The sequence below is a fragment of the Veillonella parvula genome, from assembly GCF_047241225.1.
Lineage (GTDB): Bacteria > Bacillota > Negativicutes > Veillonellales > Veillonellaceae > Veillonella > Veillonella parvula_O.
Genome location: NZ_JBKTIE010000001.1, coordinates 461,371 through 519,041 on the forward strand (window position 1 = coordinate 461,371; position 57,671 = coordinate 519,041).

Below are 57,671 nucleotides of genomic sequence, written 5' to 3' on the forward strand. Positions count from 1 at the left end.
CGATCGATTAAAGTTATACTATTTATCTATTCCAACAGCTTCTGGTTCAGATCGTATTTGGTTTGAAGATAATACATCGTTAGGCTTAAAACTTGATCTGGTAAAAGAATTACACCTTGGTGGGTTTGCAGCATGGCGTAAAGGGTTTGAAGATATTTCTACGATTACTATGATTCAAGAAAAAGACTTAGGACGTGGTATTCCTAAATCTCCTACAGCAGTTGTTCCTGAACCTGTAGTTCAAGAAGCTAAACCATTAACAAAGCTTGAACAATACAAATTACGCTTAGAAGAAAAAGAAAAAGAAAAAGCAGCTAAAGCGGAAGCAAAACGGAAAGCTAAAGAAGAGAAAGAAGCTGCTAAACGCAAAGCAAAAGAAGAAGTTGAAAAAGTAAAAGCTGAGAAAAAACGCTTAGAAGAAGAGGCTAAAGCTAGAAAAGAACACAATAAACAAACTGTTAAAGAGCAAAATGATTTATATACTAGTCATAGTTCTGATCAAAATACAAGCCCTAAAAATGATTTAATAAAAACTATTCAAGTCGTAAAACGCTAGTGTTTGACTGCTTTTACAGTACGTAGTAAAATAAAAATATTAATTATAAAATGGCAACCTATGAGGTTGACCATATGAGGAGGCCCCTACATGAACGAAAAGTATGTAGCCCAAGATATTGAAAAAAAGTGGCAACAGTATTGGGAAGATAACCATACATTTAAAACAGAATATGATGAATCTAAAGAAAAATACTATGTATTAGAAATGTTCCCGTACCCATCTGGTAACTTACACATGGGTCACGTGCGTAACTATTCCATCGGTGACGTAGTAGCTCGTTTCAAAAAAATGAAGGGCTTCAACGTGTTGCATCCAATGGGCTGGGACTCCTTTGGTATGCCTGCTGAAAACGCGGCGATTAAACATGGCATAGCACCTAAAACATGGACTCTTGATAACATCGAGAACATGAAATTGCAACAAAAAGCACTTGGTTTGTCCTATGATTGGGACCGCGAAGTAGCAACATGTAAAGAAGATTACTATAAATGGACTCAATGGTTTTTTGAACAGTTTTATAAAAAAGGCTTAGCCTATAAAAAGGAAGCAAAAGTAAACTGGTGTGAAACTTGTCATACTGTATTGGCAAATGAACAAGTTATCGATGGTGCTTGTTGGCGCTGTGATAACCCTGTTGAGAAAAAAGATTTGTCACAATGGTTTTTACGCATCACTGAATATGCGGATCGCTTGTTAGCTGATTTAGATACTCTAGATCATTGGCCACAACGTGTTAAGTTGATGCAAAAGAACTGGATTGGTCGTTCTGAAGGTACAGAATTTTCCTTTGAAGTGCCATCCATCAATGAACGCGTATCTGTGTATACTACACGTGTTGATACTATTTACGGCGTAAGCTATATAGTATTGGCTCCTGAACATCCATATGTGGAACGCCTCATTGAAAATGCTCCTAATAAAACTGAATTAGAAGCTTTCATTACACGTATGCGCAATATGAGCGATATCGACCGTACATCTACAGAGGCACCTAAAGAAGGTATGTTTACTGGGTCTTATGCAGTAAACCCAATGTCTGGCGAACAAGTTCCTGTGTGGATTGCAAACTATGTATTGGTAGACTATGGTACTGGTGCTGTAATGGGTTCCCCTGCACATGATGAACGCGACTGGGAATTTGCTCATAAATATGATTTGCCTATTAAACAAGTCGTAACTCGTGAAGGTGAAGAATACAGCCTTGAAAAATGGCAAGAATGGTATCATGAAGATGGTATCCTCGTTAACTCTGGTGAATATAATGGCCAAACATCTGAAGAGGCTCGTAAAAATATCACGGCAGCTCTTAATGAACGCGGCATTGGTGAAGGTAAGGTAAACTTCCGTCTTCGTGACTGGTTGATTTCTCGTCAACGTTACTGGGGCGTGCCAATTCCTGTAGTATACTGTGAAACTTGTGGTGAACAACTCGTTCCTGAAGAAGAGTTGCCAGTACGCTTGCCAGAGGATGTTAAATTTGAATCTGGTGCTGTATCTCCATTGGCTACATCTGAAAGCTTCTTAAATACTACATGTCCTAAATGTGGTGGCCCTGCACGTCGTGAAACAGACACGATGGACACATTTATCGATTCCTCTTGGTACTTCTTGCGTTATACAGACGCTAAAAACGACCAAGCTCCATTCGATAAAAAAATTGCTAATTACTGGATGAATGTTGACCAATATATCGGCGGTATTGAACATGCTATCTTGCATTTATTGTACTCTCGATTCTTTGTGAAAGTTATTCACGATTTAGGCCTTATCGATGCAAATGAACCATTCCGTGGCTTGTTGACACAAGGTATGGTTCTTAAAGAAGGCAGTAAAATGTCTAAATCTAAAGGTAATGTAGTTTCTCCTGAAGAAATTATCAATACTTATGGTGCAGATACTGCTCGCTTGTTTATTCTATTCGCAGCGCCTGTAGATCGTGACCTTGATTGGTCTGACCAAGGTGTTGAAGGTTCCTATCGTTTCTTAGGCCGTGTATGGCGTATTGTTGATGCGTACAACGAAGAGGCTAAGAAAAATGTAACTGGTGATCTTACAAAAGACGAATTCGGATTGCGTCGTGAATTACACCGTGTTATCAAAAAGGTTACGGAAGACTTAGATAATAATTTCAACTTTAATACAGCGATTTCTGCCATCATGGAACTTGTAAATGCTATGTATGCTCATAAGGATAAAGCAGAAACAATCAATAGTGCATTAGCTAATGAATTGACACATTCCTTATTGCTTCTTTTAGCGCCATTTGTGCCTCATATTACAGAAGAATTGTGGCATGAATTGGGTGAAACTACATCCATTCACACAGAAAAATGGCCTGTATATGAAGAATCTGCTCTCGTTGTAGACGAAGTAGAAGTAGTCTTGCAAGTAAATGGTAAAGTTCGTGATAAACTTACTGTTTCCGTAAATATTACAAAAGAAGAATTAGAAACATTGGCCAAAGAATCTAGCCGTGTTCAAGAATTTATAGAAGGTAAGAATATCGTAAAAGTTATTTACGTACCTGGTAAACTTGTAAATATCGTTGTTAAATAAGGATATTCTATTTGTTTAATATTGTAAGCCCCCAACTACATAGGTAGAAGGGGGCTTATTTTAAGTGAGGTAATTATGGCAAAACGTAGCGATTATATTTCCTGGGATGAATACTTCATGGGTGTTGCCATTTTGGCAGCACAACGTTCTAAGGATCCAAATACACAAGTTGGTGCATGTATTGTTAGTAATGATAATAAAATCTTGTCCATTGGTTATAATGGTATGCCTTTGAATTGCAGTGATGATGATTTCACATGGGAACGTGATACAGCTGATGATAACAAATATTTCTATACTGTACATAGCGAACTCAATGCAATCTTAAATTATCGTGGCGGTTCTCTAGAGGGCTCTAAAATATATGTAACGCTTTTCCCATGTAATGAATGTGCGAAAGCCATCATTCAAAGTGGTATTAAAGCCGTTATCTATCGCGATGATCTCTATAAGGATACAAAAGAAGTAAAAGCATCCAAACGGATGTTGAAAACCGCAGGTGTAGACATTATTGAATACAAATCTACAGGCCGCACATTGAATATTACATTGTGATATAATAATTTTTTACCACTTATAAGAACCCCTATATACAAGCGTATATAGGGGTTCTTTTATATGTAGTTTTCTATTATAAATTGATATCAACCAGATCCGTTAGATTGAACGTACAGTTTTTACTATCATCCAATGTAGGATTACACTGTAGTCATGTTTATACTTGTAAATGGCCATCAATCATAATGTCTACTTCTTGACCGTCACGAGTGTAGCCTTTAATATTCATATGTTCATGACCAATCATAAAGTCTACATGTGTTAAGGAGTAGTTAAGGCCACGTTCTTTTAATTCTTCTTCAGATAAACCATCACTATCTTTGAGGCATGTAGGATAAGATGCACCAATCGCTAAATGGCAGGATGCATTTTCATCAAACAATGTTTCGTAGAAAATTTGGTTAGATTGGCTAATTGGGCTGAAGTGGTCCACCAAAGCAACTTCGCCGAGGTAGAGGGAACCTTCATCGGTTTCTATTAACTCTTTTAATACTTCATAACCTTCTTTTGCAGTATAATCAACGATTTTACCTTCTTTGAAAGTAAAGGAGAAATCAGAAATAGTATTACCCTGGTAAATTAAAGGTTTTGTGCTGTATACAATACCATTAACACCATTATATTGGGGTGCGGAGAAAACTTCCTCTGTAGGAATATTGGCATTAAAAATAGTGCCATCTTTTGAAGATTCTTCACCACCTAGCCATATATGACCTTCTGGTAATTCTAATAAGAGGTCAGTACCATTTTCACAAGTATACCGCAATGCCTTTAAGTCAAATTTATTCAATGCTTCACAGCGGTGACGCAATTTTGCCATGTGATGACGATATGTGTCTTTCGGTTCTACACCTTCAATACGGCAAAGTTTTAATAGGGTAGTCCATAGTTGTTCAATTTTCTCTTCATCTGTACCTTCATAGCCAAGTAAATCTGCCCATAGAACAGTTGGTACAGAAGCAACGCACCATGTAACAGAGGAGTTCATAATCGCTGTATGGTAGAAGGATAAAGCTTTATTTAAGTTACGCGATTGTAGTGAAATACGATTTGTTGGAATACCTTCTAACGCTTTTGGGTTCGCACTAATCAAAGATAAGAAAGCGGCTTTATCATCGATGTATTGCTTGTAGAATTCAGGAATCCAGTTAGCCGGTCTTTCTAATACAGATTCCTTAGCATGTAATAAACGTTGACGAGCGATTGGAGAACATCTCCAGTTGAGGACAACCTCTTTGGCACCTAATTCATATGCTTCTTCTGTGACGATAACTGCAAAGTCTTTGTTTTCCACATCTACAGAAATAACAAGAGTTTGATCTTCTTGTAAATTTACGCCATATTTTAACAAGGTATGTGCATATTTTTTTAATGTTTCTTGATTCATTGTATCTCCTTATATTCGACATCAATTATGAAACTCCTGCTGGTGTGACCAATAGAGTCAACGGTAGGAGTTTACTTTTTCATAGGGAATTCTTTCAGTAGGAGGTGCACTATGAAAGTAAAATTGAATCCATATATAACAATTATATTAATCCTATGTGTTTTAGTAGGAATTTATTTCCTATGGCCTATTATAACAGATGAAAGCGATTCTGTCTTAGTTGAAGGAGCAATAGATGGAAATTCTTCTATATCAACTGTTGAACAAACATCCAACAAACCTATAGCTTATATTACGGGCGCCGTAGTTTCACCTGGTTTATATGAGTTTGAAAGTAGTGCTACTGTAGGTGATGTAGTTCAGTTAGCAGGTGGGCTATTACCTTATGCTGATGTAGAATCAGTCAATATGGCAAAGTCGGTTAATGCGGGAGATCATATCCACATAGTATTTAACTTCCACGGTAATCCAGAGGTTTTATTGCGCGGTAACAAAATTAATATCAATACAGCTTCTGCAAAAGAGCTTGATGCATTACCAGGCATAGGACCCGCTATGGCAAAAAGAATTGAAGAGTATCGTTCACAAAAAGGACCCTTTACATCCGTTGAAGGTATCAAGGGGGTGAAGGGCATCGGTGATGGCGTATTTAAGAAGATTAAAGATAAAATTACAATCTAAATTTAGGAATACAGAACGAGCGTTTGAGGAATCAATCTTCAATACTCAAGTATTAGTTAATACAAAGCCATTTATAACTTATAGCCAATGGGCACATACTATATTGGGATCTATAATAATTGGCACTATATTAGGATATGGTAAATATTATCCCGTACTTAGTCAAATGCATTATATTTTTGCGATTGCCTTAGCTATTATTGGTGTAACTGTTATTAAAATAATGCAATCATATTGTAGGTGGCGTTTATATGCCAATTTATTAATATTAGTTTTTGCTGCAATGGGATTATCCTATTATCAAACAGACTTACGAATTATTAACTATAACAGCTATACATCTTTCTATTTACAGCAAGAAGGAGAATATTTTGGCACTGTCGTATCATATCCTGAATTAGTAACTATCGATAAACAGGAATATTACAAATATAATGTAGAGTTACATGGATTACATCCCTATAAAGATACTGCTAAAAACGACTATATTAAGGCGCAGGGTCGATTACAGATTTACTCAAAGGTATCTACTACAAAGTATTTAATACGGCTAGGGGATCAAGCAATAATTGAAGGTACACCAAAAAGTTTATTTCTCATCGAAGAGGAAGGACGCATTAATCTTAGAGGTAGATATATGAGCTCTAATACAAGAGGTCGAATCTATGATGGTGTATATCGATCTGCTACTAATAAAGATTTACAAGCATTCCACTTTAAAGAAACATTTTCTGAAAAACTATATGGAAAAAGTTTATATTTATGTGGTCAAATACGAGAATCTATTGAAAAAAATATTGCTAGTAATCTAGATGGTCCACAAAAGGTATTAGCACAAGCCTTATGCTTGGGTGGTCATTATAGTGAGCTAGGGGAAGAGCGAATGAAAGATTTTGCTTATACGGGTCTCATCCACATTTTATCTATCTCTGGCTCACATATTGCACTGCTATTAGCCTTAATTTACGGTTTAGGAAGACTCGTTAAATTACGGAAGCGCACATGCTTAATTTTAGGTATATTAGTAGCTTGTATATATTGCTGTATCGTTGGTGGAGATGCACCTGTTATACGTGCAACGATGATGAGTATACTCATGTGCATGGCTTATGTAAAAGGACGATTATATCAAGCTAAACAGGCTTTATGTATATGCGCTATTCTATGTCTTGTATATGATCCTTTTTCTTTGTTTGATGTAAGCTTTCAACTATCCTTTGGTGCAACCTATGGTTTACTTATATGGGGGAAGGTATTATACGACCGTATTCAATGGCTACCAAAATGGATTAAAACACCCCTTGTGTTATGTGTGTCAGCACAGTTGCTCATCTTGCCGCTACAGCTGTATTACTTTCACTATATTAGTATTGCTAGTTTGTTAGCAGCTTGCATAGTAGCACCTATATTAGATATATCCATCATTTTAATCTTTATAAGCACTGTTATTAGCTATGTAATGTCTATATCGTTTCTATGGTCTTTGATAGATGCACTATTACGCATATCGTTATATTTAAATCATGTCTTAGGGCGTAGTGGTAGTTTACTTTGGCTTGGTATGATGCATCTTTATTGTGTTTATGTATATTATACTTTACTAGGTCTGTTTACGTACTTTTTGACACATAAGAAAAAGTATACTGTATATGTAGTGATGTCCTTATTATGTATGGTTGCAAACTTTGGTGCTTCATACTATGTGACTCAGCATAACAAGGATACAGTAATCCATTATATTCCTATGAAGCAGTGTAATGTGCTGCTGTGCATAGCACCAAACCATGAACAGGCATATTTGTTAATCGATGCACCAGATTATATTAAAACGATACCTAATGAAAGACTAATTAATCAAACTATTAGGGCATATGGCATGAATCCTAAAATGGTAAAAGTCAAGTACTTTCACAGTAACGGTTCGGCAAGGGGAATATATAAAAATGGTATGAACCAAATAGTCGTATATAATGGACAAAGTAGAGAAAAAAATCTAAAATTAAATGATAAGGCTAATGTTTTATTTATAACGAGTCGATTTAGTGTAATGAATGAAATTGATTGTATTTCACCGCGTAGTACTGTTTTGTTCAGTAGTCCTCATGGTGCTTTACGCGATGTGGATCCATCATCAGAACATATGTATATAATGGGATACAGCTTTATTAAAGATATCTATCTGTGAAAGGAGGGAATATGGCACATATTCAACTCATCTATGGTGACGAACCACAATTAATTGAAGAAGAAAAACGTAAATTTTTAAGTGCCTATCCAGACCTTCCAGTGACTGTATTAGATGATGAGGCGGGCCCACAAAAAATAAGCGAAAAACTATGTGAAGATTCACTTTTTGGCGATCAAAAGGTATTCTGTTTAGTTAATTTGCCCATCATTCGTAAAAGTGGCAAAAATAGTGATGCTTGGGTTCCATTGTATGAACTCCTCATGGAATATAATGGAGATAATCCTATCGTTTTGATCTATCATGATATGATTGATAAACGGATCAAGCAGAATAAAGAGATTTTAGAAAAAATACCAAATCATCAATGTAAGCGTCTTGAAGGGGCAGACCTCGTGATGTGGATACGTCAGTACTGTACGTCTAACGGCTTTAAAATGACGCCTGATGCACAGGAATATGTGGCTCATCTCATTGATTTGTGGCAAGAGGTACCTGTTTCTTTTATGAGAACTGAGTTTGACCGTTATTTTTTACAAATTACTGGGGAAAAGGTTATTACCAAAGAATTTCTCGAAGAAAACGGTAGTGACTATGGAGCCAAAAACATTTTTACTTTTAAAGAGGCTCTATTAAAAAGAGATATCGATACATTACTTGAACTATTTCCATTTATGTTCGGCTATAAAGAATTAGACCGTGCTATGAGCTATATTGAGGGGCAATTACGTTTACAGTTGCTAGTTAGCGAATGTCGCCAAGTGGGTATGTCTGTTCAAGCCATACAAAACTTATGTAAGGATCATGATTCGTCATTTAAACCATATCCGATTAAGCTAGCTTACGAGGCGAGTCCGAGAATTTCAATTAAGGCTCTACGAGCTTTATTAAAAGGGCTTTATGAGATTATATTAGATAGCCGTAGCAGCAAGGGCGATATTTGGCGATTTAGAGATTTATGTATTACCTACTGTGGGTATAAGGGATAAAAATGAAAGTACGTTATCGTGTTGTACCAAAACAGAATAAGAAATCATCCTTCTATGTGAACTGTCATAGCCAACATGTGACGATTCAAGCAGCAGACTCTGCATTTTCCACATTGCTTAGTCTACGTGAAAGGTTGTCTGCATGGTATAAGGAAAAAAATATCTCTTTTGATGATATTCCAACAAATACAGATACAGCTTGTTGCTTTGCTTGGAAGATAGATACTGAAACGGGTGAAGGATTAGATACCTATTATTATGGCGGTGGCTGTGGTGCTGGTGAATGGATTGAAGCGGCTGAAGCACAACGTGAAGCTGAAGAGGCTAAAAATCAAGAACCTAGAGGCAAGTCTTTTGCGGGTTATGACCAACAAGATGAATATGATGATGTAGACGAAGATGATTTTGCCCCATTTGTAGAAGCTATTGAATTAGGCTATTTCAACAATAGTCCAGTTGTTGTGTCTCGTTCTAATCATACGGCTGCCGAATCTAGCAGTAGTGATACTATCGCATCTGTGAGCAGTACACCTAAAGTAAGCAAAGGCTTTGGCCCTAAAAAAAATACAAAATCTACGGCTAAAGGAAGTGAAGGGGATGGTAAATATCCTCGTCGTGCACCAAAGGATGCACCTACTGATGAAGGCATGATTTTAGGACCTAAAATTGAAGGGGTCACCTCTAAAATCATGGGCACCTTGGATACACCTAGTGTAATTTTTGAAGGTGTCTTTGTAGGTTTAGATAAACGTGATACTAAGACTGGTAAAAGTATCGTTAACGGTAGCATTGTAGATGATACAAATAGCATTAAATTTATCAAGTTTACGAACAGCCCTGAAGAAGGGGATGAATTACTAAAACAATTAAAAGGCTTACAACGGGTTCGGGTACAAGGTAGTGTCAGCTTCGATGATCGTTTTGACAAGGATTATATCCTTTCTGTTCGCAGTATTGAAGCAATAGAAACTACTAGTGTGGAACGAACTGAAAATCGTCCGGACTCTCGTGTGGAACTTCACTTACATACTAAGATGAGTGATAAAGATGCCCTCGTATCTGTAAAGGATTTATTTAAAACAATTAAAAAATGGGGCCATCCTGCAGTGGCTATTACGGACCATGGCGTAGTACAAGCTTTCCCAGAAGCGCAAGCTCTTGGTAAGGAGTTAGGTGTTAAGGTTATCTACGGTGTAGAAGGTTACCTCATCGAAGATGAAATGGTAACAAAAGATGAAGAGCCTGTACTAGATAAGAAAAAGAAAAAAGAAAAAGATAAACGTTACCATATTATTTTGTTAGCTAAAAATATGGTAGGTTTACGTAATTTATATAAAATGATTTCCATTTCTCACCTTGAACATTACAAGGTTCGTCCGCGTTTGCCTCGTTCCGTTATTGAAGAACATCGTGAAGGTATTATCATCGGTTCTGCCTGTGAAGCAGGGGAGCTTATGCAATCCATCGTTCGTGGAGCTACAAAAGAAGAGCTTTTGGAAGTAGCATCCTTCTACGATTATCTTGAAATTCAGCCACATACTAACAATACGTTTTTGGTTCGTAAAGGTCTCATGCCAGATGAGCAAGCCCTCATCGATATGAATAAGACCGTTATCGAATTAGGAGAAGCCTTAAATAAACCTGTATGTGCTACTTGTGATGTTCACTACCTGACACCAGAAGAAAAAATTTATCGTGAAATCATGTTAACTGCATGTGGTTATCCAGATGCAGATGAACAACCAGATTTACATTTACGTACTACAGATGAAATGCTTGCGTCCTTCCCTTATTTAAGCGAAGAAAAAGCATACGAAGTAGTCGTTACTAATACACGTGCTATTAATGATAGCATTGAAGATATTAAGCCCGTTCCTGATGGTACATATTCACCTAAGATTGAAGGTGCTGACGAAGCTTTCACAGAAATGTGCTATAAAAATGCGAAGGCTATTTACGGTGATCCATTGCCTCGTGTCGTACAAGAACGTCTCGATTATGAATTGGATTGTATTATTTCCAATGGTTACGGCGTATTGTATTACATCGCTCATAAGCTGGTAAAAAAATCTCTTGATGATGGGTACCTTGTAGGTTCCCGTGGTTCCGTAGGGTCATCCTTTGCCGCTACCATGTCTGAGATTACAGAGGTAAACCCATTACCGCCTCATTATGTATGCCCTAACTGTAAATATTCAGAATTCTTTGAAAAGGGGGAATATGCAGGGGGCTTTGACTTGCCTCGTAAGGACTGTCCTGAATGCGGTCATGCTTTACAAACAAATGGTCATGATATTCCATTTGCTATTTTCCTTGGTTTCGAAGGTGATAAGGTTCCAGATATTGACCTTAACTTCTCTGGTGATTACCAAGCAAAAGCTCACAAATATACAGAAGAACTATTTGGCCGTGATAATGTGTTTAAAGCAGGTACAATTGGTACTATAGCTGATAAAACTGCTTTTGGTTATGTTAAAAAGTACGCCGAAATTAGAGATATTCAAGCTCGTAATGGTTTCTTTGAACATTTAGCAAAGGGCTTTACAAATGTGAAGAATACTACAGGCCAACATCCTGGTGGTATTATGGTATGTCCTCGAGATATGGATGTGCATCACTTTACGCCAATTCAACATCCAGCTAATAAAAAGGAAAGTGGCGTATTAACGACACACTTTGATTATCATTCCATTGAAGGTCGTATGACTAAGCTAGATATTCTGGGCCATGATGATCCGACCATTATTCGTATGCTAGAGGATTTGACAGGTATCGACGCCAAGACAATACCATTTGATGATCCAAAGACATTGAGCTTGTTCTCCTCTACAGAAGGGATTGGCTTAACACCTGAACAATTACAAGGTGACCAAGTAGCTAGTTTGGCTGTTCCAGAATGTGGCACGAAATTCGTACGGGGCATGCTTGAAGACTCTCGTCCGCAAACATTCTCTGATTTAGTTCGTATTTCTGGCTTTTCACATGGAACAAACGTATGGCTCGACAATGCGCAAGATCTCATTAAAAATGGTACTTGTAAGTTGAATGAAGCCATTTCAACTCGTGACGACGTAATGAACTTCTTGATTCATCGGGGCATGGATAGAAAGCATAGCTTCTTTGTAATGGAAAACGTGCGTAAAGGTAAGGGTATTGAAAAACGAAATAAACAAGGGCAAGCTACGACGGAATTTGAAGCAGAAATGCGTGAAAATAATATTCCTGAATGGTTTATTGAATCTTGTAAAAAGATTTCCTATCTATTCCCAAGGGCCCATGCGGTAGCTTACGTAATGATGGCTTTCCGTATTGCTTGGTTTAAGGTATATCATCCATTGGCATTTTATGCAGCTTACTTCTCCATTCGTGCGAAAGCCTTCGATTTACGGATCATGACAGGGGACCTCAAAACACAATTGACCGAGTTTAACCGTATCAAGGCTCTTGATCGTGCTGCCAGTCCTAAAGATAAGGACCTTATGAGTGCTTTGGAAGTATCTATGGAAATGTATCAACGGGGCTATCGTTTTATCAATGTAGACATTCAACACTCCGAAGCTAGACGCTTTAGCATTAAGGATGGTGCTCTATTACCTCCATTCTTAGCTATTGATTCCCTTGGTGAAACAGTAGCTGATGCTATCGTCGAGGAAAGAAATGAACGTCCATTTACATCTCTAAAAGACTTACAACGCCGTTGTAAAGTATCAAATACCATCATTGATCTTATGAAAGAACTCAAATGCTGTGGTGAACTTCCTGAAGACGAACAAATGTCACTATTTGGAGCATAATAAAATACAAGATAAAACTTAAATACAAAGTAAGCACTATATACCAAATGTTGATATAGTGCTTATTTTTATGTAGTTTGCTACAATATAATTAATATATATCATTGGTGCAAGGGAGTGTTGGGAAATGATAGGTAGTTTATTAAAATTATTAGGAATCTATTCATCAAATAGTAGTGTTTCTAAAGTGCCTAAACTAAATACAAAAGTAGAAGAAAATAGTAATGCTTTTAACATAACTGATCGACTTTCGAATCAAGCTGATGATATTAAACTTTGGGATATTAAGCCAGAAGATACTCCTGAATTAGAAGAATCAGATATTCCAGGTGTATACTTTAACGAATTCCGGGAATATGTAGATGAAGAGAGGAATGTATTATCTCCATCAGAGGTTGATGCGATACGGTATAAAGACGATTACGAGGACGATTATTATAGATAAAAAGGTGTCATCATTTGATGACACCTCTTTTTGAAAGTTTTGCAGTTTATTTATTTTGGCAGATTTTGTAAATTTCGCAATATTAGTATAGGGATTTATATTTCATCCAGTTTGTTTTGGCCATTTCTTTAAGCTCTGTACCACGGCCATCAAGGATTGCATTGATCAAGTATTTGCTGAAGCCCTTAGCTTGTTGATATGCAATTTTAGGAGGCATAGCAAGTTCTTGTTTATCTACGCGAACGTTAACGATGACTGGGCCATTATGGTTAAGGGCTTCCATGATTTTTTCATCAACTTCGCTAGAGTTATGAATGCTCACACCTTTGATACCAGCAGCTTCAGCAAGTTTACCGAAATCTGGATTTACAAAGTCTGTAGCGTAGTCTAGATAGCCGGAAGCTTTCATTTCCATAGCGATAAAGCTAAGTTCTTCGTTATTGAATACAAAGATTTTAACTGGTAAGTTAAGTTGTTTTAATGTTAACATTTCGCCCATCATCATTGTAAAGCCACCATCACCAGAGAGGGAGATGACTTGACGGTTAGGACATGCATTTTGAGCGCCAATAGCATGCATCATAGCATTCGCCATAGACCCATGGTTATAGGAACCTAAGATGCGACGTTTACCATTTGTTTTTAAGTGACGAGCAGTCCAAATAACTGGAGTACCTACGTCAAAGGTAAAAATTGCGTCTTCTGCTGCTAGTTTATTGAGGCGATTTACGAAGTATTGAGGGTGAATTGCTACACCATCTGGTTCAGCTACGGCATAACTATCTAAGTCAGCTCTAAATTTTGTATATGCTTTACGTACAGTATCAATAAATTCAGTATCACCACGTTGGCCTACAAGAGGTAATAATTCTTTTAACGTATCTTTTACAGTACCAATGATACCTTGTGTAAGAGGTACGCGACGACCTAAAGCGCTAGGATCTCTATCTACTTGTATTACTTTCGCATTTTCTGGATAGAATGGACGGTAAGGGAAGTCTGTACCAAGCATTACCAAAGTATCACATTGTTCAATAGCACGGTAGCCAGATGTATAGCCTAATAGGCCAGTCATACCTACATCATATGGATTTTCCCATTCAACCCATTCTTTACCTCTGAAAGCGTGTACAACTGGTGCTTGCAAGCGTTTTGCTAATTCTACCACTTCATCATGAGCACCTTCACAACCGGCACCACAGAATAGGGTAATACGTTTGCCTGTTTCTAAATGAGCCGCCATTTCTTCAATATCTTCTCGTTGTGGAACAATATGAGGTAAACGAGGTGGGTTCCACACAGGTAATTCATCAATTTCCATTTCCATAACTGCAACGTCCCCAGGAAGAACGATAACAGCAACATCTTGGTTACCAACAGCAGCGTTCATAGCACGGAATAGAAATTCCGGCATTTGCTTAGGATTGGATACAAGTTCGCAGAAACAAGAACATTCTTTGAATAGATTTTCTGGATGTGTTTCTTGGAAATAGTTCAAACCTACTTCAGATTGAGGAATGTGAGAAGCAATGGCCAATACTGGAACACGATTGCGATGACAGTCGAAGAGACCATTAATTAAGTGTAAGTTGCCAGGACCAGAGCTACCAGCACATACAGTTAGTTTATGAGTTAGGGATGCTTCTGCACCGGCAGCAAAGGCTGCTGTTTCTTCATGTCGTACATGTTCAAAAGCAATTTTACCATTGCGGCGTAAACTATCATTTACAGAGTTTAGACTATCTCCAGTGATACCGTAAATGCGTTCGATGCCCGCATTGGCTAAGACTTCTATAAGTACATCAGAAATTCGTTTTTTTGCCATATTATCACCTATATTTAATAATTACTATCATTAAAATATGGTTATTCAAACCATATATACTATATTAGACTTGTTTAACTTGTAATTATGTGATAAAAGTTACTATTTACTGTATACATAGTTTATATATGTTTATATTAAAAGTAAATATATATTATTATTTATATTATTCTAGTATTTGTGTTCTAAAAATTATATTTTAATCAAATTATTTAATATTCTTTCTCAATACAAAACTATTATTCTTGCATAACATTAATAAAAGTGTTACTATTAATTCATAAACAAAATAGATAAGTCTTTGGGGATAGGTGAAATTCCTTACCGGCGGTAAAGTCCGCGAACCTTTTTGGTATGAATCGGTGCAATTCCGATACCGACAGTAGAGTCTGGATGAGAAAAGACGAGGCACATTTGTTGTGCGCATTTATGATGACCCAAGGACTATGTAATAGTCCTTTTTTTATTGAGGTGATATGGTGGATGACGTAGTATATATGAAGCGCGCCATTGAACTGGCAAAATTAGCCACAGGTCACACCTCACCAAATCCTTTGGTTGGTGCTGTTGTGGTAAAAGATAATACAATAATCGGTGAAGGTTATCACCATAAAGCTGGTACAGCTCATGCTGAGGTGCATGCACTAAATCAAGCAGGTGATAATGCCAAAGGTGCTACTTTATACGTAACATTAGAGCCATGTTCTCATTATGGAAAAACACCACCTTGTGCGCTTCGTATCATTGAGGCTGGCATAGCTAAAGTAATAGTAGGTAGTACAGATCCAAATCCACTAGTTTCTGGAAAGGGAATGGAGTTACTTCGTGAAGCAGGTATTAAGGTTGTTTGCCCCGTATGTAGTGATGAATGTGCTGAACTAAATGAGCATTTCTTTACCTATATACAGACAGGTAAGCCTTTTGTCACTATAAAAAGTGCTATGTCATTAGATGGGAAAATTGCTACATCTACTGGACAATCTCAATGGATTACAAATGAGTCCTCTCGTCGCGATGGACATGTGTTGCGTGCCACGCATGATGCCATGCTCGTTGGAATTGGTACAATTTTGGCAGATAATCCACAGTTAAATTGTCGTTTAACGGATAGTGAATTATCAGATGCGTTATTAGATAAAAGCATACTTGATGAACCGATTACGATTCATCAACCAGATGTAATTATCTTGGATAGTCTTGGTAGAACACCTACTACTAGTCGCGTCTTTGAAATAAATAATCGCAAGATTCATATATTCGTATCTAAAGGTTGTCCTAAGGATCGGATACAAGTATTAGAACAAGTTGGTGCTCAAGTAACCGTAGTAGAATCTATTTCTACTCGTAAAAGCAAGAGCACAGACATTGTGATTGATATTAAGAAATTATCTATCGATGATATTCTTACAAAACTAGGTGAACTAGGTTACACATCTATTCTTGTTGAAGGTGGATCTGCAATTATCAGTTCCTTTGTGGAAACGAAGAACTTTGATAAGGTCGTAACATATATTGGAAATACCATTATTGGTGGTAACGATGCAACACCAGCTGTAGGAGGTCGAGGTTTTGAAAGTTTAAAGGCTTCGCCACAACTAACTTTCACCAAGATTAAAGTATTAGATAATAACATTCGCATTGAAGCGTATCGTCAAGGAAGGAGGGGCGCTTATGTTCACGGGAATCGTTGAAGAAATTGGCCGCGTCGAGAACATTAAAAAGGGCCCTAAATCCTTAACCATAACAATTCGAGGAGAAAAAATTTTTAGCGATTTAAAAGTTGGTGATTCCGTAGCTGTTAATGGGGTGTGCTTGACGGCCACAACGATTGGCAATAGTATATTTACAGCGGATGTGATGCCAGAATCCATTAAGATGACTACGTTTACTAATTTGAAAGTCCATCAACCAGTCAACTTAGAGCGAGCTATGCTTGCTAATGGTAGATTTGGTGGTCACATTGTGGCAGGCCATGTAGATGGTACAGGTCGTATTATTAATCGTGAACAAACCGATAATGCCATTATCTTTACTATCGAAACTCCAAAATCCGTTATGGATTATGTTATCTATAAGGGCTCCATTACCATCGATGGAATTAGCCTCACAATTATGCGACGAACAGAAAGTAGTTTTTCCGTCTCTATCATTCCTCACACTTTGAGTGAAACTATTTTAGGTTTTACTCATATTGGAACAGAGGTCAATTTAGAAACGGATATTGCTGGACGATATATTCGTCATTTTATGAATCTTGGTAGTGAACCTACCGAAGAAAAGCCTAAAAAATCTATGCAATCCCTCTTAGTAGAGAATGGATTTATATAAGTAAGGAGCGTTCCTATGAGCGAACAATTACATTCTATTAATGAAGTCTTACAAGACCTTAAAACTGGTAAACCTGTTATTATCGTTGATGATGAAAGCCGTGAAAACGAAGGTGATCTTATCATTGCTGCAGAGTTTGCGACGCAAGAAAACATTAACTTCATGGTTAAATACGCTCGCGGTATCGTATGTACGCCTATGCGCCGCGAAGCGTTAGAAAAGTTTGGCATTCCTGCAATGGTTACTAAAAATACTGATAACCATGAAACTGCTTTCACTGTTACTGTTGACCATGTAGATACTACAACCGGTGTATCTCCAGCAGAGCGTGCCTATACAATCCAAAAATTATTAGATCCATCTGCAAAACCTCAAGATTTTCGCCGTCCAGGTCATGTGTTCCCACTTGTCTATAAAGAGGGAGGCGTATTGGTACGACAAGGTCATACAGAAGCATCTATTGATCTTTGTCGTTTAGCCGGGTTACAAGAGGCTGCCGTTATTTGTGAAATCACAAAAGATGATGGCGATATGGCACGTTTACCGGATCTTATGGAATTTGCTAAAGAACATGACTTGAAAATTGCTTCTGTAGCAGAACTTATAGAATATCGTAAACAACATGAAGATATGGTTGAGCTTGGTGCTTGTTCTAAGTTGCCTACTAAATTTGGTGATTTTAATATCTTTGTATTTAAAAATGAATTAGATCATAAAGAGCATTTAGCTATCGTAAAGGGCAATGTTCAAGATTGTAGCGATGTGCTTGTACGTATTCATTCTGAATGTTTAACAGGCGATGTATTTGGTTCTAAGCGCTGTGATTGTGGCGAACAATTAGACAATGCGTTGCGCGCTATTGAAAAAGAAGGCAAAGGCGTTGTTGTATATATGCGACAAGAGGGCCGTGGCATTGGTTTGACCAATAAAATTAAAGCCTATGCATTACAAGAACAGGGCCTTGATACAGTAGAAGCAAATGAACAATTAGGCTTCCCTGCAGATATGCGTGAATACTCCTTAGCGGCTCAAATTATCCGTTTCTTGGGTATTAAAAGCATCCGCTTATTAACTAACAATCCCGAAAAGCGTCATGGCTTAGAACATTGGGGAATCAATGTAACTAGCCGTGTACCACTCATCATTGCTGCAAATAAATTTAATGCAGGCTATTTAAAAACAAAAGAAGAGAAAATGGGTCATATGTTAGAAGACTAATTAACTTTCACCATATAACTCGGTCGTTACATATATATTTCCTTAGATGGAATAAAGGAGGTCAATATAATGATGGTTCAAGAAGGTAACTTATTAGGTACTGGTAAGAAATTTGCTATTATCGGTTCTCGTTTCAACGAGTTCATTACATCTAAATTAATCGGAGGCGCTGAAGATTGTTTACTTCGTCACGATGTTAAACAAGAGGATATTACAGTAATTTGGGTTCCAGGTGCTTATGAGATTCCTTTGATTGCTAAGAAAGCAGCTTTATCTGGTCGTTATGATGCAGTTATTTGTGTAGGTGCTGTTATTCGTGGGGCCACTACTCATTATGATTATGTATGCAACGAAGTAGCCAAAGGTATCGCACATGTATCTTTGGAAACTGGTATTCCTGTTATGTTTGGTGTAGTAACTACTGAAAACATTGAGCAAGCTATCGAACGCGCAGGTACAAAAGCGGGTAATAAAGGTTATGATTGTGCGATGGGTGCAATCGAAATGGTTAACCTTATCGATCAAATCTAAGAATTGTATATATAACACTCAGTATCTTATGGTACTGGGTGTTTTTATATCATCGAAAATATGTTCTTTTAAATTTAAATAAGACCAGACGAACATATATTCTCTATTATTGAAAGTTAAATATTTGACATGATATACTATATAAGCAATATAAAAGTAATACCTTAATAAAATCAGTAGAAATAAGGAATGATAGAATGGATTATATAAAACGTTTTACAACCCGAGAAGGGGTTCGTATGTCTTTAGCTGTAACAACCGATACAGTTGAAACAGCTCGTGTACGTCATGATTTATGGCCTGTAGCAACAGCTGCTTTAGGTCGTGCTATGACGGGGGCTATCTTATTAGCTGGTGATTTCAAAAACCATGAAAACGTAAGTTTACGCATTAAGGGTGATGGTCCACTAGGTGTGGTGCACGTAGATGCATTTTCAGATAATACGGTTCGTGGGTATGTAGATGAACCTCATGTAGATGTACCATTAAAACATGCTGGTAAACTCGACGTTGGTGCCGCAGTAGGTCATAATGGGGAAGTACAAGTTACGCGATTTACACAATTGGCGCAAGACTATACTTCTACAAGCCCGATTCAAAGCGGTGAAGTAGCAGAGGATTTGGCTTACTATTTGTATGCTTCTGAGCAAGTACCTTCTACAATCAGCCTTGGCGTATTGGTAGATCCTGATTACCATACAGTTGTAGCTGGAGGTTTTATCGTACAAGCCTTGCCAGATGCGACAGATGCTGCATTAGCACAAGTAGAAAAAAACATTAATGAACTAGGTCCTGTAACAGAATATTTGAAAGCTCATCCAGATGGTAAAGGCCTTATGGAACGCGTATTAGACGGCTTAACTGTTAATGAGGTATATAATGAGCCTGTTAATTTCCAATGTCGTTGCGGTCGCGATCGTTTTGCTAGTGTTCTTATGACATTACGTGAAGATGATAAAAAAGCAATCCTTGAAGACGAGACGACAGAACTAGTATGTCATTACTGTAATGAAAAATATCATTTCAGTCGTGAAGAGCTACAAGATATGTTTGAGCCAAAAGGTCCAGTTCAATAATTATTATTAAAAATAAAATAACCCTTATAAAAATTACAGGCTATATGGTTTTTCCTATAGCCTGTTTTTGTATTCTATGAGAAAATAAAAGATAAGAGTTATTAATAATAGGAGGTCACAATGAGTGCAATCGGTGTAATTGGTGGTACTGGCGTTTATGATCCAACCATCTTTGAAAATATTCATGAAGAATCCTTAATAACACCATATGGTGAAATAGATTATGTACAAGGTACATACCACGGAAAAACAGTAATCTTTGTTGCTCGTCACGGCAAAGATCACACAATTCCTCCACATAAAATTAATTATCGTGCAAATATTTGGGGGCTAAAAAAATTAGGCGTTACATTTATTATCTCTACAACTGCGGTAGGTTCCTTGAATGAAAACTTCAAACCTGGTCATTTTGTTTTGACTGACCAATTCTTAGATTTCACTAAGAACCGCATCACTACATTCTATGAAGGTGGTGACCGTCCAGTAGCACATCTTGACGTAACAAATCCTTACTGCTCTGAATTACGTAATATTCTTCAAAAGGTTGGCACAGAACAAGGTCTTACCATCCACAATGGTGGTACCTATGTATGTACTGAAGGTCCTCGTTTTGAAACTCCTGCGGAAATTAAAATGTTCCATATGCTTGGTGGCGATACCGTAGGTATGACTAATGTACCTGAAGTTAATTTAGCAAATGAAGCTGAAATGGCGTATTCTACAATTTCTATGATTACAAACTATGCAGCAGGTATCTCCGAAGCTGCTTTAACACATGGTGAAGTAGTAGAAATGATGGCTGACATGGCGGCTCAACTTAAATCTCTTATCTTAGGTGCTATTGATGTAATCGATGTAGATACTCGTTATGACGCTCACAATCGCATGCATGAATATGGTGGTTTTAAACTATAATCAACTCATAATGATACACAATAGTTCATCGAAGGAGAAGTTATGATTAATATTGAATGGCGTAAAGATACGCTGGTACTATTAGATCAAACTAAATTGCCTACTGAAATTACATACGTTCACTGTACAGATTGGCGCCAAGTGGCCGAAGCTATTAAAATGCTTCGCGTTCGTGGTGCACCTGCTATTGGCGTAGCTGCTAGTTATGGTCTCATTTTAGCTGCTATGGAAACAGGACGTTTAGAGGCGCCATTTAGTGAACAACTTACAAGCTTATATGAGTTTAGTGAGACCTTAAAAGAAACTCGCCCTACAGCAATCAATTTAGCTTGGGCTGTAGATCGTGTCATTTCTCTTGTGAAAACTAATGTTGACAGTATGTCCTCAATGAGTGAAGTAGTAGACCTCATTACAAAAGAGGCTATTATCATTCACGAAGAAGATGTGTCTTTGAATAGACGTATGGCCGAAGCAGGGGCTACATTATTTGAAGATAAAAAGAATATTCGCATCTTAACTCATTGTAATGCTGGTGCACTAGCTACAGGTGGTTTAGGTACAGCTCTTGGTGTTGTCCGTAAATTACATGAAAATGGACAATTGGAACGCGTGTATGCTGATGAAACACGTCCATTATTACAAGGTGCTCGACTTACAGCCTTTGAACTTCACGAGGATGGTATTCCTATTACTCTTGAAACAGATAATATGGCAGCCTATGCGATGCAACATGGGTTAATTGATGCCGTTATCGTCGGTGCTGACCGCATCACTACAAAAGGGGATGTAGCCAATAAAATTGGTACCTATGGTGTGGCTGTACTAGCTAAATTCCACAATATTCCGTTTTATGTAGCCGCTCCTTATAGTACATTTGACTTTAGTCTGGAAAATGGTGGAGATATTCCTATTGAGATGCGCAACGAGGATGAAGTAACTGCTTTACACGGTGTTCAAACAGCCCCTAGTGGTATTGATGTACTTAATCCTGCATTTGATGTAACACCTCATGAACTTGTAACAGCGATTATCACCGAAGAGGGAGTATTGACTCCAAATTATGAAGAGTCAATCGATAAGCTACGCCAGATTGTAGAATCTAAATAGTCTATTATCTTAATGATTAGCTTATTAAGCATTCTATATATAAGAAATATATTATCTATATAATTAAGTATCTACAATGATATTAACAAAATTATATAGTATCAATAAATCTAAGTAGATTTACTATCAACTATTTATTTTATTGTATCTACTTGTATGAGTAAAAGGAGATATTATGCAATCTTTAATTAGAGACATAAATTTAGCAACAGAAGGTCGCAAAAAAATTGATTGGGTTTCTAACTTTATGCCTACATTAAACACATTAGGTGACCGTTTTGAAGCAGAACAAACTTTCAAAGGCCAAACAATTGTTGTTAGTGTCCACTTGGAAGCAAAAACAGCATACCTCGCGACTGTTTTAAAACGCGGTGGTGCAGATGTAATTGTAACGGGCTCCAATCCGTTGTCTACACAAGACGATGTAGCTGCAGGTCTTGTAGATATGGGCATTACTGTATATGCTTGGTACGATTGTACTGATGAAGAATATTTTAACTTCCTCCATAAAGCACTTGATCACAAACCACATATTATCATCGATGATGGTGGTGATTTAGTAAATCTATTGCATACTACACGTCAAGATGCAAAAGAACGTTTGTTAGGGGGGAGTGAAGAAACTACAACAGGTGTACATCGTTTATATGCATTAGAGAATGCTAAACAATTAACATTCCCTATGATTGCAGTAAACGACTCTTACTGTAAATATCTTTTTGATAATCGCTATGGTACAGGTCAGTCCGTTTGGGACGGCATCATGCGTACTACAAACTTGACTGTAACAGGTAAAAACGTTGTCGTTGCTGGTTACGGTTGGTGCGGTAAAGGCGTTGCTATGCGAGCAAAAGGCCTTGGTGCCCACGTATATGTAACTGAAGTAGATCCAATTAAAGCAGTTGAGGCTGTATTTGATGGCTTTAAAGTATTGCCTATGATTGAAGCTGCTAAAGTGGGCGATATCTTCTGTACTGTAACAGGTTGTAAAGATGTTATCGTAAAAGAACATTACGAAGTGATGAAAGATAAAGCTATCTTGTGTAATGCTGGTCACTTTGATTGCGAAGTGAACGTTTCTGATCTTACTGAACTTGCTGTAAGCCACGAACGGGTTCGCCAAAACATCGAAGGCTATACTATGTCTGATGGTCGTAAACTCTATGTATTGGCTGAAGGCCGTCTAGTAAACCTTGCAGCTGGCGATGGTCACCCTGCAGAAATTATGGACTTGTCCTTTGCTATGCAAGCCCTTGCTGCAGAGTATATCTTGAAAAACGGTAAAGAAATGGATCCAAAAGTATACGTATTGCCTCATGAATTAGATGTGGAAATCGCCAAACTTAAGTTGAACTCGATGGGGTATGATTTAGATTCTTTAACACAAGAACAAATCGATTACCTAACAAAAGTAAACTAATACTGTATTGAAATATAATGGTTTCTGTAATACATTTTGTATCTAAACTATACTAGCTTTCAAATTAAACAAATATAACCGAGCTATCATGGCTCGGTTATACCTATGAGGGAAGACTATGTCTGATTTATTGATTACTCATGTAGACGTCCTCACCGATGAGGGGGTTCTTAAAAATCATGCCATTGAAATTAATAATGGTTATATTACAGCTATTTTAAACGATATTGAAGCTGAAAAGGCAAAAGACTCTGCTAAGGAAGTACTAGACGGTAAAGGTCAATTGGCTACGCCAGGTCTTGTAAATACACATACTCATATTGCGATGGGTCTATTTAGAAACTATGCAGATGATCTTGAGCTTATGGAATGGCTTGAAACGGCTATTTGGCCAACAGAAGCAAAATTAAATGATGATTATGTACGTTACGGCACACAACTTGGCATTGCTGAAATGCTACGCACTGGTACCACAACTTTTAGCGACATGTATTTCTTTATGAATACTACAGCTGAGGTGGTAAAAGAAACTGGCATTCGATCTGTATTATCTCGTGGCTTAGCCGGTGTATCCCCAACAGCAGATCAAGCATTAGTTGAAAATGCTGACTTATTCCGCACTTGGAACGGCTTTGATAATGACCGCATCAAAGTATTGCTTGGACCACATGCACCATATACTTGCCCTGATGATTATATGGAAAAGGTGATTGCCTTATCTCATGAATTAAATTGTGGTATTCATATGCACTTGTCCGAAACAAAAGGAGAAGTGGAGACTGTTATGAAAGCTACTGGTAAGACACCAATTGCGCATATGCATGATTTAGGTTTATTCTGGAATACTACCTTAGCCGCACACTGCGTTCATGTGACAGACGAAGATATGGCTATTATGTCTGAAAATAATGTAGCCGTAGCTCATAACCCACAATCTAATTTAAAATTAGCTAGCGGTATTGCACCAGTACCTGAAATGATTGCCAAAGGTATTACGGTTGGTCTTGGTACAGATGGCTCCGCTTCTAATAATAATGCTGATATGCTTGAAGAAGTACGTCTTGCAGCAACATTACATAAAGCACGTCTTTATGATCCAAAGGCTATTCCTGCTCAAGCCGCATGGAACATGGGCACTGTAGAAGGTGCAAAAGCATTGGGATATACAGATCTTGGTGTATTAGATAAAGGCTATCGTGCAGATATCGTGCTATATGATGTATCTGGTATGCACTGGATGCCTCGTTACAATGATTTAGCAGCTCTTGTATACTCTGCTAATAGCTCCGATGTAAATACTACAATTGTGGGTGGTAAGGTTCTTATGAAAGACAAAGAACTGCTTACAATTGATGAAGAAAAACTACGGGCAGAGATTGATAAAGCTCAGGTATATTTTAGTAATTAGCAGTTAATCTAAACACAAAACCCACTCATGATAATCATAGAGTGGGTTTTGTGTTATATACTATATAGATTTATTTAATTGCTTTCACCAAGAACATGGGTACAGGAATATAAAACTCGTCTTCCTCATTGTAAATGCGCGGACCTACAGTTAGATCAATGGTAACAGAACTAGCACCTAATTTAGTAAGTAGTTCTTTATCCCATTGAGGTCGTGTATAAGAAGAAATATCGAGCATATGATAAATGGTGTGACATCGTTCTTTTAATTCGTTGCTTACATGTTCATGGGCATGATGAACAGATTGTGATACATTATGATGATTACGAGCATGTTCCGCATCATAGTTTAAAATCAAACCACCTGGGCGAATGACGCGAAACCATTCGGCATAGGCTTTGTCAGGATGGGGTAAATTCCACGTTACATTTCTGGCCACAACGATATCAAAAGTATTAGTATCAAATCCTAGATTTTCTGCATCCATTACGGAGAAGGTTGCATCACAATCGAGGGATTCTCCTAGTTGATTTGCCTCATCTATCATATTAGGTGTAATATCAATGCCATGCACTGTATGACCAAGTTGAGATAGTATAATACTAAAAAAGCCGGCTCCACATCCAATATCTAATATTCGTAAAGATCTATCAGAATCAAATATATGACAAGTTAATTCTTCTCTCCATAATTTTAGTTTGGGACTTTCCAATTCTTTTGCACGTAAAGCGCCAAAATCGTGAGCTCGATCTGCCCAATAGGATGTAATAAATTCTTTATCATCCTTCATAGGATGGTTGCGTTCAAAAATATCGTTCATATTTTACTTCTCCTCATATTCTATAGTACTTATAGTATCATAAAATAATAACGAACTATACAGCAAAAATCACATTAATTCCATAAATACTAACTATGAGGTATGATATAATACATCTATGTTTTATTTTAAGGAAAGGGCAGGGCTATGATATTACAGACTGGACAACGTACAGATATTTATGGCCAATGGCTAATCAATCGTGTCCGTGAAGGGTTTGTAGATGTTCGTAATCCATATAATCCGCTACAGGTGACTCGGTATCCTATTAATCAAGAGGTAATAGATGGCATTGCATTTTGTACTAAGAATCCTTTACCATTTATTCCACTACTAAATGAAATTGTTGACTACAGACAATACTGGCATATGACAATAATGCCTTATGGAACTGATATTGAGCCCTATGTACCACCTTATGCTTCTGTTATAGAGGGATTTAAATACATATCCAAACTGCTTACTCCACAATCTATGGTATGGCGCTATGATCCTATCATTTTAACCAATGAGTATACAGTAGATTTTCATTTTGAAAGCTTTTATATAATGGCCAAGTCCCTTAAAGATTATACAGATACTGTTGTTGTAAGCTTTTTAGATATATTTGATAAGGTGGCTCAGAATTTCCCAGAAGGGTACAGACCGAGTTTAGATGTTCAAACTAAGATCATCAAAGAATTTCTATCCATAGCTCGTTCTCATCATATGACTCTCAAAACTTGTGGAGAAGGGTATATCTTTAAAGAACTTGGTGCTGATACGGAGGGGTGCCTTACTTTAGATTGTTATGAAAGGGCCTGGAATATAAAATTAAAAGCACCAAAACGTACGCCAGCGAGACCAGAATGTAATTGTTATTTACATGGTGATATTGGTGCCTACGATAGCTGTAGCCACTTTTGTCGTTATTGTTATGCTAATACTAATCAAGCGGTGGTTCGATATAATCGTTTACATCATGATCCAAATTCTAGCTTACTTATTGGAAGACTTTCAAAAAGAGAAATTATCAAAGAAAGTACGGAGAAGAGCTGGATTGTAGAGGAAACTATAACACAAGATAGCTTATTTTAAGCAAAATTACTAGAAATTACTAAATTAAATGAATTGACTTACCGTGTAAAATAGATACCAAAGGGGTTGTCAAGAAGGAATCTCAGGAATATAAGAGAGTGTAAATGTATTTTTTGTTTAATTTAAAAGGAGGTGCATTTATGATAACGTATAAGAAAGATAGTAAAGATAATTTACAATCATCTGACTCATCTATGCCCGTGTTAGCAATGTGTTACGACTTTGATAAGACATTAACCCCTGACGATATGCAGGCACAAGGTTTCATTCAATCGGTAGGCTATAACGAAGAGCAAATCAAACAATTTTGGCATGAATCAAATCAATTGGCTAAAAAACATGATATGGATAATAACTTAGCCTATATGTACAAAATGATTCAAGAAGCTGTAGGCCATTTCTATGTAACAAAAGATAAACTCATGGAATACGGCAATCAAGTAGAATTATACGAAGGGGTACGGACTTGGTTTGAACGTATTCGCGAATATGGCTTAGAACAAGGCGTTAAGATTGAACATTATATTATTTCGTCTGGCTTAAAAGAGATGATCGAAGGCACTGAAATGGCAAAAGAGGGGGCTTTCACCAAAATCTATGCCAGTGCATTTATGTTTGATGATAAAGGTGTAGCTGTTTGGCCTGCACAAGCCATTAACTATACGAATAAGACACAATTTTTGTTCCGTATTCAAAAAGGAATTCATGATATTAATGATACTGGTGTTAATGATTACATTAAGCCTGAAAATCAACGAGTGCCGTTCCGTAACATGATTTATATTGGGGATAGCGATACAGATATTCCTTGTATGAGTCTTGTGAACGCTAATGGGGGTCATTCTATAGGTGTATATGATCCATTTAAGAAAGATAAAGAAAAGGTATATAAGATGATGCGTCATCATCGTATCCGTTATTATGCACCTGCAGACTATACAAATGGTTCTAAACTAGATACATTAGTAAAGCAAATTATACGTAAAACCGCAGCCTACGAAGTATTAGAAGGCGAATATATTCATTGTAAATACGAAGCCGAGGAGTAATATGGAACAATCTAAATTAACTAGCGAATGGATTCAAACCTTTAACCGATTAGGTTCCGAAGGTAAATTAAAACCTACCGTACCATATCATGATTTATTTAACAGAAAAGAGTTAAAAGGATTTCCGTTACACACATTACCCATGTGGACGGTAAATTTTCCAACAGGATATATTACGTGTTGTGATCCTCTAGTAACATTGCCAAGTAAACCAGATACATATCTTAGACAGGTAACACCAGGTACGTATCTGTTAGATACTAAGATAATCGAAATGGAACCAAATGAATATCGTTATGTAGCTAGTCGAGTTGTTTTTAGCAGTAATGAGCCTGTATATTACGAATTAGCATTAAAAGGGACTGAAGACTTAACCGATTTAGATGATGGGGATACCTATATTGGATTTCCTGTAGATTCGGGTTTAGCTACAATAGTAGATGCACAAACTATTGAGACATATAACAAATTTTATGAACAATGGCATATAAACTACCCTGAAAAAAATATCTACGATGATTATTATAGTGATTTATTCCAATTGAATGCTATGGCATATCCACAATTCCAACGTTCTAAAGGAGATTGGATTAACTTTACAATTCCTGATACGGAATTGACAGTACCGATGATTCAATCTGGGTTTGGCGATGGTTTATATCCAGTATACTGGGCATTTGATAAAGATGGCCAAATTTGCCAAATTATTATGGAATACATAGATTGCAGCGAAGCATATGAGTAATATATTAGCGCTGTAGTGAAGAAAATAACTAGATATAACTGAATATATAAAAATAAGGCGCTTAGTATAACTAAGCGCCTTTTAATATGATCGTATTATATTTTGAGATTTAAATACCAAAAGTCCAGTTTACTAATACGCGAATGATACTTAAACTAAGAATAATTTCAGCAAGAAATCTTAAAGAACTCTCCATGCCATTACCTAAATGTTTTAAACCGCCAATTTTGGCTTTACTTACAATATCACACCAGCACATATAATTCCTCCATAAGAGTATGAGTAAATTAGATAATTTATATTACTATTTTACAATCTAATCCTAAAAAATTCAATATAAATTTTATGTAATAATAATACTTTATTGGCATATAGAAAAATTAAAAATATGAAAAGAATTATTTGCTTAATTGTAGAATGAAATTGAACAAATAAAAGAACGTGGATCAAATAAAAGTCATAATTAGATGTATACCGAAAGGAATGCCAGTAAAAGCCGTTTCAGAGGAAACTATTAAACGAACCCTTCAATGGTGTAATAATTTGACACGCAAGATTCTAAATTATGGCCCTCCTTGAATGTCTTTCATGAAGTAGTTAACAGAATTGTAGATTTGAATGCTATTCAATTTCATATTGCAATTTAATTTTGATATAATATTTCATATCTAATTAATAAAAAAATGGAGGGAAATGGATGTATGAATTTTTAAGAAATATAGATGTAGTGACATGGATTCCAATTGTGATTTCAGTTATATCGTTGATATATACAATTATAAAGAATTATTATTCTAGTAAACGCTTAAAGCACGCTGAAAAAATTAATGAAGAAAATTATAATTGGAAGAAAAATTTTGATATATACAAAGAAGAAAACAGACAAAAAGATATTTTAATTCAAAATTTGTTATCTGAACAGAATACTCGAGCGTCAATTATCCCATATTTCAATATAGTCTTAAAAGACAGTAAGATTAAAAATCAAAAGAATAGCTTGATTTTAGAAATAGGTTTCATAAATATAGGAAAAGAAAGTGCGACAAATATACAGCTATCACCGAAATTTCCTGATAAAGGATTGCAAGGGTATATTTATAGTGAAGGGTATCCTAAGAAATTGTATTATATTTATGAGTATTTAAGTCAGTATTATGCAACTGCAAGAGAAAAGGTTACATTCAAAGTTAAGGTGGATTTAAAAAATGGAGAAAAAATCAATGATTTTTTAAAATTCAAAATCAAGTATTCTGACTTAATAGGGAATGAGTATGAACAGGAATTTCGGTGTGGATTTTATATGTTAGACTGTATAGCATATAATTTAAATAATACCTCATATAAACCTATATTATTAAAAAAGTAAAATATTTGGACTCTATCGTCTTTTATTTTATTGTCTTTACTACAGCAACTTATAATAAAATATGTAATTGATACAAACTCAGGTTACAAATTATTTAAATTACCACATTATAATGACGATATAACATCATTTTATAAAGATTTATTTGTTTATAAATCTAATGGAAAATATGGCCTAATGGATTATAACGGTAATATAATTATTGAACCTAAATTTGATAAAGTTACTATTAATGAACCTGAGTTAGCGGAATATATAAAAGAAATAGATTCATATGAAAAAATAATTAATTTTTTACTGATTATTTTGATTAACTAAAATAAACTAGCTTATAAACTTGTAGGCTAGTTTTTTGCAATATAAATTACTTCCGATAACAATATATTATCGGAAGTAATTTATATAAGAAAATTGGGCCTAAATGGCCCAATCCCTTGTATTATCTAGTTTTTTTGATTATTTACGTTTAAATGTGTATGGTTCGTATTCTACATCATTATGACGGTTAGTCCACCAGTTCCAACCAATTCTTGCTAATTTCCAGGCAATGAATCCTACGATAATCCCTAATACTAAGCCTGTTAATACATCTGTTGGATAATGTGCAAATAAGTAAACTCTAGAGAACGCTACTACTATTGAACCTAATAATGCTAAAATTCCTAAATATCGCTTCTGAGGTACTATTTGGCTTAAGCCTAGGTAAATAGTCATAGCTGATGCAAATGAACCAAAACTATGACCTGATGGGAATGAATAGCTTGTAGCTTTTGGTAGTGCAGATTCTAACGGCACCGTTACATTTGGAAAATCAACAAATGGTCTTAATCTCGCTACATTTGGTTTTAAACCTTGGTCGCCAATTATAAATACAAATCCTAAAGCAATAATAATTGCCACGCCTAAAACACGATATTTTTTTTGTAGCATTAATAATAAGGCTATTATAATCCATAATGCGCCATTACTTGTAATTTTTGAAATAAATGCCATAATTGGTGTTAAAAAACTATATACAAAATGTTCATGTACATAGAAGATTAAAGAGTGATCAAATTGTAAAATTGTGTCCATAAATTCCTCTTCTATTCTACTCTCATCTAAATGATAATTATTGAGAATATCTTATGCTTTTTATTTTAATAATTAATCTATACTAATTTATTTACGTCTATAATGATTTCTCATTTACAGCCCAAATTATAGCCTAAACTATTTATATCTAATGGTCAATAGTTTAGGCTATATTTCATAAAAACTATAATTATGTTTTCTTTTTGTCACCTTTTTTTACTGCTGCTTCAAATGTAGTAGGCATTGTAATAATTGTATCTACTGGGTCATATACAGACTCAAAGGAATCGGTTTGAGTAACCCAGTTGCCATATGTAATGGTTCTATATGTATTCATTTTCAAGCCTACATGCCCTTCTTGTACCTCTTTTTCTTTTAAAGATGGATCTACCTTAGTTATTGTTTTATTAGGAATCTCACTGTAATCGCCTACAGAGATAGATATATTCTTTGGTTTATCTTGAGCTGTACCAATAATATAAATAGTTAAGGTTCCATTATTCATAACGCTTAAAATATAAATAGAATGCTGATATGGATTTCTAAACTTAAAATCTAAATAGCCCCAAGCTACTGTAGCATCTCTGCCAGCTTGAATATATCCAACTGGCTCAAAATGAGGAGTTCGTTCAACAATATTCATTCCGGATAATAAAGCTGTATTAAAAATAGTAGAACTTACTTGGCAAATACCGCCACCAATGCCAGGAACTAATTTGCCATCAATCATAACAGGTGCATCATCATAGCCAGCTTCTGCAGTACGTTCGCCTACAACATCGTTAAAGGAGAATTGTGCGCCTGGCTTAATGAGTGTACCATTTATCTTATCAGAAGCTAATTGGATATTATGTGTTCTGCTTTCATTACCTGGATTATACTCCGTTGTGAAAGATGCTAATACAGTATTTAAAGGTTTTAGATCAGTATCGGTAACTTTTACTGTATTCTGCGTAGTAAATACCATAGAAAGTGAATTTATACTATCGCCAGATTGTAAATCATCTTTCAGCTTTTTGAGGGTGGCATCGATATCAATACGTTTACCTTCTTTTGCGGGATGTATTACTACTTGTCCATTTTCAACAGTAAGATATGCATCATGACCAGGTGTATCTATTGTTTTTGCTAACTCAGTGAGATATGTTTTCCCCTTTACTTCGTCTAACTTATATTGTGGTTTAAAATGATGCCCATAAAATAAGCCATTAAATCTATGTGACAATACTGTCCACATATCATCCTCATAGCCGTATGTGGAAATAGCTTTTACCATAGCCTCTGTATCGAATTGAATACCTAGATCATGATATGTGGCTTGTTGTTTTTTATTATTTCCCATATCAATAGATATAGTCTGAGGTAGCTTATCATTCACCTCTTGTAAACGTGCTTGTAATTCGTTCTTTGGTGTATTTGATAGATCTGTATCATTATAATATACACCATAAGAAATATTTTCTGTTGGAATGTATGAGCAACCACTTGTACCCAAAAGAACAAGTAGTGTTCCCACTAATATGTATTTCTTCGTCATGTATTGGTAAACGCTCCCGAATAAGTTATTATATTCTCTAATTATAGCATATAAAGATCTAATCTATGGTACAATTATATTAATATTTTAGGGGTAAGGGTGAATTATGTCAGAGTCTAAGAAACAACAAAAGCATTTTTATTTGCGCAATAATGATGCGCTTATGAATAGTACAAAGTTGTCTATGAAAGCAAAACAAAGCATATTGTTATCTAAGGCTGAGAATACTGTTGATGCTTACGAATCGGATTGGGACGATTTTGTAGATTGGTGTACTTATCAAAAGGTATCTTATTTTCCAGCTACACCAGAAACAATAGTAAATTATATTAACGATCTAGCAGATTATGCAAAGGCAAATACAATTTCACGTCGTATTAGTGCTATATCTGAAAATTTTAATGCTTCTGGTCAAAGAAATAATCCATGTATGGCACCTATTGTAAAACAGGCTTTACGTGGCATTAGACGGTTAAAAGGAACGTTTCAACAAGGGAAAACACCAGTTTTATTAGAAGATATTGAAGATATTATAGACTGTATGGCTAAGCTAGATGTGCCGGAAATTCAATTATTGCGTGATAAAGCTATTCTTTTGATTGGCTTTATGGGTGCCTTCCGTCGCAGTGAGATTGCGGCTATTACAGTAGAAAATCTTCAATTTTCACCACAAGGTGTTGAAATCTTTGTAGCATCCTCTAAGGCCGACCAAGAAGGTCAAGGTGCCGTGGTAGCTATCCCACATTTATCTGGTTCTCCTCTAGATGCAGTGCAAGCTTTACAACAATGGTTACGTGCTTCTGGTATTACTGAGGGACCTGTATTTAGAGGGTTTACAAAAAATATGTCTTTACGTAAAACAGCTATATCCGATAAGATGATTGCAGAAATCGTAAAAAAATATATTTCTCTTATTGGTCTAGATCCGACTATGTATGGCGCTCATAGTTTACGTCATGGCTTTGCAACGACTGCAGCAGCTTATGGTGTTGAAGAACGTAATATTATGCGACAAACTCGTCATCATAGTGTAAACATGGTTCGTCGTTATATCAATGAAGCAAATAAGTTTGTAGATAATCCTATCTCTACAATTTTTGAAAAGCGATTTAGATAACAATCATAAATCAGTTGATTTAGACAATAACTATAAATCGTTTAATAACATACATTAGATAACAAAAAGCAGCTATCTCTGTTAGAGTAGCTGCTTTTTTGCGTGGGATTAACCCATATATATTTAGTTTTGAGCCATATAGTCCAAAGCTCTAACTGGACTATCAGATTTCTTTGCTGGTACCTTTAAAACTGTACCAGGTACAAGAGCACCAGAATCGCTAATATTGTTGAGTTCCTTCATGGCATATACCATTTCACGAACATCCATATCTTTATGAGCTGTACGTGCTGCAATATCCCACATTGTATCGCCTGCTTGAACCTTTACTTCACGTACATTATGTGTATTTACCTCTGTTGTAGGATTTGACATATTATAACCAAATAATACTGTTAAGCACATTCCTACCATCATCAATATATTTTTCATCTCATACCTCACATTTACATCGAACATAATATCTGAGAACATTTGTTTGTTTACATACTTATAATACCACACGAACGAATGTTCGGTCAAGCGTTTTAGAACAAATGTTTGCAAAAACTTTTAAAATTGCCTATAATAGGTATATAAGTTAAGTAAATATCTTATATTTTTATTATATAGTACGTTATGTGGTAATTTTTACGCATAGAAATATTTACATTTTTTGACATTAGATTGACTTTGGAGGTTTATCGTGAGACGCCCTGCTACAGATATTAATACAAAACAGCGCCGTATATTAGACTTTATAAAAGATTCATTACATAATGAATATCGTTGTCCTACAGTTCGTGAAATCTGTACACATGTAGGACTAAGTTCCACTTCTACTGTTCAATCTCATTTGAATGCGCTAGAAAAATTTGGATATATTAAACGTGATCCAAATAAAAATCGTGCTATTACCGTTTTAGAAGATACTAAACCTTCTATCTCAGTAGCTGGTAATGAAACGTCTAGCTCTGATAACTTTGAGTTTTTAGGTGCAGGTCTTAAACAAGTACCTCTTATCGGTACTGTACAAGCAGGTATGCCTATTACTGCGGTGGAAAACTTAGAGTCCACGCTTACATTGCCAGTTCAATTGACTGGTGATTCCGATTGTTTCTTACTTCGTGTTCAAGGCGAATCTATGATGAATATCGGTATGTATGAAGGTGATATGCTCATCGTACGCCATCAAAATACAGCAAATAATGGCGATGTAGTTGTAGCACGTATCGATGATGAGGCTACAGTAAAACGTTTTTACAAAGAAAATGGTCACATTCGTTTGCAGCCTGAAAATGATGATTTTGATCCAATTATTGTAGATAATTGTCATATTGAGGGCCTCGTAATCGGTCTTGTACGAGATAGAATATAAACAAAAGAACGGCAACATATCGTTGCCGTTCTTTTGTTACATGTATAAAGTTTATTTTAATGTAAACTATTTTCTCTCCGTAGAGTAGCAAAAATAGCACCTGATATATTATGCCATACACTAAAAATCGCCCCTACTAGCGTTGCTAATGGATTTAATGCAAAATTTGTTGCTGCCAATGTTACGGCTAAACCACTATTCTGCATTCCTACCTCTATTGCTAGCGCTGTAGTTTTATCATATCTTAATTTAAGCAGTGCTCCTACACCTAAGCCTAGTAGTAGACCTAGTATATTATGTATACCAACAACAATAAGTGTTTCAAGTCCAGAAACCAATAGTTTATCCTTGTTGATAGCAATAATGGCTGCTATTAATAGTATAATAGCTATCATTGAGAAGATAGGACTAATACTAGTTAAAGTATTAATATGTGATTTACATACATATTGGATTACTGCACCCAATAAGATTGGCACAATAATAACTTTTACCATAGTAATCATCATAGGTAGTACTTGAACATCTACCCATGCGCCACCGATATATAGGATTAATAATGGTGTAACTATGGGAGATATTAATGTTGAAGTAATTGTCATTCCTACAGATAAAGGGACATCACCATTGGCAATATAGGTTATAACATTACTGGCTGTTCCACCAGGACAACAACCTACTAATATAACACCAATAACAATATCCGGTGATAAGGTAAATATATCGCAAATTCCCCAAGCTAATAGAGGCATTATTGTATATTGTGCAAGTACACCAATACAAATATCTTTTGGATGCCTAAGGATACTACATAAGCTTTCAAACTTAATAGTAAGCCCCATGCCAAACATGGCTATACCAAGTAAGAATGGTGTATAAGCGATTGCCCAAGTAAAGTATTCTGGTACTATATAGGCAATACATGAAAAGCCTAAGATTATAAAAATTAAGTATTTGGAAAGGACGTTGTTGAGTGTAAGTAAATGATTCATAACTTCTCTCCTTATTTTGGATCGTATGAGAAGTTATCGATAAGTCGTGTAGAACCAATATATATAGCCATAGCCACTAATACTGGGGCAGTAACCTCTTGTATAGGTTGCATAGTCTTAGCATCAACAACTGAAATATAATCTATTTTAGCAAGTGGTTCGGTTTGTATAATGTCTGTCATAGTATCAATGATACATTTAGCAGGGCAACCATATTGTATAGTTTGTTTGCCCAATTGAATAGCTTTATACAATATGGTTGCAGCTTTCCGTTCTTCACTAGACAAATATGTATTACGAGAAGATTTTGCTAAACCATCTTTTTCACGAACAATGGGAACACCAATAATACTGACAGGAAAATTTAAATCAAAGACCATTTTACGTATAATGGCTAATTGCTGTGCGTCTTTTTCACCAAAAAACGCATTTGTTGGTTGAATAATATTAAAGAATTTTGCCACCACAGTGCAAACGCCTTTAAAGTGAATTGGTCTGCGAATACCACACAATGTATCAGATAAATCCGCAATGTTTACAAATGCCTTTTTATCTTGGTACATTTCCTCCGGATTTGGAGCAAAAATAAGATCGACACCATGTAATTCACATAACTTTTTATCGCTATTAATATCACGAGGGTAAGTACTTAAGTCTTCATTTTCTCCAAATTGAATAGGATTTACAAATATAGAGACAATGACCTTATCATTATATTTTCTAGCTTGATCTATTAATGCAGCATGTCCTTCATGTAAGAATCCCATGGTTGGTACAAAACCAATTGAGTAACCTTCTTTTCTCCAGCTATTTACTGTATTCCGTACATTTTCGATAGTTGTTATAACTTCCATTATATTCCTCCGTTATATTGTAAATACGAAGATAGTCCTATACAGTCTACTGTAATTCGATCAATGACAATTATTTTTGATCAACTAATAAACCATGTTTCTCATAGTTTTTTATATGACTTATCTTATTACTATTATCTACAAATACAACGAGAGGATTATGGCTCTCAACTTCGCTTTCATCAAGCTGTGCATAACACATGATAATTATCTTATCATGTACTTGCACATGTCGTGCAGCAGCACCATTTAAACATATAACACCACTACCTGCTTCTCCGGCAATAGTATATGTACTAAAACGTGCTCCATTATTAATATTTACAATTTGAACTTGTTCATATTCTCGTATTCCGGATGCATTCAATAAATCTGTATCAATTGTAATGCTCCCTACATAATCAAGCTCTGCTTGTGTCACAGTAGCCCTGTGAATTTTACCTTTTAACATTGTTAGTATCATGCTAAACTCCTTGTGTTTTAAATGTACCCGCCATATTGGTCGGTTCGAACTTTCACAATTTGTCTGTTTATCATGAATTAACAGTAGACTAGAGTATAGTTAAAAATACTATCTCCAGAGAAATTATACCATAATTGTAAATTTTTACATTAAAATACAATTAATATAATACAAATAATGTGACTCTAATCAAAAATAACAGTGATTGTAGTATAAAATAAAAACCAGTAGCTACAATGTAGTTACTGGTTTTTATTTTATACTAATATTTTATTTTAGATATTCTGCTAATGCTTTATCAATATATGCTGCTTCATCAGCCGTTGGTTCACACATTGGTAAATTAAATTTTCCCACAGGTAAGCCAATTTTACGGGCTGCATATTTAACAGGAATCGGATTTGTGGTGATGAACATCGCTTTTATAATTTCTGATAAAGCTTGATGAATACGAATCGCTTCGTAGTTATGGCCAGATTCATAAGCTTGAATCATAGCATTCATATCTTTGCCTGCTACATGAGATACTACAGATACAACTCCACATCCTCCAACAGATAACATCGGTAATGTAAGACCATCGTCCCCACTATATACCATGAAATCATCTCCAGGCATTAAGCGCTTAATTTCAGAAGCAATCATTAAATTACCACTTGCCTCTTTGATAGCACAAATATGTGGATATTCGTTATGTAGTTGAACTAAGGTAGTTGGGAAAATACCTGTCCCTACACGACTTGGTACATTATACACCATAATTGGCAATGTAGTAGCTTCTGCAATAGTTTTAAAATGCAAATATTGGCCTTGTTGGTTCGGTTTATTGTAATAAGGTACTACAACTAGCAAACCATCGATACCATCGATGTTAGAGACTTCCTTTACAAAGTCTGCAGAAGCTTTTGTATCGTTACTACCTACATTGGCAATAATTGAACCTTTATGTCCACATTCTTTTGCAATTGCATTAAATAGAGCTAATTTTTCGTCTCTAGACATAGTTGGGTTTTCACCCGTTGTACCACAAACTACAAGACCATCAGAGCCATTATCTAACAGATGATTGGCGATAGCAACACAATTTTCAATATTTACGGATCCATCACTATTAAAGGATGTCACCATAGCTGTTAACACTCGACCAAAGGTTTTCATATATGTCCTCCCCTTGATAGATTAAAATGCTTGTTTTTCCACCAAGTATTCAGCAATTTGCAACGCGTTAAGAGCTGCACCTTTACGAATTTGGTCCCCTACAATCCAGAAGTTCATACCGTTGTCATTGTATAAGTCTTTACGAATACGACCAATTTCACAGTCATTTTGATTAGATGTATACAATGGCATAGGGTAAATTTGTTCAGCAGGATTATCTTTAACTTGTAAACCAGGGAATTTTTCACATGCCGCTTTGAAAGCCTCTACAGATACCGGTTCTGCTGTTTCTACCAAGACAGATTCAGAATGAGAGCGATATACAGGAACACGAACTGTAGTTGGAACTACTTGAATAGTTTCGTCATGAAGAATTTTTTGCGTTTCGTAAACCATCTTCATTTCTTCTTTAGTATAATCATTTTCTAAGAACACATCAATTTGTGGCAATAAGTTGAATGCTACAGGATAGTGTTTAGGAGCAGATCCTGTTGGTAACAGATTTGCTGTCATTTCTTCGCCTGCAATATATTGTTTTACTTGATTTTCAAGTTCTTCAATACCTTCTTTGCCTGCCCCAGATACAGCTTGGTATGTACTTACAACTACACGTTTAATTGGAGAGAGATCATGAAGAGGTTTTAATCCTAAACTCATGATAATTGTAGAGCAGTTAGGATTTGCAATGATACCTTTATGTTTCAAAATATCTTCTGGGTTAACTTCTGGTACTACGAGTGGAACTTCAGGATCCATACGAAATGCACTAGAGTTATCGATTACAATAGCACCGCGTTTAGCGACTTCAGGCGCTAATGTTTTAGATATAGAGCCACCTGCAAATAATGCAATATCAATATTATCAAAAGATTCAGGTTTTGCTTCTTCTACAATATATGTTTTACCATTCACAGTAAGTTCTGTACCTGCAGAACGAGTGGAAGCTAATAGTTTTAAGTTTTCATAAGGAAAGTTACGTTCTTCAATAAGTGTAATAAATTCAGCACCTACTGCACCAGTAGCACCTAGAATAGCAACATTAGGTTTTTTCATTGATACATCTCCTTGCACAAATATTATAAATAATGTTCTAAACCGTATGTTAAGCCAGTTTTAGAACTAATTTTTTTACATGCTAATACTACGCCTGGCATAAAAGATAAACGGCTTAAGCTATCATGACGTATGGTTAATGTTTCATCATAACCACCAAATAATACTTCTTGATGAGCCACATAACCTGGAAGGCGTACACTATGAATTGTTACATCGTCAACCTTAGCACCACGAGCACCTGGTAAGCTTTCACGAGTTAAATCCTCATCAGCAGTTACCTTAGCAGCTTGTTTAGCATCGTTAATCAATTTAGCTGTTAAAATAGCTGTGCCAGAAGGCGCATCGTATTTGTGATTATGATGTAATTCTATAATTTCTACATTAGGGAAATATGGAGCGAGCTCTGCAGACACTTTCATCATCATTACCGCCCCAAGAGAAAAGTTTGGTGCCACTAAGCAATTCGCTTGATTGGAACGACCTATTGTATCAAGTTCATCACGTTGTTCTGCGGTCAATCCTGTAGTACCGATGACTACATGAATACCAGCGGATAACATTTTCTTCGCGTTTTCATAAATAACTGCAGGATTAGTGAAATCTACAATCACATCAGGTTTATTTGTATCTAATACCTCATCGATGGAGGCATTCATCTTGATACCTAATTGTTCGATTCCTGCTACAGAGCCTACATCTTCCCCTGCCTTAGTCGGATCAATACCACCAACTAATGTTAAATCAGGATCGTTATGTACTGCTTTGACAACTTCACGACCCATTTTGCCGCCAGCGCCATTTACCATTACTCGAATCATATATACCTCCAAAAAAGCCAGTGGATGCATCCACTGGCCTTATAGATTATATAGCTATATATACTCTTATGAAAAGCTCAATGATAGCACTCCACCAATACAAGATTGATGACAGTTGTCTATCTATTAAATAGACAACCAGAACGATGAGTCGCAATCATCGAACTTCGGCAAGCATCCCTTTTATCATGGATCAATGCATGCCTACTCCTCATGATTACTCTTAATACTCGCACCTCTATCAACATATTCATTTAATACTATTAGTATAAGTAATTATGCGATTTTAGTCAATTAAAATGGTCAATAAGTTCTTTCGCCGCCGCAAGTGCTGTAGCAGACATTCCCTTACCAGACATCATAGACGCGATTTGTGTTACTCGTTCGTCCTCATTTAAGACTACTAATGTAGAGATTGTACGATCATCTTGCTCGATTTTAGATAGATGATAGTGTTGTTTCGCAATACTTGCAGTTTGAGGCAAATGAGTAATACAAAATACTTGATTTGTTCTAGATAAATTAAGTATTTTTTCTGCCACCTTAAGTGCTATATCACCACTGATACCAACGTCAATTTCGTCAAATACCATCGTTTTAAAAGCGTCACTACGGAATACTGATTTAAAGGCTAATGCAATGCGAGCTAACTCACCGCCAGATGCTACTTTATGTAGAGGTAATAACTGTTCCCCTTTATTCGCAGAGAATAGCATTTCAATAGACTTTGCACCTAATGAGGATAACTCAGTCCCCTCTTCAATATGAAATTGAATATCCCCTTTGGGCATCCCTAGATCCACTAATTCTTGATGTAAGGCCGTAGCAATATCTTTTGCATTTTTTTGACGTACCTCGTGTAAAACTGTTAACGCTTCTTCTGCTACCTTTTTTGCTTCTTCAAGACGAGTTTCTAATTCATCTTGAGCAAATACAAGGTCTTCTAGTTCTTCTAAACGAGATTGCGCCTTTTCTTCGTATGCTAGAATATCTTCTACGGTTTCACCATATTTTTTCTTTAAGCTATAAATTGTGGTATCTCTGTCTTGGCAATATTTATAACGCTCTTCATCGTAGCTGATAGTATCCCTGTAACGATCTAAAGATTGTGCAGCTTCTTCTAGTTGGAAATAAGCAGAGTCCACCATTTCTGAGACTTCTTTTAACTCGCTGTCATATTTTACTAGATCATTAACCTCTACCTTAATCGAGTTAATCGTATCAAGTAATGGTTGACGTCCATTATAAAAGGCATCATAACAAGAACCTAAAACCTTATCGATATGTTCAAAACTGTCAAGACGCTTAAGTTCTTCTGCAATAGTTACATCTTCACCAACACTCAGACCAGCATCTTCAATTTCATCGATTTGGTATCTAAGCATATCAAGCTCCCGGGCTCGCTCAGACATATTTTCTTGTAAATGATCTACATCTTGTTTTGCTTGCTTATAAATTTTATACGCATCAGTATAAGCTTTATAGGCTTCCTTTCCTTCTTTATTAAAAGTATCTAAATATTCATGGTGTGTATCAGCGTCTAGTAAACGTTGGTTGCTATATTGTCCGTGAATATCTGCTAAGTATTGACCAATCTCCTTTAAAGCTTTTAAAGGTATTGGTTGATCATTAGCCAATATACTAGATTTGCCATTACGGTTAAAAGATCTTGATAGAATTAACTGGCCTTCTTCTATCATGATATTTTTAGACTCTAATAGGTCTTGAATACTTTGGTGATTAGCAATATCAAATATTCCATCAATAACAAAACTATCTTTACCGTGACGAATAAACTCGCTACTTGCGCGTTCTCCTAATAGGATACTAAAGGCATCCATAAGAATGGATTTCCCTGCCCCAGTTTCGCCGGTAAAGATAGTAATGCCATCATTAAATGAAATATTCATTTGCTCAATCAACGCAAAGTTGCGAATGCTCATTTGCGTTAACATATTATTAGTCCTTCATTAAATCTTGAATTTTCGCTAAAATTGCTGGAACTTCAGCTTCGGATTTTGCAATTAACAAAATAGTATCGTCCCCTGCTAATGTACCAATAATTTCAGTCCATTTTGCATGGTCGATAGAAAATGCTACAGATTGAGCAGAACCAGGGATTGTATGTAATACAACTTGGTTTAAACTGTGATCAACCTTAATCAAAGAATCTTGGAATAGTCGGTTAATACGACTACGAGATAAAACTACATTTTCCTCTGGAGATAATGCATAACGATAATGTCCATCGCCTGTAGGAATTTTGATTAACATTAATTCCTTAATATCACGAGAAACTGTAGCTTGTGTAACTTCAATACCTTCTTCTAGTAAAGCCGCAGCTAATTCCTCTTGTGTTTCAATCGCCTTGGACTGCACGATCTCTTTAATTTTGTTATAGCGATAGCGTTTCATTTTGAACTCCCTTTTTTAAACCTTGCACATAAAAGAGAATAGTATCTTTCTGATAATATTATACCATATATTCATAATTAATATATGGTATAAATCGCATATATTATACGTCTTATGCATATTATATTAATATTTAAAATATTGTTAATATTCTATATATTGATAACGTGCAAATTCATAGCTCATAAGGTTCATCTATTTATAGGGAATTAATAATTTAAAAATAGAAAAATATACATGTATAATTAAAATCCCCTATAAAGGGGGTTTTACTAACTGAGTATGAGTTTTATTCATAATGAATAAAGATATATTTCGTTTTATCGTTTTTGCAATATAAATAACTCAGGTGGATTATGTATTTGGTTCATCGGATGCCAATGGCATACATTATATATTTTCTGATCTAAATCTGATAAATACGATTTAAGAGACTGCATTTCTTCAAATCCCTCTGTTGTTCCAGGGTAAGCAACTATTGTAATAACTCCAGACTTGGAAAGTTTGTGTAAACCTTCATTTATGGCATCAATGGTTTGGTGAGGTTTTGTTACAACTTGGTGATCTCCTCCAGGTAAATATCCAAGGTTAAAAATCATTAAATCAATAACTTCATCTTTTAATTGATGAGCTACTGCCAAATCATGAGAGTCATGAATAAACGTTAAACTTACTTCTGGTGCAATAGCATTTGATTGTAAAAGCTCTTTGCTAGTTTTAATAGCTTTCATTTGAATATCAATTCCATATAGATGGCATGCTTTTTGTGCCCGTTTAGAAAGGTATAAAAGATCATGGCCATTACCACAAGTAGCATCTACTACCACTTTGGCATTTTCCATACATCGATCCCAGATTAAATGTTGGAATTGAACAGCATTGTTAATGTTAATCACAAAACCACCCCACTTGAGATTTGGTTATAACAATTCATCTCGACGAGATGCTAACTTTTTAAATAGTGTACCAAAGAAACATTGATCCTTGAATCGTACAAATAAACAATATACAGGGTTAGAGCTTATATGTAAGGTTTCTTTATTTGTAAAAGTATAGTCAAATGTACCATCAATACAAATATGTAATTGTGGTTCTCTTTCCGGCATTGTAATTTGAATCGTATCATGTTCCTCTAAAACAAGGCTTACACCTTGAATTAAGTGTGGCGCTACTGGGGTGACAATGATGGACCGATTATCTGGTTTCATGATTGGACCACCAGCCGATAGATTATAGCCGGTAGAACCTGTAGCAGAGGAAATAATTAAACCATCCGATGGATACATTTGCGTGTGTTGATTATTAATAGACATATTAATTCGCGCCATTTTAGCAGGCTCAGCACGAGTGATAACAATTTCGTTAATGATAGGAACTAGTTCTTCCTCTTTACCCTTATGACGTTCTATATAAGCATATAAATGTCCACGCTTTTCAATATTATAATCACCATTAGCAATACGTTTAATATGACTTTGCATTTGATGAATTTCAATTTGATTTAAAAAACCTAGTTCGCCAAGATTAATACCACAAACAGGTACATTATATGGATAAATTTGTCTTGCAAGATGGATGATGGTACCATCACCACCAAAACTAAAGGCAATATCTATTTGTTTGAAGATTTCTGGACGACTTAAAATATGAGTTTCAGGAATCTTAAGTACTCGTGCAGGTGCATCTGATTCGAGATCATCTGGCAAAAATACTTCGATACCTTCATCTTTACAAATATGTGCAGCCATTTTTAGAACTGCCATAATATTGCTTTTCCCCATATTGGGGAAGAATCCGATACGCATAGTAATCTCCTATAATGAATGGGCTTCTGCAACCACTGTATCAATCAAAGTATCATCAATGGTTAAGGCCCCTTCTTCGTACTTTTTAAAATAACCTAAAAACTCTATATTGCCTTCCATACCTTTAATTGGTGAGAAAGTTAAGCCATGTGTATACAATCCACAATCATACGCAACGTGTAGAATACGATGTAAAACTTCTTTATGGATTTCACTATCTCGCACTATACCGCCCTTACCAACATTTTCTTTACCAGCCTCAAATTGTGGTTTTATTAAGGCCACAAGTGAGCCCGTATCTTTTAATAAATTAGTAGCTACTGGTAAAACTTTGTCTAAAGAAATAAATGCTACATCAATAGAAATAAAATCAACAAGTTCACCTATTTGTTCAGCGGTAACAGTACGGATATTTTGTTTCTCCATATTAATCACACGTGAATCTTGGCGTAATTTCCAAGCTAATTGATTATATCCTACATCGATGGCAAAGACCTTAGACGCACCGTTTTGTAATGCGCAATCTGTAAAACCACCTGTACTAGCTCCTATATCAATCATCACAGTCCCATGTAAATCGATAGGGTAAGTTTGAATAGCCTTTTCTAATTTAAGTCCTCCACGACTTACATAAGGTAAAGTATTGCCTTTTACAATAATATTGGCATCCACAGGAATCTTGGTGCCTGCTTTATCTATACGTGTAGTATCCATAAATATAAGGCCCGCCATAATAGCTGCTTTTGCTTTTTCTCTACTTTCAAAAAGGCCTCGATTAACGAGGAGTATATCTAATCGTTCTTTATTGCTCATATTACACCATGATAAATACAATAAAACTGAATAAAGGCCACAAGAATACCGAGAATTAAACCACCAAATACTTCGATAGGTGTATGTCCCAACAACTCTTTTAATGCTTCTTTACGTGTAATGACAACAGGTATATTCTTTTTGGTAAAATAATCTACAATTTGATTAAGTATTTGAGCTTGTCGTCCTGCCTCTAATCGTACACCAGACGCATCATACATAACAACAATTGAAAATACTAAGGATAATATAAATAGATCCGTTACACCATTTTTAAGATAAATCGCTGTTGTTGTAGCAATTACAAATGATGTATGTGAACTTGGAAAACCACCAGATCCAACAAGGCGCTCTGGTCGGAATTTACCATGTCTTAAGAGTTGCCATACAAATTTGATAGCTTGAGCCGTAAACCAGCCCCAAAATGCAGCTTGCGCGATATAATTATGTGCTATTTGTGGTAATATATCAATCATTGTTTATACCTTCTACAGGTAATACCCATTAATTCGTACGTTCTAAAAGATAATCAATTAATGCTGATAGTATAGTTGTATCATAAGAAACCAAGTTTAACGCATCATGAGCTTGGCTACCTACTAAGTAGGCTTGATGTTTTGCTTGCTCTAAACCTAGTAAAGATACATAGGTAGATTTATGTTGGCGAATATCACTACCGGGTGTTTTTCCTAATTCTTCAATAGTACCGGTTACATCTAAAATATCATCAGTAATTTGGAATAATAATCCCAGGCAATTAGAATATTCCATAAGGGCTGTTCGCGTAGTCTTATTAGCACTTCCAAGAATAAGACCTAATTCTACAGAAGCGTTAAATAGTGCACCTGTTTTACCAGTATGTAAAACCTTTAATTCTTCTAAAGGAATATGTTTGTCTTCGCTGAGCAAATCAAAGGCTTGTCCCCCAACCATACCTTCAGGACCAGCCGCAGTAGCAACACATTTTATAGCATCTAGTTTTTGCTGTGCACTAGCAACTGTATTTGAAGTCATCAATTGAAAGGCATATGTTAATAACCCATCACCGGCTAAAATAGCAAGTCCCTCACCGTATACTTTGTGATTGGTCAAATTACCTCTACGATAATCATCATTATCCATAGCGGGTAAATCATCATGTACTAAGGAATATGTATGGATACACTCCATGGCGCATAGAAATTCCTTATAATCAGCTGGATCTTTATGAAGCATTTCTAACACAGCTTTAGATAAGATTGGTCGGATTCGCTTGCCGCCTTGCATTAAGCTATAACTCATGGATTCATAAAGAGGTTTAAATTCTTGATTTGGGCTACTTAAGACCTCACCTAACCATTGTTCAATATTTTGTTTGCTAGATGCTAAATAATCTTTGAACATAGAATCTCCTTATTCGCTGATGCGGACTTCTTCGATAATTTGTTGTACTTCATCTTCAACAGAGTCAAGCATTTCAGCACATTCTTTTACCAAAGTTAAGCCCTTTTTATATTGTGATAAAAGCTCAGAAATGGTCATATCCCCATCGTCTAATTGCTTAACAATATCTTCTAAGGCCTTATATTTTTTCTCATAACTTTTTAGTGATGCGGCCATCCTTGTGCGCCTCCTTTACCGTAGCAGTAATATAACCATCAGCTAGTGTAACTCGTATATCGTCATTTAGTTGTAATTGGGCAACCGATGTAATAGGTTTGTTATCATGCTCAACCTTTGCAAAACCTTTAATCATCATTTGTAATGGATTTAGCGACTCTAACTGTTGTGCCAATAATGCTAAGCTATGTCTCTCTGCATTACATCGTTCTTTAGTTGCATTAGTTAGAGTTTGTGAAAGCTCTTGTAAGTGTGATTTTTGCTTATGTAAAAATTGCAGAGCTGGAATACCAAGTTTTCGATTAAAGAGCAATGTTAAATCTGTACGTTTTTGTTGTAGTGTATAGCGTATATATTCGTGTAAATACTCTTCTTTTTCTGTCAGCTGATCTTGTAATGTAGTAATTGGAAGTACTGCCATTTCTGTAGCATGGCTAGGCGTAGCCCCGCGCGCATCAGCTACATAATCACATAAGGTGTAATCTGTTTCATGACCTACCGCCGAAATAATCGGTGTATGAGCATTATAAATTGCCTCTACAACAGCTCTATCATTGAAACACCACAAGTCCTCCATAGATCCACCACCACGACCAACGATGATGACATCAATATCTGGATCAGCATCTGCCGTAGCAATTCCTTTTGCTATAATTGGGCCTGCGGTACTACCTTGTACAGGAACGGAAAACAATTTAAATTGAACTAGTGGATTGCGTTGTTTACTAACATGTAGAATATCATGTAATACAGCACCAGATTGGGATGTAACAATACCAATGCAACTCGCCATATAGGGTAAACCTACTTTATGGCTATCATCAAAGTACCCCAAAGCAGTTAACGCTCGTTTTAGAGCGTCAAATTCAAGCTGTAACGGACTTTTAGCACCTATCTGCATATCTGATGCAATGAGATTTAAACGGCCCATTTTATTGTAAAAGTTAACAGATGCTTTTACAGTTACTAATAAACCATTTTGAATGGCATTAACTAGTCCCTTTTGCATGACTGTACTAGACCACATTGTCACATCAATAGCAGATTCCTCATCTTTTAAAGAAAAATACATATGTCCACTACTATGGCATTTTGCATTAATGATTGTACCACTTACATATACATTCTTTAATAGATATTCACGGTCTAAAGTACGCTTTATGAGATTGTTCAATTGTGTAATGGTTAGTACATTCACGATTATCCTCTAGATTCTTGTAAATATGCAGCACCAAAAGCATTACCTGTGGCATTATCAACAGAAAATTGTGTCTGCGCTACATGTAATTGGAGACGATTACGTTTACAACAAATTTCCATGCGCTTACGAAGTAAACTATTACTCATCACACCACCTACAGCGATAAGTGTACGTACAGGTTTCTCTTTAGTATGATAAGTAATCATTTTTTCTAGAGCATTTCCAATGGAAGTAAAAACAGCTCTAGCTAACTTAGATTTATCTATATCACTCATAGCGTTATTTATACGCCGCATAGCAGCACTACAAGGACCGGCAAAGCTAATCCATCCGTCTTTTACAGATGATGGCAATGGTTCATATTCTGTAGTTTGTAATGCTAAAGCCTCTAAATGTTTACCTGCAGGAAATGGTAAGCCTAATGCGACACCTATACGATCAACATATTGCCCCCCTTGTAAATCTTTAGAACCACCAACGATGTGAGATTCAAAAATACCGTTTCCTTGATAATGGCAATATACTAGTTCTGTCGTGCCACCTGATAGATGTAATGCCAAAAATGGCTCATTAGGAATATTTTTTAAATCCCTCAAAGCAGCTAATATATGATTCTCTTGATGTGCAAAAATATGTAAAGGTACATTCATAAGATGACTCAAGGTTTCTCCTTGGCCTAACCCAACCATAAAGGCTGGCATATACGAATTTTCTTCGCGCCGTGGAAAGCCACTAACACCGATACCGCTAATCGATACCTGAGGTAATTCTGACATTAGCTTAGGTAATGCCTTTATATGCTGAAAGACCATATTTGATTGTTGTAGTCCTCGCTCACCTGGTTTTACCTCTAAGATTTTACGTGCTTCCCCTACTATGTGAAAGTCGCTATCTACAATGGCACAACTTGTGGTGTAACAGCTCGTATCAATGCCTAAGTAATATCGTTTCATTATTTACTCTTATTGTATGCGTCTAAGATTGCATTAATTAATTTATAAGATGCATCAGATCCAAACTCTTTTGCTAATTGAATGGCTTCATTAATAGCAATGGATGGCTCTAAAGCTTCCGCTTTATTTGTCATTTCCCAAACGGCAATACGTAAAATAGAACGATCCACCTTATCTAAATTTGCTACTTTACGAGATTTACAGAATGGCTGTAATGTAGCATCAATTGCTTCAGTGTTTGATAGTACACCCTCTATAATACTATTTGCATATGCCTTATCCATTGCTTTATGAATGTTTCCTTCAGGAAATTGAACATCATTTTGATCAGTATGAAATTCATTGGCATATAACATTTGGAATGCGTATTGACGAGCCTCTCGCCGATTTCGCTTAGTTACCATGTAAAACTGGCTCCTTTTCTTTTACAATACCTTCAATATGCACATCAACCTTAATATGATCAAGATCTAGCATATTTTTTAAGGTTTGTTTGATTTCTAATTGCAATTGTTTTGATAATTCAATGAGATTATATCCATACAATGCTTTAATATAAATGTTAATTTCAATAAAACCTTTACGATGCTTTACATTGATACCAGGTAAGCTACGCTGACCAAAAGCATGTGTAATACCCTCTACCAACTCATCGTAAAAGCGTGGGCTTAAAGAATGAATACCAGGAATGGTTCCTAAAGTTTTTGTTGCTACATCAATGATGACAGAATCTGCAATATCAATGGTATCCGTGTCTAAACCATAATTTAATTGATTATCTGAACTCATAGAGATACCTCCTATGGCTGTTGAGGTGTTACTAAATCATCAAAAATAATGTCTTGTACAACTACATCAATAGTTTGAACCTCAATTTCTGTATAAGAGACTAAAGCAGTTTTAATGCGCTCTTGTAGACGTAAAACAACATCAGGAATACGATATCCATACTGAATGCACACATATAGTGTAACTGATATTGCTCCTTCATCGTTAAAGGATATCTTAACACCTTCATGATCGGATTTACGTCTAAAAAAAGTGTTAACGCCATCATTAAAGGTGGAACTCATATGATGAATTCCCTTTGTGTCAAGCGCTGTCATTGTTACAATTGTAGCATATACATCATCGTTAATCTTAATCTTACCCGACTCTAGTTCAGTATTTTTCTTGGTCATACTGGCCTCTTTCAAAAAAAGCACCTGTCCCTATATATAATTACATAGACGACAAGTGCTTACAGTGCAAATGTTACGATATATGGGGAATAAGATTCCTTGAAAAGATCTTGCCCCAATACATATCAATGAGTATTAGGCACGTTCGATGTATTGTCCTGTACGAGTATCAATACGAAGTACATCATCTACTTCAATGAAGAGAGGTACTTTTACAGTGTAGCCTGTTTCTAATACGGCTGGTTTATTACCACCAGTCGCAGTATCGCCACGGATACCAGGATCTGTTTCAACTACGCGAAGTTCAACAGCTACAGGTAAATCGATACCGATTACGATACCTTGGAAAAACATGATGGATACTTCCATATTTTCAAGAAGGAAGTTTTTAGCATCACCTAATTGTTCAAGGGTAAGTTCAACTTGATCATAAGTTTCGTTATCCATGAATGTATAAGAGCCATCAGATTCATATAAGTATTGCATACGACGACGATCAACATGTGCTTTAGGCACTTTTTCACCTGCATTAAATGTACGCTCAACTACAGAACCAGTTTGCAAGTTTTTCATTTTAGTACGTACGAATGCAGCACCTTTACCTGGTTTAACGTGTTGAAAATCAACTACTTGCCATACATTACCGTCAATTTCAACGGTTACACCTGGACGAAAATCATTACTGGAAATCATCTAACTCTTCTCCTTCTAAATACCTATTTCAATTAACTCTTTTGGACTATGTGTCAACACCTCATAGCCGTCAGATTTGACGATGACACTATCCTCTATTCTCAATCCGATAGTACCTGTTATATAAATGCCAGGTTCTACCGTAATGATCATATTTTCTGTAAATACCGTATCGGATTTAGTATTGGCTACTGGTTCTTCGTGAATCTCAAGACCTACGCCATGCCCAGTACCATGATTAAATTCCTTGGTATATCCATGTTCTTTAATATAATCACGACAAACTGCATCAAGTTCTTTACCAGTAATACCAGCCCGAACTGCAGCTACGCCACGTTTTTGTGCTTCTAAAACTATACCATACAGGTTCTTTTGTAATTCAGAGGCAGGCCCCATTACAATAGTTCTAGTCATATCAGAATGATAACCCTTATATACTGCACCAAAGTCAAAGGTAACAAAATCACCTGCTTCAATGACCTTATCACTGGCTACACCATGAGGCATACTAGAACGATTACCAGAAGCAACAATGGTTGCAAAGGAAGGTTCCTCTGATCCACGTTTTAACATTTCTGATTCTAATATAATGCGCGCTTCGTTTTCTGTCATCCCTACCTTTAGTTGTGGTAGCAAGGCAGCAAAAGCACCATCACCAATTTTAGCAGCTTTACGCAATAAGTCTAATTCATCTTCACGCTTAACCGCACGTAGTTTTGCAAAATTGATAGATGTAAAATTAAAGCGTTCATCTAATGTATCACATAAAGTTTCATACGTATCCACAGGCATTTGTTTGCCTTCTATACCGAATAAACTTTCGTGAATATGATATTCATTGAATATATCTACAAGAGTATCCATAACAGTTGTTTCATATTGAATAACTGTGTACCCTTCACATTGTTTTGTTGCTTGTTCAGTATATCTGAAATCAGTAATCATAAAGGCTTTATCTTGAGTAATGATAGCAAAGCCTGTAGTACCAGTAAAGCCTGCAAAATAATGTAAATTTATAGGGCTTATTAAAATGACGCCTGTTAATTCTTGCTCTTTAATATACTGTTGTAGCAGATTTAATCCATTCATAATCTTGCTCCTAGTCTATAAAGTACAATTAATCTTACCATAAAATGCCTATATTGAATAGAATTTTATGCTATTTTTTAAAGCCCTCTATCTGTTCAACGGTCAATTCCATTGCAGAACCAACTTCCTCAATGCCACTTAAATCAATATGACCAATCGTAAGACGTTTCAAATATGTTACAGTACCACCTGCAGCACCAATCATGCGCTTAACTTGATGATATTTGCCTTCTTCAATCGTTATATGTGCTGAGTGTAACGATACAGATTCGATTTCTGCCGGTTTACATTGCGTACCATCTCCAAGAAGAATTCCCTTTTTAATACGTTGTATACCTTCATCAGATAGCGTTCCTTCAAATTCTACGTAATAAATCTTAGGCACATGTTTATTACCATTGATGATAGAATGTCCCCACACACCATCATTAGTTAATAATAAAAGTCCTTCTGTATCCTTGTCTAATCTGCCTACTGGAACAACTCCCATTTTTATGAATTCTGGAGGGAGTAAATCCATAACAACAGGGTGATTAGAATCTTCTACCGCTGTAACATAGCCCTTTGGCTTATGAAATTTTACATAATATAGTTGAGTAGTACTAACAACCTTACCATCAACAGCAACTATATCAACATTAATATCAATGTGAGTATCTTTTTTCGTTGTTATACTACCATTGATGGTAACCCTTCTATCCTTTATGATTTGATGGACTTCTTTTCGACTACCATAAGCTTTATTGGCTAATAATTTATCTAGTCGCATCATGCATGACCTTGTAATATATCTACGTGTGCTGTATCATTGAGCAAGTTTAAAATATTATGATCAAACTCTCCCATGCCATTATAGAATATACGATTAATTGCTGTATTACCTTGACTAAAATTCCAACAATGACTAATGGAAATATCTAATAATTTACACAATAATGTTCGTATAGTTCCACCATGACAAGCAATGAGAAGTGTTTCCTCCTCATTATTAACATTGATAAATTCCTCTAGACCTTCCCATGCACGGTCTTGTAAATTCTTAAAGCTTTCACCATTAGGAACCTTAACTAGATGTGGTCGCAAATACATTTCATCTATCAAACCAGGCCAACGATCTTCGATATCTGAAAATAGCATAGCTTCCCAATCGCCAAAATTAAGTTCTCGTAAGCGTTTATCTACTGTTATAGGAGTAGTACGTTCCCCGCGAATGACTTCAGCTGTAACTAAAGCACGACTCAAATCACTAGATAATATGCGATCAAATTTAACATCTTTAAGAGCCTGACCACATGCCTTTGCTTGATTTAAACCATTTTCATTAAGTGGAACATCTGTGATGCCTTGGTATTTTCCCATTTTGTTCCAATCAGTTTCACCATGGCGCACAATATACAATGTCTTCATAGTCTTCCTATACTTTCAAAATATCTGTTAATTTTTCTACTAACTTAACATTAGTATCATGATCTTTAATTGCAACGCGAACCCATTGATTATTTAATCCCATATAAGAATCACAGTTGCGAACAATCATATTATCTTTTTTAAGAGCTTCATTAATCGACTCTGCCGTTATTCCTTCTTGCTCAATGTGGAACAACATAAAATTAGCTGAAGGCGGATATACAGTAATACCATCTATAGTATCTAATGAGTTATGCATAAAAAGTTGCTCTTCATGTAATACTTGTTTTGTTCGTTTCACATACTCTACATCATTCAAAGCCGCCTCTGTATAGGATTGAGCTAATGTGTTAACAGACCAAGTGGGAATAAAACTATTTAGTTGCTCAATGATAAGAGGATTGCTGAAAGCAGCACCAATTCGTAGCCCTGGCACGGCATAGAATTTTGTAAAAGAATGAACCACGATAATATTATCAAACTCGTTAACTAGGGAGCGCATGGAGTATTCATTATCTTGTAATGTGTCGTTACCAACAAAATCGATAAAGGACTCATCTATAACAAGTAAACTATTAGCATCTTTCAGCATGCTTGCAATAGTACGAATATGGTTTTTATCAAGTAACGTACCATCTGGATTATTGGGATTACCTAGAAATACAATAATACGACCATCTTGCCCCTTTAACTCAGCTGCAAAAGTTTCTAATGCTAAATAAGGAACCTCAAAATAAGGTTTTCCATGTTCATCTTCCCGTGGTCGATAATAAATATCGCGTACTGGAATTCTACTTGCTTCTAAAGCTGCTTTATATTCAGAAAAACCTGGTGCGGGAACAAAAGCGCCCGTATAGCCAGGTAACCGACAAATTGCATATAATAGCTCTGCTGCTCCATTGCCAACTACAATTTGATTTTTATTCATACCATAGATATCAGCAATGGCATTTAATATATCATCATTTGTAGCATCCGGATAATGTGATATATATCGCAATTGAGATTCTAATGCAGATAAGCCACGTTGGCTAGGGCCTAGTGAATTAATATTAGCACTAAAGTCAATAACATCGTATGGTTCAATTCGTTGTTCATGGGCAAACTGAAAGATATTGCCCCCATGTATTTTAGACATACTATTCTCTTTCTATGAAATACTTTATCGTTTGATATAAGTTAATCCTTCATTCGTAGTTTCAACCGTATCTACATAGGTTAATTGTGGCAACTTACGTAAAATCTCATTCTTACAATCATCAATACGACCATAATCAACGGGGAATAATAGTCCCATAATGGTTCCGCTATGAGCGATGATTGTTCCCACACTATTATAAGAATTACCTACATCGTGAAAGTCATATAAATTAGGTTTATATAAAATACGCTGATTGCCAAAAGCACTTAATGTAGCAGCTTGGCCAATGAGCTTTATATCATGCGTTATAAGACCCTGTTTAAAGAAATCAAAGGATTCTTGTATAATAGATTCTTTTTCTAAAATTTTATTTTGTAAATCTGCTTGTTTATTAAAGCTAACTGTATCAATGCTACCGCCTTCGTCAAAAACGAGGATTTTTAAAGGTGGGCACATACCTAATGGCTTAGAGATAGTCCCTTTAATATAATCAAACTGAGTTACACCTTGATAAAAAGAGGCATCTGTAGGCTCTACAGATAGACAAATTTGCTCAAGTTCTTTTAATGATAAATCATAGTCCATGGCCAAAGCTGTAGCCATAGCTGTTACAGAAATATCTGCCGAACTTGAAGCCATGCCTTTTCCTTGCAGAATATCGGATCTTACATACACAGGCGGGCAAATTTGATTTTTATTTTTTTGTTGGACCAATTCTTGTACTAATTTACGAGCTTGTGCAGATTTTGGTTGAAGTGCACAAAATTCTTTAGAAAAAGGTTGTATTACATTACTCAATGCGTAGGAGTATCGATTAATTGGACATGTCACTAAAAATGACTGACCATCAATAGAACCTTGTAGAAATTCCCCACATGTACCTGGGGCTCTTACATAATAGGTCACATTAAACTCCTTTCACATCAAATAAAGTATACGTTCTAAAGATATTAAAACTTTGAAAATCAAAAATTTAGAGTTAGAACATAGTTGGATTATTAACTACCGTAGCTGATAGTATAGATAAAATTATGCTATATACCAATATCAATAATACTTCAGTTACTTCCACAACAAATCCATATGTATCACCAGTAGTGCCACCTAACGCTTTTACAATATAGCGGTTTAATAATCGGTTAATAATATACGTAATAATCATGCTAACAATATTGATTTGGAAAATACCTATAGTAGCATATACTAACACACCTAGTCCTACCAAATACCCTACATCAGGTGCTGAAAAAATTGCATAAGCACCATATAAAAGTGTATATAATACTAAACCGATTAATAGTAATAGAATAGGCATAAAGAACGTAGATATGGTGTTATAAGTAATAACATATTTAGGTGCTAAATTAGCAAATGCTGCCCCCATCCCCTGTTCTCTAGCATATGGATAGGATCGAATACTAAAAACCATAGACCAGCGGCTCATTAAAGGCATCATAATGAGTGCCATAGGAATAAATTCAGCCGATGGAATCGAAGCTAATAATTGCCATTTCAAAAGTGTAACAAATACAAAAGCAACAACTCCAAAGGAGCCTATACGACTATCTTTCATGATTTCTAGTTTACGTTCTCTTTCACGGCCGGAAAACAAACCATCGCTTGTATCCATCAAACCATCAGCATGAAGGCCACCAGTTATTAAAAACTCAGCCACAACGATAATTAACATCAATGGCATAATCGGAATAAATGGCGACAATACGCCATATAATATAGCTAGTATGAGACCAATAATAAGGCCCACATAAGGAAAGGCTACTACCGATTTACCAAAGTCCTCTACAGACCATTCAGTTTGATTTACAAGTTTTAAACGCGTTAAAAATTGTAGTGCTATAAAAAAAGGTGTCATTATACATTCATCCCATAGGTAATGACTGTACTAATGATGACCATTAGTATAGTCGTAACATACATCATATAAATAGTTCGTGTAATATGGTTGCGATTCAACTTTTCAATAGGGTCACCCATATATTCGCGAAAAGTCATTTTTTTGAAATATTGATTGTAACCACCTAAGCGAATATGTAAAGCTCCTGCAACTGGTGCTTCTGCGTAACCACCATTAGGGCTTGGATGTTTCTTAGCATCGCGCAAACCAATTTGGATCGCCTTTTTTGCATCAAAGCGTAAAAAGAATGCAGAAATTACAATTAATACAAAGGTAATTCGGGCAGGAATCCAATTTAATATGTCATCAAAGCGTGCAGCTACGCGACCAAAGTACAAGTACTTTTGATTCTTATAGCCTAACATAGAATCCATAGTATTAGCAGTTCTATAAAGAATAGCCCCCATAGGGCCACCGATAATAAAAAAGAAAAAAGGTGCAATGATACCATCTACCGTATTTTCCGCAATCGTTTCTACTGTAGCACGAGTGATTTCACTTTCATCTAGGTCTTCAGTATCACGTCCCACAATCCAGGATAAACGTTTACGAGCTTCTACGATATTACCTTGTTTTATTAACTGACTAATCGTAAAACCTGCGCCAGCCAATGAACGTGGAGAAATGGCGATGTAGAGGATCACTACTTCGAAAGCATAGTATACCCATTTGTCTACTACTCCACCTAGCCATAACAATAAAGATACTATGATATATACCGATATAAGAATTAAACCTACTGCAATACCACCGTACCACAATTTCTTCGTATCATTATCAGTGTCCTTATAAAGAACGGCTTCAAAAAAAGATATTATACGTCCAATAATGGCCACTGGATGATATTTACTATTAGGATCTCCAATAATTAAATCCAATAAAAATGCTAAAACTGGTATACACACAAAGTTATACTTCGAAAACCAGTGAAAAAATGTTAAATGTTCCATATATCTCCTCTACTATCCCAAAGTAGACATAATATAGTCCATAT

At 35.9% G+C, this 57,671-nt stretch carries 59 protein-coding genes and 2 riboswitches (2 of these 61 only partly in view); of the genes, 24 read left to right on the forward strand and 35 right to left on the reverse strand.

Annotated features, from left to right (window positions below):
• From ACLRYO_RS02115 to ACLRYO_RS02125, 3 genes are all read left to right on the forward strand, one after another.
• Nucleotides 1-556, forward strand: partial view of a glycosyl hydrolase family 18 protein gene (locus ACLRYO_RS02115; RefSeq protein ID WP_060919823.1) — the final stretch only. 1,127 nt of this gene lie to the left of the window's left edge; only the last 556 of its 1,683 coding nucleotides appear in the window; the start codon falls outside the window, past its left edge; its stop codon occupies nucleotides 554-556.
• Between the two features lie 90 nt (nucleotides 557-646).
• Nucleotides 647-3,115, forward strand: coding sequence for a leucine--tRNA ligase (gene leuS / locus ACLRYO_RS02120; RefSeq protein WP_120054806.1), 2,469 nt, complete (start codon nucleotides 647-649; stop codon nucleotides 3,113-3,115).
• Between the two features lie 75 nt (nucleotides 3,116-3,190).
• A complete protein-coding gene (locus ACLRYO_RS02125; RefSeq protein ID WP_004695896.1) occupies nucleotides 3,191-3,670 on the forward strand; it encodes a deoxycytidylate deaminase in 480 nt (159 codons plus the stop codon).
• A gap of 160 nt (nucleotides 3,671-3,830) precedes the next feature.
• Here ACLRYO_RS02125 and ACLRYO_RS02130 read toward each other — a convergent pair whose 3' ends face one another.
• A complete protein-coding gene (locus tag ACLRYO_RS02130) occupies nucleotides 3,831-5,060 on the reverse strand; it encodes an aminopeptidase (RefSeq protein WP_120054805.1) in 1,230 nt (409 codons plus the stop codon).
• Between the two features lie 111 nt (nucleotides 5,061-5,171).
• Here ACLRYO_RS02130 and ACLRYO_RS02135 point away from each other — a divergent pair, with 111 nt between their 5' ends.
• The 5 genes from ACLRYO_RS02135 to ACLRYO_RS02155 all read left to right on the forward strand — a co-directional run bounded on the left by ACLRYO_RS02135 (nucleotide 5,172) and on the right by ACLRYO_RS02155 (nucleotide 13,154).
• Nucleotides 5,172-5,741, forward strand: a complete 570-nt coding sequence (locus tag ACLRYO_RS02135) for a helix-hairpin-helix domain-containing protein (RefSeq protein ID WP_120054804.1) — start codon at nucleotides 5,172-5,174, stop codon at nucleotides 5,739-5,741.
• Nucleotides 5,698-7,926, forward strand: a complete 2,229-nt coding sequence (locus ACLRYO_RS02140) for a ComEC/Rec2 family competence protein (RefSeq protein WP_120054803.1) — start codon at nucleotides 5,698-5,700, stop codon at nucleotides 7,924-7,926. The genes ACLRYO_RS02135 and ACLRYO_RS02140 overlap by 44 nt, the downstream gene beginning before the upstream one ends.
• An 11-nt stretch (nucleotides 7,927-7,937) precedes the next feature.
• Nucleotides 7,938-8,915, forward strand: a complete 978-nt coding sequence (gene holA, locus ACLRYO_RS02145; protein WP_120054802.1) for a DNA polymerase III subunit delta — start codon at nucleotides 7,938-7,940, stop codon at nucleotides 8,913-8,915.
• A gap of 2 nt (nucleotides 8,916-8,917) precedes the next feature.
• Complete coding sequence (locus tag ACLRYO_RS02150) at nucleotides 8,918-12,709, forward strand: PolC-type DNA polymerase III (protein WP_278618101.1); 3,792 nt, start codon at nucleotides 8,918-8,920, stop codon at nucleotides 12,707-12,709.
• 127 nt (nucleotides 12,710-12,836) lie between these two features.
• Complete coding sequence (locus ACLRYO_RS02155; protein ID WP_120054800.1) at nucleotides 12,837-13,154, forward strand: hypothetical protein; 318 nt, start codon at nucleotides 12,837-12,839, stop codon at nucleotides 13,152-13,154.
• Nucleotides 13,155-13,236: 82 nt separating this feature from the next.
• Here the strand turns inward: ACLRYO_RS02155 and poxB are convergent, their stop codons facing one another.
• A complete protein-coding gene (poxB, locus tag ACLRYO_RS02160; protein ID WP_008713952.1) occupies nucleotides 13,237-14,979 on the reverse strand; it encodes a ubiquinone-dependent pyruvate dehydrogenase in 1,743 nt (580 codons plus the stop codon).
• A 293-nt stretch (nucleotides 14,980-15,272) separates the two neighbouring features.
• Nucleotides 15,273-15,388: riboswitch (FMN riboswitch) on the forward strand.
• Between the two features lie 67 nt (nucleotides 15,389-15,455).
• Here poxB and ribD point away from each other — a divergent pair.
• The 9 genes from ribD to ACLRYO_RS02205 all read left to right on the forward strand — a co-directional run bounded on the left by ribD (nucleotide 15,456) and on the right by ACLRYO_RS02205 (nucleotide 24,982).
• Nucleotides 15,456-16,670: a bifunctional diaminohydroxyphosphoribosylaminopyrimidine deaminase/5-amino-6-(5-phosphoribosylamino)uracil reductase RibD gene (gene ribD / locus ACLRYO_RS02165; protein ID WP_004697371.1), complete on the forward strand. Its 1,215-nt coding sequence runs from the start codon at nucleotides 15,456-15,458 to the stop codon at nucleotides 16,668-16,670.
• A complete protein-coding gene (locus ACLRYO_RS02170; protein WP_004696980.1) occupies nucleotides 16,651-17,307 on the forward strand; it encodes a riboflavin synthase in 657 nt (218 codons plus the stop codon). Before ribD ends, ACLRYO_RS02170 begins: the two co-directional genes overlap by 20 nt.
• A gap of 15 nt (nucleotides 17,308-17,322) precedes the next feature.
• Nucleotides 17,323-18,525: a bifunctional 3,4-dihydroxy-2-butanone-4-phosphate synthase/GTP cyclohydrolase II gene (locus ACLRYO_RS02175; RefSeq protein WP_004697328.1), complete on the forward strand. Its 1,203-nt coding sequence runs from the start codon at nucleotides 17,323-17,325 to the stop codon at nucleotides 18,523-18,525.
• 69 nt (nucleotides 18,526-18,594) lie between these two features.
• Nucleotides 18,595-19,056, forward strand: a complete 462-nt coding sequence (gene ribE / locus ACLRYO_RS02180) for a 6,7-dimethyl-8-ribityllumazine synthase (protein WP_004697404.1) — start codon at nucleotides 18,595-18,597, stop codon at nucleotides 19,054-19,056.
• A gap of 197 nt (nucleotides 19,057-19,253) precedes the next feature.
• A complete protein-coding gene (hslO, locus tag ACLRYO_RS02185) occupies nucleotides 19,254-20,132 on the forward strand; it encodes an Hsp33 family molecular chaperone HslO (protein WP_120054799.1) in 879 nt (292 codons plus the stop codon).
• Nucleotides 20,133-20,252: 120 nt separating this feature from the next.
• Nucleotides 20,253-21,047 (forward strand): S-methyl-5'-thioadenosine phosphorylase, encoded by a 795-nt coding sequence (gene mtnP, locus ACLRYO_RS02190; protein WP_120054798.1) that lies wholly within the window; start codon nucleotides 20,253-20,255, stop codon nucleotides 21,045-21,047.
• 42 nt (nucleotides 21,048-21,089) lie between these two features.
• On the forward strand, nucleotides 21,090-22,154 hold the full coding sequence (mtnA, locus tag ACLRYO_RS02195; protein WP_120054797.1) for an S-methyl-5-thioribose-1-phosphate isomerase: 1,065 nt from the start codon (nucleotides 21,090-21,092) through the stop codon (nucleotides 22,152-22,154).
• Between the two features lie 175 nt (nucleotides 22,155-22,329).
• A complete protein-coding gene (locus ACLRYO_RS02200) occupies nucleotides 22,330-23,574 on the forward strand; it encodes an adenosylhomocysteinase (RefSeq protein WP_004695862.1) in 1,245 nt (414 codons plus the stop codon).
• Nucleotides 23,575-23,692: 118 nt separating this feature from the next.
• Complete coding sequence (locus ACLRYO_RS02205; RefSeq protein ID WP_120054796.1) at nucleotides 23,693-24,982, forward strand: amidohydrolase; 1,290 nt, start codon at nucleotides 23,693-23,695, stop codon at nucleotides 24,980-24,982.
• Between the two features lie 70 nt (nucleotides 24,983-25,052).
• Here the strand turns inward: ACLRYO_RS02205 and ACLRYO_RS02210 are convergent, their stop codons facing one another.
• On the reverse strand, nucleotides 25,053-25,802 hold the full coding sequence (locus tag ACLRYO_RS02210; protein WP_120054795.1) for a class I SAM-dependent methyltransferase: 750 nt from the start codon (nucleotides 25,800-25,802) through the stop codon (nucleotides 25,053-25,055).
• Between the two features lie 147 nt (nucleotides 25,803-25,949).
• Between ACLRYO_RS02210 and ACLRYO_RS02215 the strand changes: the two genes are divergently transcribed.
• From ACLRYO_RS02215 to ACLRYO_RS02225, 3 genes are all read left to right on the forward strand, one after another.
• The gene (locus ACLRYO_RS02215; RefSeq protein ID WP_413084652.1) at nucleotides 25,950-26,879 is read left to right on the forward strand and encodes a DUF1848 domain-containing protein; all 930 of its coding nucleotides are present in this window, start codon (nucleotides 25,950-25,952) and stop codon (nucleotides 26,877-26,879) included.
• Between the two features lie 140 nt (nucleotides 26,880-27,019).
• Complete coding sequence (locus ACLRYO_RS02220) at nucleotides 27,020-27,928, forward strand: HAD family hydrolase (RefSeq protein WP_120054793.1); 909 nt, start codon at nucleotides 27,020-27,022, stop codon at nucleotides 27,926-27,928.
• Between the two features lies 1 nt (nucleotide 27,929).
• Nucleotides 27,930-28,673: a DUF4241 domain-containing protein gene (locus ACLRYO_RS02225; RefSeq protein ID WP_120054792.1), complete on the forward strand. Its 744-nt coding sequence runs from the start codon at nucleotides 27,930-27,932 to the stop codon at nucleotides 28,671-28,673.
• Nucleotides 28,674-28,782: 109 nt separating this feature from the next.
• Here the strand turns inward: ACLRYO_RS02225 and ACLRYO_RS02230 are convergent, their stop codons facing one another.
• Nucleotides 28,783-28,932 (reverse strand): hypothetical protein, encoded by a 150-nt coding sequence (locus ACLRYO_RS02230; protein WP_012864375.1) that lies wholly within the window; start codon nucleotides 28,930-28,932, stop codon nucleotides 28,783-28,785.
• Between the two features lie 438 nt (nucleotides 28,933-29,370).
• Here ACLRYO_RS02230 and ACLRYO_RS02235 point away from each other — a divergent pair, with 438 nt between their 5' ends.
• Together ACLRYO_RS02235 and ACLRYO_RS02240 are read left to right on the forward strand one after the other, a co-directional pair.
• Nucleotides 29,371-30,039 (forward strand): hypothetical protein, encoded by a 669-nt coding sequence (locus ACLRYO_RS02235; RefSeq protein ID WP_120054791.1) that lies wholly within the window; start codon nucleotides 29,371-29,373, stop codon nucleotides 30,037-30,039.
• 177 nt (nucleotides 30,040-30,216) lie between these two features.
• Entirely contained in the window at nucleotides 30,217-30,357 is a 141-nt protein-coding gene (locus ACLRYO_RS02240) for a hypothetical protein (RefSeq protein WP_243624509.1), read from the forward strand.
• Between the two features lie 138 nt (nucleotides 30,358-30,495).
• Here ACLRYO_RS02240 and ACLRYO_RS02245 read toward each other — a convergent pair whose 3' ends face one another.
• Both ACLRYO_RS02245 and ACLRYO_RS02250 read right to left on the reverse strand, forming a co-directional pair.
• Nucleotides 30,496-31,113 (reverse strand): phosphatase PAP2 family protein, encoded by a 618-nt coding sequence (locus ACLRYO_RS02245; RefSeq protein ID WP_120054790.1) that lies wholly within the window; start codon nucleotides 31,111-31,113, stop codon nucleotides 30,496-30,498.
• A 190-nt stretch (nucleotides 31,114-31,303) separates the two neighbouring features.
• Entirely contained in the window at nucleotides 31,304-32,650 is a 1,347-nt protein-coding gene (locus ACLRYO_RS02250; RefSeq protein WP_120054789.1) for a VanW family protein, read from the reverse strand.
• 106 nt (nucleotides 32,651-32,756) lie between these two features.
• Between ACLRYO_RS02250 and ACLRYO_RS02255 the strand changes: the two genes are divergently transcribed.
• Nucleotides 32,757-33,767, forward strand: a complete 1,011-nt coding sequence (locus ACLRYO_RS02255; protein ID WP_120054788.1) for a site-specific integrase — start codon at nucleotides 32,757-32,759, stop codon at nucleotides 33,765-33,767.
• Between the two features lie 123 nt (nucleotides 33,768-33,890).
• Here the strand turns inward: ACLRYO_RS02255 and ACLRYO_RS02260 are convergent, their stop codons facing one another.
• Entirely contained in the window at nucleotides 33,891-34,199 is a 309-nt protein-coding gene (locus ACLRYO_RS02260; RefSeq protein WP_120054787.1) for a LysM peptidoglycan-binding domain-containing protein, read from the reverse strand.
• A gap of 253 nt (nucleotides 34,200-34,452) precedes the next feature.
• Between ACLRYO_RS02260 and lexA the strand changes: the two genes are divergently transcribed.
• Nucleotides 34,453-35,124 (forward strand): transcriptional repressor LexA, encoded by a 672-nt coding sequence (gene lexA / locus ACLRYO_RS02265; RefSeq protein ID WP_120054786.1) that lies wholly within the window; start codon nucleotides 34,453-34,455, stop codon nucleotides 35,122-35,124.
• Nucleotides 35,125-35,180: 56 nt separating this feature from the next.
• Here the strand turns inward: lexA and ACLRYO_RS02270 are convergent, their stop codons facing one another.
• The 28 genes from ACLRYO_RS02270 to ACLRYO_RS02405 all read right to left on the reverse strand — a co-directional run.
• On the reverse strand, nucleotides 35,181-36,116 hold the full coding sequence (locus ACLRYO_RS02270; protein WP_413084653.1) for a bile acid:sodium symporter family protein: 936 nt from the start codon (nucleotides 36,114-36,116) through the stop codon (nucleotides 35,181-35,183).
• 11 nt (nucleotides 36,117-36,127) lie between these two features.
• Entirely contained in the window at nucleotides 36,128-36,970 is an 843-nt protein-coding gene (panC, locus tag ACLRYO_RS02275; RefSeq protein WP_120054784.1) for a pantoate--beta-alanine ligase, read from the reverse strand.
• A 70-nt stretch (nucleotides 36,971-37,040) separates the two neighbouring features.
• A complete protein-coding gene (panD, locus tag ACLRYO_RS02280; RefSeq protein ID WP_120054783.1) occupies nucleotides 37,041-37,433 on the reverse strand; it encodes an aspartate 1-decarboxylase in 393 nt (130 codons plus the stop codon).
• A gap of 270 nt (nucleotides 37,434-37,703) precedes the next feature.
• Nucleotides 37,704-38,591 (reverse strand): 4-hydroxy-tetrahydrodipicolinate synthase, encoded by an 888-nt coding sequence (dapA, locus tag ACLRYO_RS02285; protein WP_120054782.1) that lies wholly within the window; start codon nucleotides 38,589-38,591, stop codon nucleotides 37,704-37,706.
• A 21-nt stretch (nucleotides 38,592-38,612) separates the two neighbouring features.
• The gene (locus ACLRYO_RS02290) at nucleotides 38,613-39,644 is read right to left on the reverse strand and encodes an aspartate-semialdehyde dehydrogenase (RefSeq protein ID WP_120054781.1); all 1,032 of its coding nucleotides are present in this window, start codon (nucleotides 39,642-39,644) and stop codon (nucleotides 38,613-38,615) included.
• Between the two features lie 23 nt (nucleotides 39,645-39,667).
• Nucleotides 39,668-40,465 (reverse strand): 4-hydroxy-tetrahydrodipicolinate reductase, encoded by a 798-nt coding sequence (gene dapB, locus ACLRYO_RS02295; protein ID WP_060919801.1) that lies wholly within the window; start codon nucleotides 40,463-40,465, stop codon nucleotides 39,668-39,670.
• Nucleotides 40,466-40,541: 76 nt separating this feature from the next.
• Nucleotides 40,542-40,714, reverse strand: a riboswitch (Lysine riboswitch).
• Between the two features lie 41 nt (nucleotides 40,715-40,755).
• Entirely contained in the window at nucleotides 40,756-42,420 is a 1,665-nt protein-coding gene (recN, locus tag ACLRYO_RS02300) for a DNA repair protein RecN (protein ID WP_119562959.1), read from the reverse strand.
• A 4-nt stretch (nucleotides 42,421-42,424) separates the two neighbouring features.
• Nucleotides 42,425-42,880, reverse strand: coding sequence for an arginine repressor (argR, locus tag ACLRYO_RS02305; RefSeq protein ID WP_004695825.1), 456 nt, complete (start codon nucleotides 42,878-42,880; stop codon nucleotides 42,425-42,427).
• Nucleotides 42,881-43,200: 320 nt separating this feature from the next.
• On the reverse strand, nucleotides 43,201-43,776 hold the full coding sequence (locus tag ACLRYO_RS02310) for a tRNA (mnm(5)s(2)U34)-methyltransferase (RefSeq protein WP_120054780.1): 576 nt from the start codon (nucleotides 43,774-43,776) through the stop codon (nucleotides 43,201-43,203).
• A 24-nt stretch (nucleotides 43,777-43,800) separates the two neighbouring features.
• The gene (locus ACLRYO_RS02315) at nucleotides 43,801-44,685 is read right to left on the reverse strand and encodes an NAD(+)/NADH kinase (protein ID WP_004697273.1); all 885 of its coding nucleotides are present in this window, start codon (nucleotides 44,683-44,685) and stop codon (nucleotides 43,801-43,803) included.
• A gap of 9 nt (nucleotides 44,686-44,694) precedes the next feature.
• The gene (locus ACLRYO_RS02320; RefSeq protein WP_120054779.1) at nucleotides 44,695-45,498 is read right to left on the reverse strand and encodes a TlyA family RNA methyltransferase; all 804 of its coding nucleotides are present in this window, start codon (nucleotides 45,496-45,498) and stop codon (nucleotides 44,695-44,697) included.
• Nucleotides 45,495-45,974 carry a divergent PAP2 family protein gene (locus tag ACLRYO_RS02325; protein WP_004695814.1) on the reverse strand — a complete coding sequence of 160 codons (480 nt, stop codon included), beginning with the start codon at nucleotides 45,972-45,974 and terminating at the stop codon, nucleotides 45,495-45,497. The genes ACLRYO_RS02320 and ACLRYO_RS02325 overlap by 4 nt, the downstream gene beginning before the upstream one ends.
• Nucleotides 45,975-46,002: 28 nt before the next feature.
• Nucleotides 46,003-46,881 (reverse strand): polyprenyl synthetase family protein, encoded by an 879-nt coding sequence (locus ACLRYO_RS02330; protein WP_413084654.1) that lies wholly within the window; start codon nucleotides 46,879-46,881, stop codon nucleotides 46,003-46,005.
• Between the two features lie 9 nt (nucleotides 46,882-46,890).
• Complete coding sequence (xseB, locus tag ACLRYO_RS02335; protein ID WP_004697322.1) at nucleotides 46,891-47,097, reverse strand: exodeoxyribonuclease VII small subunit; 207 nt, start codon at nucleotides 47,095-47,097, stop codon at nucleotides 46,891-46,893.
• Nucleotides 47,072-48,295, reverse strand: coding sequence for an exodeoxyribonuclease VII large subunit (gene xseA, locus ACLRYO_RS02340; RefSeq protein ID WP_120054778.1), 1,224 nt, complete (start codon nucleotides 48,293-48,295; stop codon nucleotides 47,072-47,074). Before xseA ends, xseB begins: the two co-directional genes overlap by 26 nt.
• Before the next feature lie 2 nt (nucleotides 48,296-48,297).
• Complete coding sequence (locus tag ACLRYO_RS02345; protein ID WP_120054777.1) at nucleotides 48,298-49,251, reverse strand: metallohydrolase; 954 nt, start codon at nucleotides 49,249-49,251, stop codon at nucleotides 48,298-48,300.
• Complete coding sequence (gene nusB, locus ACLRYO_RS02350; protein ID WP_120054776.1) at nucleotides 49,251-49,655, reverse strand: transcription antitermination factor NusB; 405 nt, start codon at nucleotides 49,653-49,655, stop codon at nucleotides 49,251-49,253. Before nusB ends, ACLRYO_RS02345 begins: the two co-directional genes overlap by 1 nt.
• Nucleotides 49,645-50,040, reverse strand: coding sequence for an Asp23/Gls24 family envelope stress response protein (locus ACLRYO_RS02355; protein WP_004695803.1), 396 nt, complete (start codon nucleotides 50,038-50,040; stop codon nucleotides 49,645-49,647). The genes nusB and ACLRYO_RS02355 overlap by 11 nt, the downstream gene beginning before the upstream one ends.
• Nucleotides 50,041-50,051: 11 nt before the next feature.
• Nucleotides 50,052-50,432, reverse strand: a complete 381-nt coding sequence (locus ACLRYO_RS02360) for an Asp23/Gls24 family envelope stress response protein (RefSeq protein ID WP_004695801.1) — start codon at nucleotides 50,430-50,432, stop codon at nucleotides 50,052-50,054.
• Between the two features lie 135 nt (nucleotides 50,433-50,567).
• Nucleotides 50,568-51,125 carry an elongation factor P gene (efp, locus tag ACLRYO_RS02365; protein ID WP_004695799.1) on the reverse strand — a complete coding sequence of 186 codons (558 nt, stop codon included), beginning with the start codon at nucleotides 51,123-51,125 and terminating at the stop codon, nucleotides 50,568-50,570.
• Nucleotides 51,126-51,140: 15 nt separating this feature from the next.
• Nucleotides 51,141-52,214 (reverse strand): M24 family metallopeptidase, encoded by a 1,074-nt coding sequence (locus ACLRYO_RS02370; protein WP_120054775.1) that lies wholly within the window; start codon nucleotides 52,212-52,214, stop codon nucleotides 51,141-51,143.
• 70 nt (nucleotides 52,215-52,284) lie between these two features.
• A complete protein-coding gene (locus ACLRYO_RS02375) occupies nucleotides 52,285-52,983 on the reverse strand; it encodes a pseudouridine synthase (protein WP_120054860.1) in 699 nt (232 codons plus the stop codon).
• Nucleotides 52,983-53,621, reverse strand: coding sequence for an alpha-ribazole phosphatase (gene cobC / locus ACLRYO_RS02380; RefSeq protein ID WP_120054774.1), 639 nt, complete (start codon nucleotides 53,619-53,621; stop codon nucleotides 52,983-52,985). Before cobC ends, ACLRYO_RS02375 begins: the two co-directional genes overlap by 1 nt.
• A 7-nt stretch (nucleotides 53,622-53,628) precedes the next feature.
• Nucleotides 53,629-54,759 carry a pyridoxal phosphate-dependent aminotransferase gene (locus ACLRYO_RS02385; RefSeq protein ID WP_278471561.1) on the reverse strand — a complete coding sequence of 377 codons (1,131 nt, stop codon included), beginning with the start codon at nucleotides 54,757-54,759 and terminating at the stop codon, nucleotides 53,629-53,631.
• A 24-nt stretch (nucleotides 54,760-54,783) separates the two neighbouring features.
• A complete protein-coding gene (locus ACLRYO_RS02390; protein ID WP_120054772.1) occupies nucleotides 54,784-55,668 on the reverse strand; it encodes a GHMP kinase in 885 nt (294 codons plus the stop codon).
• 73 nt (nucleotides 55,669-55,741) lie between these two features.
• On the reverse strand, nucleotides 55,742-56,635 hold the full coding sequence (cobS, locus tag ACLRYO_RS02395) for an adenosylcobinamide-GDP ribazoletransferase (protein ID WP_077708403.1): 894 nt from the start codon (nucleotides 56,633-56,635) through the stop codon (nucleotides 55,742-55,744).
• Entirely contained in the window at nucleotides 56,635-57,627 is a 993-nt protein-coding gene (cbiB, locus tag ACLRYO_RS02400; protein WP_120054771.1) for an adenosylcobinamide-phosphate synthase CbiB, read from the reverse strand. Before cbiB ends, cobS begins: the two co-directional genes overlap by 1 nt.
• Nucleotides 57,628-57,639: 12 nt before the next feature.
• On the reverse strand, nucleotides 57,640-57,671 hold the end of the coding sequence (locus ACLRYO_RS02405; protein ID WP_120054770.1) for a cobyric acid synthase. 1,486 nt of this gene lie beyond the right edge of the window; only the last 32 of its 1,518 coding nucleotides appear in the window; the start codon falls outside the window, past its right edge — the gene reads right to left on this strand; the stop codon is at nucleotides 57,640-57,642.

What these genes read in the sequence shown, in the direction of transcription:
- ACLRYO_RS02175 (WP_004697328.1), top strand. Translation starts at nt 17,323, where the DNA reads ATGAGCGAACAATTACATTCTATTAATGAAGTCTTACAAGACCTTAAA.
- dapB (WP_060919801.1), bottom strand. Translation starts at nt 40,465, where the DNA reads ATGATTCGAGTAATGGTAAATGGCGCTGGCGGCAAAATGGGTCGTGAA.
- dapA (WP_120054782.1), bottom strand. Translation starts at nt 38,591, where the DNA reads ATGAAAACCTTTGGTCGAGTGTTAACAGCTATGGTGACATCCTTTAAT.
- ACLRYO_RS02315 (WP_004697273.1), bottom strand. Translation starts at nt 44,685, where the DNA reads ATGCGTATCGGATTCTTCCCCAATATGGGGAAAAGCAATATTATGGCA.
- ribD (WP_004697371.1), top strand. Translation starts at nt 15,456, where the DNA reads ATGGTGGATGACGTAGTATATATGAAGCGCGCCATTGAACTGGCAAAA.
- ACLRYO_RS02215 (WP_413084652.1), top strand. Translation starts at nt 25,950, where the DNA reads ATGATATTACAGACTGGACAACGTACAGATATTTATGGCCAATGGCTA.
- ACLRYO_RS02125 (WP_004695896.1), top strand. Translation starts at nt 3,191, where the DNA reads ATGGCAAAACGTAGCGATTATATTTCCTGGGATGAATACTTCATGGGT.
- ACLRYO_RS02270 (WP_413084653.1), bottom strand. Translation starts at nt 36,116, where the DNA reads ATGAATCATTTACTTACACTCAACAACGTCCTTTCCAAATACTTAATT.
- ACLRYO_RS02200 (WP_004695862.1), top strand. Translation starts at nt 22,330, where the DNA reads ATGCAATCTTTAATTAGAGACATAAATTTAGCAACAGAAGGTCGCAAA.
- ACLRYO_RS02325 (WP_004695814.1), bottom strand. Translation starts at nt 45,974, where the DNA reads ATGATTGATATATTACCACAAATAGCACATAATTATATCGCGCAAGCT.
- ACLRYO_RS02135 (WP_120054804.1), top strand. Translation starts at nt 5,172, where the DNA reads ATGAAAGTAAAATTGAATCCATATATAACAATTATATTAATCCTATGT.
- ACLRYO_RS02355 (WP_004695803.1), bottom strand. Translation starts at nt 50,040, where the DNA reads ATGAGTTCAGATAATCAATTAAATTATGGTTTAGACACGGATACCATT.
- ACLRYO_RS02385 (WP_278471561.1), bottom strand. Translation starts at nt 54,759, where the DNA reads ATGTCTAAAATACATGGGGGCAATATCTTTCAGTTTGCCCATGAACAA.
- ACLRYO_RS02130 (WP_120054805.1), bottom strand. Translation starts at nt 5,060, where the DNA reads ATGAATCAAGAAACATTAAAAAAATATGCACATACCTTGTTAAAATAT.
- recN (WP_119562959.1), bottom strand. Translation starts at nt 42,420, where the DNA reads ATGTTAACGCAAATGAGCATTCGCAACTTTGCGTTGATTGAGCAAATG.
- ACLRYO_RS02320 (WP_120054779.1), bottom strand. Translation starts at nt 45,498, where the DNA reads ATGAGCAATAAAGAACGATTAGATATACTCCTCGTTAATCGAGGCCTT.
- ACLRYO_RS02155 (WP_120054800.1), top strand. Translation starts at nt 12,837, where the DNA reads ATGATAGGTAGTTTATTAAAATTATTAGGAATCTATTCATCAAATAGT.
- efp (WP_004695799.1), bottom strand. Translation starts at nt 51,125, where the DNA reads ATGATTTCCAGTAATGATTTTCGTCCAGGTGTAACCGTTGAAATTGAC.
- ACLRYO_RS02225 (WP_120054792.1), top strand. Translation starts at nt 27,930, where the DNA reads ATGGAACAATCTAAATTAACTAGCGAATGGATTCAAACCTTTAACCGA.
- ACLRYO_RS02375 (WP_120054860.1), bottom strand. Translation starts at nt 52,983, where the DNA reads ATGCGACTAGATAAATTATTAGCCAATAAAGCTTATGGTAGTCGAAAA.
- ACLRYO_RS02260 (WP_120054787.1), bottom strand. Translation starts at nt 34,199, where the DNA reads ATGAAAAATATATTGATGATGGTAGGAATGTGCTTAACAGTATTATTT.
- ACLRYO_RS02210 (WP_120054795.1), bottom strand. Translation starts at nt 25,802, where the DNA reads ATGAACGATATTTTTGAACGCAACCATCCTATGAAGGATGATAAAGAA.
- ACLRYO_RS02220 (WP_120054793.1), top strand. Translation starts at nt 27,020, where the DNA reads ATGATAACGTATAAGAAAGATAGTAAAGATAATTTACAATCATCTGAC.
- ACLRYO_RS02330 (WP_413084654.1), bottom strand. Translation starts at nt 46,881, where the DNA reads ATGTTCAAAGATTATTTAGCATCTAGCAAACAAAATATTGAACAATGG.
- cbiB (WP_120054771.1), bottom strand. Translation starts at nt 57,627, where the DNA reads ATGGAACATTTAACATTTTTTCACTGGTTTTCGAAGTATAACTTTGTG.
- holA (WP_120054802.1), top strand. Translation starts at nt 7,938, where the DNA reads ATGGCACATATTCAACTCATCTATGGTGACGAACCACAATTAATTGAA.
- ACLRYO_RS02370 (WP_120054775.1), bottom strand. Translation starts at nt 52,214, where the DNA reads ATGAATGGATTAAATCTGCTACAACAGTATATTAAAGAGCAAGAATTA.
- ACLRYO_RS02255 (WP_120054788.1), top strand. Translation starts at nt 32,757, where the DNA reads ATGTCAGAGTCTAAGAAACAACAAAAGCATTTTTATTTGCGCAATAAT.
- xseB (WP_004697322.1), bottom strand. Translation starts at nt 47,097, where the DNA reads ATGGCCGCATCACTAAAAAGTTATGAGAAAAAATATAAGGCCTTAGAA.
- mtnA (WP_120054797.1), top strand. Translation starts at nt 21,090, where the DNA reads ATGATTAATATTGAATGGCGTAAAGATACGCTGGTACTATTAGATCAA.
- cobS (WP_077708403.1), bottom strand. Translation starts at nt 56,635, where the DNA reads ATGACACCTTTTTTTATAGCACTACAATTTTTAACGCGTTTAAAACTT.
- argR (WP_004695825.1), bottom strand. Translation starts at nt 42,880, where the DNA reads ATGAAACGCTATCGCTATAACAAAATTAAAGAGATCGTGCAGTCCAAG.
- leuS (WP_120054806.1), top strand. Translation starts at nt 647, where the DNA reads ATGAACGAAAAGTATGTAGCCCAAGATATTGAAAAAAAGTGGCAACAG.
- ACLRYO_RS02245 (WP_120054790.1), bottom strand. Translation starts at nt 31,113, where the DNA reads ATGGACACAATTTTACAATTTGATCACTCTTTAATCTTCTATGTACAT.
- mtnP (WP_120054798.1), top strand. Translation starts at nt 20,253, where the DNA reads ATGAGTGCAATCGGTGTAATTGGTGGTACTGGCGTTTATGATCCAACC.
- panC (WP_120054784.1), bottom strand. Translation starts at nt 36,970, where the DNA reads ATGGAAGTTATAACAACTATCGAAAATGTACGGAATACAGTAAATAGC.
- ACLRYO_RS02290 (WP_120054781.1), bottom strand. Translation starts at nt 39,644, where the DNA reads ATGAAAAAACCTAATGTTGCTATTCTAGGTGCTACTGGTGCAGTAGGT.
- ribE (WP_004697404.1), top strand. Translation starts at nt 18,595, where the DNA reads ATGATGGTTCAAGAAGGTAACTTATTAGGTACTGGTAAGAAATTTGCT.
- poxB (WP_008713952.1), bottom strand. Translation starts at nt 14,979, where the DNA reads ATGGCAAAAAAACGAATTTCTGATGTACTTATAGAAGTCTTAGCCAAT.
- ACLRYO_RS02360 (WP_004695801.1), bottom strand. Translation starts at nt 50,432, where the DNA reads ATGACCAAGAAAAATACTGAACTAGAGTCGGGTAAGATTAAGATTAAC.
- ACLRYO_RS02235 (WP_120054791.1), top strand. Translation starts at nt 29,371, where the DNA reads ATGTATGAATTTTTAAGAAATATAGATGTAGTGACATGGATTCCAATT.
- nusB (WP_120054776.1), bottom strand. Translation starts at nt 49,655, where the DNA reads ATGGTAACTAAGCGAAATCGGCGAGAGGCTCGTCAATACGCATTCCAA.
- cobC (WP_120054774.1), bottom strand. Translation starts at nt 53,621, where the DNA reads ATGAAGACATTGTATATTGTGCGCCATGGTGAAACTGATTGGAACAAA.
- ACLRYO_RS02230 (WP_012864375.1), bottom strand. Translation starts at nt 28,932, where the DNA reads ATGTGCTGGTGTGATATTGTAAGTAAAGCCAAAATTGGCGGTTTAAAA.
- ACLRYO_RS02205 (WP_120054796.1), top strand. Translation starts at nt 23,693, where the DNA reads ATGTCTGATTTATTGATTACTCATGTAGACGTCCTCACCGATGAGGGG.
- ACLRYO_RS02150 (WP_278618101.1), top strand. Translation starts at nt 8,918, where the DNA reads ATGAAAGTACGTTATCGTGTTGTACCAAAACAGAATAAGAAATCATCC.
- hslO (WP_120054799.1), top strand. Translation starts at nt 19,254, where the DNA reads ATGGATTATATAAAACGTTTTACAACCCGAGAAGGGGTTCGTATGTCT.
- ACLRYO_RS02250 (WP_120054789.1), bottom strand. Translation starts at nt 32,650, where the DNA reads ATGACGAAGAAATACATATTAGTGGGAACACTACTTGTTCTTTTGGGT.
- ACLRYO_RS02240 (WP_243624509.1), top strand. Translation starts at nt 30,217, where the DNA reads ATGGATTATAACGGTAATATAATTATTGAACCTAAATTTGATAAAGTT.
- ACLRYO_RS02170 (WP_004696980.1), top strand. Translation starts at nt 16,651, where the DNA reads ATGTTCACGGGAATCGTTGAAGAAATTGGCCGCGTCGAGAACATTAAA.
- panD (WP_120054783.1), bottom strand. Translation starts at nt 37,433, where the DNA reads ATGATACTAACAATGTTAAAAGGTAAAATTCACAGGGCTACTGTGACA.
- ACLRYO_RS02345 (WP_120054777.1), bottom strand. Translation starts at nt 49,251, where the DNA reads ATGAAACGATATTACTTAGGCATTGATACGAGCTGTTACACCACAAGT.